Origin of the sequence: Micromonospora sp. NPDC049151, from assembly GCF_040648395.1 — a bacterium.
Classification (GTDB): domain Bacteria; phylum Actinomycetota; class Actinomycetes; order Mycobacteriales; family Micromonosporaceae; genus Micromonospora.
Window position 1 is genome coordinate 170,783 of the sequence record NZ_JBEZDP010000004.1, and the last position, 55,940, is coordinate 226,722.

Sequence of the window (55,940 nt, forward strand, 5' to 3'; positions counted from 1 at the left end):
CGGGCCGCCGCCGGTCCGAGGGCCCCGACGGGCGGGACGTGCCGGGGGTGCGGGTCGTCACCGCCGAACGCCTCGACGAGGCGGCGTTCCGCCGCGCCGGGCTGGCCGGCGCGGCCGGGCTGGCCCTGCTGCACCAGGACGACGTGGGCAACATGCACGCCGCGCTCTGCGCCCAGGAGGTCGAGTCGCGGCTGCGCCTGGTGGTGCGGATGTTCAACACCAACCTGGCGGACGGCCTGCGGCAGCTCTTCCCGGACTCGGCGGTGCTCTCCGACGCCTCGATGGCCGCGCCCGCCTTCGTGGCCGCCGCGCTCGGCGAGGTGGCGCCGACCCACTTCCGGCACGCCGGGCGCACGCTCTACGTGGCCCGCCGCGACGACGTACGCCCGCAGGACGTGGTCTGCGGCCTGGCCGTCACCACGGATCCGGACCTGGTGCGTGTGCTGCCCGCCGACGAGGCGACGGCCGACGTGGTGCTGGCCGAGGCGACCGGGCGGCCGGCGGGCACCGAGGTGGCCGCGCGGCGGCTGGTACGGGCGCGACGGCGACGGCAGCCGGCAGCCGTGCTGCTGCGCGCGGTCCGCCACTTCGCCACCCGCAAGATCGGCATCGCGGTGCTGGTGCTGCTCGCGGTGATCGCGGTGCTGGGCTGGCTCAACGCGCGGGCCGCCGACGTGAGCTGGAGCGAGGCGGTATACCTGACCCTGGTCACCACGCTCACCGGCCAGGATCCGGACGTCAACAAGCCGGTCGCGGCCCAGGTGATGCAGGTGGTGCTCAACCTGGCCGGGCTGGCGCTGATCCCGCTGATCACGGCCGCGGTGGTCGACGGCATCGTCAACGCCCGGCTCGCGCTGCACGCCGGCCGGGTCCAGCCGGACCGCTCCGGGCACGTGGTGATGGTCGGGCTGGGCAACATCGGCACCCGGGTGATGGCGCAGCTGCACGACTTCGGCGTCGAGGTGGTGGCGATCGACAAGAACCCGGACGCGCGTGGCGCCGCGCTGGCGCACCGGCTGGGGGTGCCGCTGATCGTGGGCGACGCGGGCCGGGAGGAGACGCTACGGTCCGCCTCGGTGGACACCTGCCAGGCGCTCGTGGTGGTCTCCACCGACGACGGGACGAACCTGCGGGCCGCGCTGATCGCCCGGTCCCTCGACCCGGACCTGCGCGTGGTGCTGCGGCTGTTCGACGGCGACTTCGCCGAGCGCATCCAGCAGGCGTTCGGCATCGGCATCTCGCGCAGCGTGTCCTATCTGGCCGCACCGGCGTTCGCGGCGGCTCTGCTCGATCGCGCGGTCATCGCCACCATCCCGGTGGACCGGCACGCGCTGCTGGTCACCGAGGTGCCGGTGGTGGCCGGTTCGCCGCTGGACGGGAGTCCGCTGGGCGCGGTGGCCCGGCCCGGCGAGGTGCGTCTGCTCGCGCACACCCGGCCCAATCAGAAGGCCGACTGGGCGGCCGACCCGCGCATGGTGGTCCAGGCCGGTGACCGGCTGACTGTGGTGGCCCGGCGGGCCGGGCTGACCGCGCTGCTGCGGGAGACCACGCCCGCGCCTCCTCCGGCGCCCACCGGCCCGCCCGCCGCCCGCCGCCCGCAGGAGTGACCGGATGCGTCAGGCCGGTCGGCGGCGGCGGACCGCGTACCCGAGCGCGCCGAGGGTGAGCACGCCGAACCCGGCGAGCACGCTCGGCAGCGGCAGGTTGACCGCCAGCACCAGGCAGCCGACCAGCCCCAGCGCGGCGAGCAGCCGGACCGGGACGCGCCCGTCCCGGTCGGGGCCGAGCGTCAGCGCCGACGCGTTCGTGATCGCGTAGTAGACCAGCACCGTGCAACTGGAGAAACCGATCGCGCCCCTGATGTCGCCCACGGCCACCACGGCGATCACCACTGCGGCCACCACCAACTCGGCGCGGTGCGGCACCCGGTGGCGCGGATGGACCGCCGCCAGCGCGCCCGGCAGATCCCGGTGGCGGGCCATCGCCAGCGTGGTGCGGCCGACGCCGGCCAGCAGGGACAGCAGCACGCCGGTCACCGCGACGGCGGCACCGGCCCGGACCAGCCAGGCGAGCCCGGGATGCCCGGCGGCGGTCACCACCTCGACCAGCGGCGCGTCGGTGGCGGCCAGCCGGTCGGCGCCGAGCACGCCGAGCGCGACCACTGCCAGCGTCAGGTAGATCGCCAGCACCGCGCCGAGCGCCAGCGGCACGGCGCGGGGGATGGTGCGTTCCGGGTCGCGTACCTCCTCGCCCAGCGTGGCGATCCGCGCGTAGCCGGCGAAGGCGAAGAACAACAGGCCGGCGGCGGTCAGCACGCCGCCCGCCCCGATCTCGGCGGGGGCGGTGAGCCGGTCGGCGGCGACCTGCGGAGCGCCGGTCACCGCCACCATGGCGAGCACCGTGAGCACGACAGCGACGAGCACCCGGGTGGCGGCGGCGGTCTTGCCGATGCCGCGCAGGTTCACCACCGTCACCGCCACCACCGCGAGGACCGCGACGAGCCGCGCCCGCCCGGGCCACAGGTACGCCCCGACGGTCAGCGCCATGGCCGCGCAGCTCGCCGTCTTGCCGACCACGAACCCCCAGCCGGCGAGGAAACCGGCGAACGGGTGCAGCCGTTCCCGGCCGTAGACGTAGGTGCCGCCGGACTCGGGGTAGCGGGCGGCGAGCCGGGCCGAGCTGGTGGCGTTGCAGTAGGCGATGAAGCCGGCGAGCGCCAGCGCGACGAGCAGGCCGGGGCCGCCGGCCGCCGCGGCGGCCGGGGCGAAGACCACGAAGATGCCCGCGCCGAGCATCGAGCCGAGACCGATGACCACCGCATCGGGTACGCCGAGTCGCCGTGCCAGCCGTTCCACACCGCGCAGCCTAGAGCGCTCAGGTGAACGGCGGGTGCCCGGTTCGGAGAATTGGCGAAAATCATTTGCATAATTAATCCGCCTTCGCCGGGTGGCCGCTGTCCGGCGACCTCGGTAGAGTCGTTTACGCAGGTCAGTGCGGATAGCGAGGCAATCCGCACGCACGTCTCTCGAATTCCTCTCACCGATTATCCATTGACGATGACCAGATTTTTCATGCGTCGATCGGGCAATGCTGCCCTCGAATCGGCTCCGGCAGTTTCGGGAACGTCAGATCCGCGAGCGCGGGAGGTACCGCACATGACGCTGTTCGGCTGGGACGCGAGCGACTACGACGTCGACCGGGGGTTGACGACCGACCGGATCCGGGAGGCCCGCGCCGCGGGCATCGACTTCATGACCTACAAGGGCACGGAACAGTCGCGCGACGGCACGTTCCACAGCCAGTACTACGGGGTGATGCTCACCGCCGCGAAGGACGCGGGAATCCCGTTCCTGGGCATGTACGTGGTGGTGCACTCCGACGTCTCCATCGACGACCAGGTCACCACGGCGATCGACTACGCCGACAAGCACACCCCCTGGTGGCGCGACTACGACAGGTTCTTCTGGCAGATCGACCTGGAGCGCTGGCCGACCGACGACGTGCCCCCGCACATCGGCGTCGACGTGGGCCACGAGTTGGAGGAGCGCACCGGCAAGGTGGCGGTGATGTACGCCTCGCGCGGCGAGTACGGCGACGACGACCTGGGCGACTTCCCGCGCTGGAACGCCGACTACCCGTACCGGGTGGCCGAGGACTTCAAGGCCGCGTACGCGCGGGCCGGCGGGGACTCCGGCCCGGGCTGGGCCCGGTACGGCAAGCCGGAGCAGACGCCGCGCATCTGGCAGTACACCGACTCGGCGATCATCGGCCGCCAGCACACCTGCGACGCGGACGCGTTCCGCGGCACCGCCGACGACTTCGCGAAGATGATCGGGGAGAAGACGTCCACGCCGGCGAAGCGGGACGTGATCGCCACCTTCACCAGCACCGCGCACGCGGGCGACACGCTCGACACCACCGACCGGTTCCACGCCATCCGCTGGGCGACCGGGCTTTACCACTGGACCGTGCCGGAGCCCGGGCTGGTGAGCATCCAGGCGACAGTCGACCTGCGCGGGTTGCAGCGCGACGACCTGGTCCGGATCCGCGCCGAGTACACCAGGCCCGGGGACGGGGAGACCGACACCCCGCTGCTGCGGCAGGAACGGGTGTCTGTCGACCCGGACACGACGGGCGGGGTGTTCGTGGTGAGCACGCCCGACGAACGTGTCGAGCTGCCGAAGGGCACCCAGATCCGGATCCAGGTGGCGGTGCGGCCCGCCGACGACGACCACCGCCGCCGGCTCACCTACAGCACCAGGACCCGGATCAGCATCGTGGAGATCCGGACGGTGGGCTGAGCGCCGCGCCCGCCCGTCACCGCGTCGCCGCGATGGCGGGCGGCGGCGCGGACCAGCCGACCGGGCGCCGCCAGTCGCCGAGCCGCCGGGGCAGCGGCAGGTCGTCCCAGGGCACCCGGTGCAGCAGGCGGTCCAGCAGCAGGCCGAGCAGCAGCCCGGCGATCGAGTCGGTCAGCCAGTGCCAGCCCAGGTAGACGGTGGTGCAGAAGACCACTGCCGGGGGCACCACCCGGACCACTGTGACCAGCCGGGGCGGCACGGTACGGCCGAGCGTGCGTACGAGCGGGGCCAGCAGCAGGGCCAGGACGCCGTACCAGACGATCGAGTTGGCGACGTGCCCGGACGGGTACGACTGCGCGAAACGCACCGGCAGGTCGTGCTGGAACAGCGGCAGCGTCTGCTCCGGCGACAGGAACGGCTCCTTGATCGAGGCGCTGGGCGCGGGCCGGGCCGTCCACACCTTCAGCGGGCCGATCGTGAAGAACGTGAGCACGAACCCGACCACCGGCGGCAGCAGCGGCCGTACCGAGCGCAGCCGCCACGCCAGCAGAACGCCCAGCCCGGCCGCGAGCAGCGTCAGCGGCGTGCCCTGGCCGAGCAGGTTCAGCGTCATCGCCACCCAGCGGGCGGCGGCCGGGCGGTTCTCGTCGGACCAGTCTGCGACCGCCCGGTCGAGGCCGAACAGGTGACCGGAGGCGAGCGCGACGGTCAGCGCCACCACTGCCGCGAGCAGCAGTCCGTCGAACCACCACCCGGCCGGCCGGACCGGCCGCAGCCGCAGTTCACCGCGTACCCCCGAGGTCTGACGCACGCGACCACGCTACCGGCCGCCGACGGCGTCGCGGCGGCGCGGGCATCGGCGGCTGTGTGCCCAGCCACGAAGGGAGGCGCGGCGCGGGGGTCAGCGGTCACACTGGTTGCCGTGCGGATCACCTCGGCCCTCGTCGACCCGGCGCTGCTCGACCTTCCCTGGTCGACCCCGCTGGAGCAGTGGCCTGCCGAGCACCTGGTGGCGCTGCCCCAGGGCATCTCCCGGCACATCGTGCGGTTCGTCCGGCTCGGCGGGTACGTCTACGCGGTGAAGGAGACCGGCGAGCGGGTCGCCGAGCGCGAGTACGACCTGCTGCGGGCGCTGGAGCGGATCGACTTCCCGTCGGTCGAGGCCATCGCGATCGTGGCCGACCGGCAGACCGACGACGGCGAGCCGCTGGACCCGGTGCTGATCACCCGGCACCTCCAGTTCTCGCTGCCCTACCGGGCGCTGTTCTCCAACACGCTGCGCCCGGAGACGATGAACCGGCTGCTGGACGCGCTGGCCGCGCTGATCGTGCGGATGCACCTGACCGGCTTCTTCTGGGGCGACTGCTCGCTGTCGAACACGCTGTTCCGGCGCGACGCGGGCGCGTTCGCCGCGTACCTGGTCGACGCCGAGACCGGGGCGCTGCACCCGTCGCTGTCGAACGGCCAGCGCGGCGAGGACCTGGAGATCGCCCGGGTCAACATCTTCGGCGAGGCGCTCGACCTCCAGGCCGCCGGCCTGCTGCACGAGTCGATCGACCCGGAGGTGGTCTGCGAGGAGGTCGTGCGGCGCTACGAGCGGCTCTGGCACGAGATCACCTACGAGCAGCAGGTCGAGCGCGCCGCCCGGCACGACATCGAGCGCCGCATCCGCCGCCTCAACGAGCTGGGCTTCGACGTGGCCGAGGTGGCGATGTCCACTGTCGACAACGGGCGCTACCTGGTGCGGCCGAAGGTGGTGGACGCCGGCTACCACACCCGGCGGCTGCTGCGCCTGACCGGCCTGGACGCGGAGGAGAACCAGGCCCGCAGGCTCCTCAACGACCTGGACGCCTACCGGCTGGAGAGCGACCTGACCGACGAGCAGCAGGCGGCGCACCGCTGGCTGACCGAGGTCTTCGAGCCGGTGGTCCGGGCCGTCCCCGCGCACCTGCGCAACAAGCTGGAGCCGCAGGAGCTGTTCGCCCAGATCATCGAGCACAAGTGGCTGCTCTCCGAGCAGGCCGGACGGGACGTCGGGATGCGCCGGGCGGTGCAGTCGTACCTGGCCGACGTGCTGGTGCACCGCCCGGACGAGCAGGCCGTGCTCGGCGTCGAGGTGCCCACCACCTGACGGCCGGGCAGCTCACTCCACCCAGTCGCCGCCGCGCATCACCCGTACCACGTTCAGGTCGTCGTCCAGCTCCACCAGGTCGGCGCGCAGCCCCGCGCGCAACGCGCCCACCCGGTCGCCCAGGCCGATCGCGCGGGCCGGGGTGGTGGCGACCATCCGGCAGGCGTCCGGCAGGCTCACGCCCGCGCCGACCGCGTGCCGCAGCGCCGCGTCCATGGTGAGCGTGCTGCCGGCGATCGCACCGCCACGGCTGAGCCGGGCCACGCCGTCGGCCACCGTCACCGCCTGACCGCCCAGCTCGTACTCGCCGTCCGGCATCCCGGCGGCGGCCATCGCGTCGGTGATCAGCGCGGCCCGCTCCGGACCGGCCACCGAGGCGGCGAAGCCGAGCATCCCGTCGTGCAGGTGAACCCCGTCGGCGACCAGCTCGCACACCACGCTCGGGGCCTCCAGCAGCGCCACCACCGGACCGGGCTCGCGGTGGTGCACCGGGCGCATCCCGTTGAACAGGTGGGTGCCGACAGTCGCGCCGGCCGCCACCGCCGCCCGGGTCTGCTCCCAGGTGGCGTCGGTGTGCCCGACCGCCGCCACCACGCCGTGCGCCACCAGCAGCTCGATCGCCTTGGTGGCGCCGTCGCGCTCGGGGGCGATCGTGACCATGCGTACCGCGCCGCCACCCAGCTCGATCAGCTCGGTCAGCTCGGCGACCGACGGGTCACGCAGGAACTCCGGGTTCTGCGCGCCGCAGCGGTCGGCGGACAGGTACGGGCCCTCGAAGTGGACGCCGGCCAGCACGCCGGACTCCACCAGCGGGCGGTACGCGGCGGTGGCGTCGCGCATCAGCGCGAACGGGGAACTGACCAGGCTCGCCAGCAGCGTGGTGGTGCCGTGCCCGAGGTGGAACGCGGCGGCCTGCCGGGCCGACTCCGCGTCACCGGTGGTGAACGTGTGCCCGCCGCCGCCGTGGGTGTGCATGTCCACGAAGCCCGGCACGATCCAGTGGCCGTCGCGCGCCGACGGGTACTCGGCGACAGCTGTGATCCGCCCGTCCGCGATCTCCACGCAGCCCTGCCGGACGACGCCGGTCGGGGTCACCACCTTGCCGGTCACGCGCCGGGTCATCGACTCTCCTTCGCCAGGGTGTCCAGGGCCAGCAGGGCGGCGCCCAGGCAACCCGCCTCGTCCCCGAGACCGGCCGCGACCAGGCGCGGCTCGCGGTGGAACGTCAGCCGCTCGCGCAACGCCCGCCGCAGCGGGTCGAACAGCAGGGGACCGGCCTGGGCCAGACCGCCGCCGAGCACCACCGTCGACACATCGTAGAGCGCCTGCCCGGTGGCGAGTCCATCGGCGAGCGCCTCGACCGCCTCCTGCCACACCTCCACGGCGAGCGGTTCCCCGGCCGCGGACCGGTCTGCCACCTGAGCGGCGGTGGTGGGTGCGCCGGACAGCTCGGCGTACCGGCGCCCGATCGCCGAGGCCGACGACACCGCCTCCAGGCAGCCGGTCCGCCCGCAGCCGCAGCGCGGGCCGCCGGGGCGTACCAGGATGTGGCCGATCTCCCCGGCGGCGCCGTGCGCGCCGGTGGCGGCCGACCCGTCGACCACGTGGGCGGCGGCGATGCCGGTGCCGATCGCGACGAACAGCACGTGGCCGGCGTCCCGCCCGGCGCCGAGCCGCGCCTCCGCCAGGCCGCCCGCCCGCACGTCGTGGCCGAGCGCCGCCGGCAGTCCCAGCCGCGTGCGGGCCAGCTCCCGCAGGGGTACGTCCCGGAAGCCCACGTTCGCCGACCAGACCGCCACCCCGCGCGCCTCGTCGACCACTCCGGGTACGGCGATGCCGCAGGCCACCGGCGTGCGGCCGTCGGCGCGGGCCTTGCCGACGAGCCCTTCGGCCACGTCGAGGATCGTGCCGGTCACCGCCTCCGGGCCGCGCTGCGCGCCGGTGGCGTGCCGTTCGGTGTGCACTGTCGTGCCGTCCGGCCGGACCAGGGCGCACTTCATCCCGGTGCCGCCCACGTCCAGCGCGACGACGACCTCGTCGCGGGCACTCACGCCAGGACCACGGACCGGGTCAGGTGACGCGGCGCGTCCGGGTCGAGGCCGCGGCTGGTGGCCAGCGCGACCGCGAACCGCTGGGCCAGGATCAGGTCGGCCATCGGATCGACCGGGTTGCGCCCCGCCGACCAGCTCGTCAGCACCGTGCGCCAGCCGTGCGTGCGGCTGTGCACGAACGCGGCGCCGGTGGCGGCCACGTCCTCGGGCAGCCCGTCCGGGATCTCGCCCAACGCCCAGACCAGCCGGCCGGGCGCGGCCACCGAGATCGGGCCGTGCCGGTAGTCCATGGCCGGGTACGCCTCGGCCCAGAACGTGGCCGCCTCGCGGCACTTCAGCGCGGCCTCCTGGGCCAGCCCGACGGTCCAGCCGCGACCGAGGAAGGTGACCTGCTCGATACCGGCCGGGTCGATCGGCAGCGGGGCGCGTACGGCGACCTCGGCGTCGGCGGCCAGGCGGCCCAGGTCCTCGCCGAGGTGGGCGCGCAGCAGCGCGAGCGCTGTGGTGGCGAAGCGGGTCTGCACCACCGCCCGCTCGTCGGCGAAGGGCAGCGCGACAGTGGCGTCGGCGAGCGCGACGGCGGCCGAGTCCGGGTCGCCGACCAGGACCGTGGTGGGGATCCGCCCGCGCAGCGCGGTGAGCAGGTCGAGGACCTCGGTGGTGGTGCCGGAGCGGGTGATCGCGATCAGCCGGTCGTAGTGGCGGCCGGCCGGGAACTCACTGGCCTGGAAGGCGTCGGTCTCGCCCTGGCCGGCGGCCTCGCGCAGCCCGGCGTACGCCATCGCCATGAACCACGACGTGCCGCAACCGACCACGGCGACCCGCTCGCCGGGGCGCGGCAGGTGCTCCGCGACGGTCGGGGCGAGTCGCGCCGCCTCCCGCCAGCAGTCGGGCTGGCTCGCGATCTCCGCGTGCACGTACGCCATGACAACTCCTCCCCAGGGGAGACCTTGCGCAATACGGCGCGATACGGCCGCCTTTCGCGCGTCATTCTGCGTGAAACCCTGTGGTCGTGGCAACCGTCTCCCAGTTCGCGCAGCGCAGGGTTTTGCGCGGACCCAGTTTCGCGCACTAGTGTGCACGCAACCGATCACCGTTCACGCACAGTCTGGGGAGGGCCCCGCGGTGGACCGCTACGCGCGCTGGAACGCGCTGCTGGAGATGCTGACCGACAGCGGCCGGGTCAGCGTCGAGGAGGCGGCCGGGCGGCTGGACGTCTCCCAGGCCACCATCCGGCGTGACTTCGACCAGCTCGCCCAGCAGCAGATGATCACACGGACCCGGGGTGGCGCGGTCGCCAACGGCGTCTCCTACGACCTGCCGCTGCGCTACAAGACCGCGAAGCACTCGGCCGAGAAGCAGCGGATCGGCGCGGCCGCCGCCGCGCTGGTGTCGCCGGGCACAGTGGTCGGCCTCAACGGCGGCACCACGAGCACCGAGGTGGCCCGGGCGCTGGCGGTCCGTCCGGATCTCAACACCAGCGCCGAGGGCGCCCAGCTCACAGTGGTGACGAACGCGCTGAACATCGCCAACGAGCTGCTGGTGCGTTCGCGGATGAAGGTGGTGGTGGCCGGCGGCGTGGTCCGGCCCAAGTCGTTCGAGCTGGTCGGCCCGCTCGGCGGGGCGCTGCTGCGCGAGGTCACGCTCGACGTCGCGCTGCTCGGCGTGGACGCGATCGACCCGCAGCTCGGCGCCGCCGCGCACCACGAGGGCGAGGCGGCCATGAACAGCCTCATGGTGGCCCGGGCCAAGCGGGTCGTGGTGATAGCCGACTCCTCGAAGCTGGGCGGGCACGCGTTCGCGCGGATCTGCTCGGTGGACCGGGTGGAGACGCTGGTGACCGACTCGGGCGCGTCCCCGGAGGTGGTGGCGGCGTTCCGCGACGCGGGCGTGCACGTCGTCTGCGCCTGACCTCCCCCGACACGCCGACACTGCATACCGGGTATTGCCATCGCGTGCATACCGCGTATGGTGTCGCTGACGCCTACTTATCGGGGGAGGTCAGCTGTGTCGGCTGTCCTGGAGATCGAAGGTCTCCGTAAGACGTACCGGAGCCGGAAGCGCGGGGTACGCCACGCGCTCGACGGCTTCGACATGCGAGTGGAAGCCGGCCAGGTGCACGGCTTCCTCGGTCCGAACGGTTCGGGCAAGACCACCACGCTGCGTACGCTGCTCGGCCTGATCAAGCCGAACGGCGGCCGGATGGCCATTCTCGGCCAGGAGCTGCCGCACGCGCTGCCTGCGGTCGCCGGCCAGGTCGGCGCCATCGTGGAGAGCCCGCAGTTCTTCCCGCACTTCACCGCGCGGGACACCCTGGGCCTGCTCGCCCAGGCCGGCGAGCTGCCCAAGCAGCGCGTCGACGAGGTGCTGGAACTGGTCGGGCTGCGCGACCGGGCCGGCGAGCGGGTCAAGACCTACTCGCTCGGCATGAAGCAGCGCCTGGCGGTCGCCTCCGCGCTGCTCAAGAACCCCAAGCTGCTGATCCTCGACGAGCCGGCCAACGGCCTCGACCCGGGCGGCATCCGGGAGATGCGCGGGCTGATGCGGGAGCTGTCCGAGGCCGGGATGACAGTGGTGCTCTCCAGCCACATCCTCGGCGAGATCCAGCTCATCTGCGACTCGGTCACCATCATCTCGCTCGGCCGCCGGGTCGCGTTCGGGCCGGTCGAGGAGGTGCTCGCGGCCCATTCCCAGGGCTCCGTGCGGGTCCGCCTGGAGGCGGTCGGCGACCTGCCGCAGGCCGCCGACGCGCTCAGCCGTGCCGGGGTCCGCGTGGCCGCCGAGCCGGACCACCTGATGCTGTCCGGCGTGGACAAGCCGGCCACCGTCAGCCGGCTCCTCGCCGAGCAGGGCCTCTACGTCAGCGAGCTCACCCCGGTCGCTGTCGACCTGGAGAGCGTCTTCCTCGAACTGACCGCCACCGCGCCGGTTCCCGGCCAGCACCGTCAGGTCGATCAGTCCGCCAAGGTCGACCAGACCGGCACCGCAGGAGGTTGGGGCGCATGAGCCTGTTCGTCACCGAGCTGCGCCGGCTCGGCAAGCGCCGGGTCACCCGGCTGATGCTCGTGCTGCTGGTGCTCGGGCTGGCCACCGTCGCGACCGCGTTCAGCTTCTCCAGCGAGAAGCTCTCGCCCGTCGTGGTGGCCGAGGCCGAGGCCAAGGCGACCAACGACTACCAGTCCGCGCTGACGGAATGGAAGCGCACCATCGCGGAGTGCGAGGCGGCCCAGGCGCGCGGCGAGAAGACCGAGGAACGGTACGGCCCGAACTGCGGCAAGGACTACCAGCCGCAGCCCGACATGTTCGAGGCGAAGTGGTACCTGCCGTACCAGTTCGACTTCCGGGCCGAGTTCCCCCTGTTCATCGCCGTGTTCGCCGCCTCCGTGGCGCTGTTCGGCTTCATCGTCGGCGCCTCCTTCGTGGGCGCCGAGTGGAACACCGGCGGGATGATGAACCTGCTGCTCTGGCGGCCGAAACGGCTCACCGTGCTGGGCACCAAGCTGGCGGCCCTGCTCACCACAGTGTTCGGCCTGACGGTGGTGCTCGGCGCCCTGTGGACGGCGGCGTTCTGGCTGATCGCCAGCCAGCGCGGCAGCACCGCGAAGATGACCTCCGGAGTGTGGCAGTCGATCGGGCTGGACGGGCTGCGGGCGCTGGGGATGACGCTGCTCGTGGCGGCGGTCGGGTTCGCGCTGGCCTCGCTCGGCCGGCACACGGCGATGGCGCTGGGCGCGGCGGTGGGCATCTTCGCGGTGAGCGAGATCGGCATCCGGATCGCGGTGGCGGTGCTCGGGGTCCAGTTCGGGGACCGGTACGTGCTGTCCACGTACGCCCAGTCGTGGTTCCTGAAGCAGGCGGAGCTGTTCGACTACGACACCTGCCAGTTCTCCCAGGGCTCCTGCGAGCCGGCGACGTACCTGGTCACCTGGCAGCAGTCGGCGGTGGTGTTCGGCGTGGCGCTGGTGGGCGCGCTCGTGGCCGCGTTCTGGACGATGCGGCGGCGGGACATCGCCTGACCTGGTCCGCGCCGCCGGCTCCGGCCGGCGGCGCGGGCCCCGCGTCCGATGCGGCCGGGGGCGGCCCTGGTTACGCTGGGGCTCCCCCGGCCGGCGCGTTCCGCGTGCCGGTCACCCGCCGTCGGAGAGGAGCGCCATGTCCGCCGACGCACCGCAGCGGGCCGCCGTCGACCGGTCCGGCCCGGCAGCGGGTACGCGCCACGCGGGCGGGACCGTTCCGCCGCCGCGCACCGCTCCTCCCGTCGAGTCCACGGCACCGCCGGAGCCGGACGCGCCGTCGGAGTCCGCGCGACCGGCCGAGCCCGGGTCGTCGCCCGTCGAGTCCGCCGCGCCGGTCGAGCCGGATGCGGCAGACGCGACCGACGCGGTCGCCACGCCGACCGGCCTCACCGAGCGGGAGCAGCGGATCCTCGCCTTCGAGGCGCAGTGGTGGAAGCACGCCGGCGCCAAGGAACAGGCCATCCGGGACACGTTCGGGCTCTCCGCGACCCGCTACTACCAGCTGCTGAACGCCCTGCTCGACCAGCCGGCCGCGCTCGCCGCCGAGCCGGTGCTGGTCGGCCGGCTGCGCCGGCTGCGGTCGTCGCGCGCCCGTAACCGGCGACGCTGACCGGGCTCACTTCTCGTATGTGCGCAGCCCGTTGCCGATGGCGAAGAACGTCGGCGCCCACTCGCCGATGAAGATGCCCCAGCGGTCCGCCCGCGCCACCCCGGCGCGCTCCATGTGCTTGGAAAGGAACCAGCTCGTGACCGAGAGGCCGATGCTGACGAATCCGGCGAGGTAGGCGTGCTCCGCCCGGATGCCACCCTCGTGCAGCCGCTCCAACATCTCGTACCCCCTGTCAACGCCACCGACCCGTCGCGTTCGACGCTACCGAAGGTCTGGCGTCGATGACGCACAGTTACCTCGATCGGGGCGGCGGCGGATGACCGGGCGCGGTCCGGGTAGGCGGCCGGCGACGACGGACGGAGGGCGACGATGGGGGCACCAGACCGGCGGTACGCGATCGGCTGCGGACCGGCCCGCCCGACCGGGGAGGCACCGGTGATGCGTGTGCGTTCCGCCTCCGACCCGGCGCCGGGCCGCGCGGAGAACGAGGACGTGGTCTTCCGGTTCGGCCCGCTCGTCGGCGTCCTCGACGGGGCCACGGTGCCCGAGGGCTTCGACACCGGCTGCGTACACGGTCCCGCCTGGTTCGTCCGGCACCTGGCCGCCCGGGTCGGCCTGGCGATCGCGGCCCGCCCCGCCGCCACGCTGGTGAGCAGCCTCGCGGCGGCGATCCTCGCGGTCCGGGCCGACCACGGCGGCGCGTGCGACCTCGACCATCCCGGCACCCCGTCGTCCACCGTCTGCCTGCTGAGGGAAAGCGGCGACCGGGTCGACTACCTGGTGCTCTGCGACAGCCCGTTGGTGCTCGACACCGACCGCGGGATCGAGGTGGTCACCGACGACCGGCTGGCGGCCGCGGTGACGGACCTGCGCCGTACCGCCGCCGCGCTGCCCGACGGCGAGACCGATCCGGCGACCCGGTTCCGGCGCGCGACGACAGTGCAGCGGACCCGGATGAACCGCACCCACGGCTACTGGGCGGCGGCGACCGACCCGGACGCGGCGTACCACGCGCTGACCGGGACGCTTCCGCTGCGCGGGCCGGGGGCGCTGCGCCGGGCCGCGCTGCTCAGCGACGGCGTGTCCTGCGTGGTCGACCAGTTCGGCCTCCTCGACTGGGCCGGGCTGCTGGAGGTGCTCACCCGGGAGGGCCCGGAAGGGCTGATCGACCGGGTCCGCGCGGCCGAGCGGGAGCACCCGGACCGGTTGCGACGGCACAAGCGCACCGACGACGCCTCGGCCGTGCTCTGCGAGTTCGATCCCCGCCCGTGACCACGCTCACCCCGGAACGACCGGTCGGATGACAACGCAGCGTGAGGTGGGAACACCCCGGGGGTACGACCGGACGAGGCGTTCGGCCATAGCGGCAATCCCTCTCCAAAGCGGTGGACGACTCGGACAGCGGGCGGCAGACTTCGCGACGTGACGGGTGCGGTACGGCTGGAGCCGGTGGACGAACGGAACCTGGAACCGTTGCTCTCCGTAGCGGCGGCTGAGGCGGAACCGGAGGACGTCATGCCTCCGGTGGACGCCCCGGCGGGCTGGTCGCTGGCCCGCCGCGACGCGTTCCGCGAGTTCCACCGCGCCAGCCTCGGCGGACTGAACGGCCCCACCGGCACGGTCATGTACGCGATCGTCTCCGGCGGCGAGGTGGTCGGCATGGTGCGGATGACGCGCCGGGACGAGCCGGGAACCGTGGAGACCGGCATGTGGCTCGGCCGGTCGGCGCGCGGCCGGGGCCTGGGCGTCGCCGCGCTGCGCCAGTTGCTGCACGCCGCCGCCGCGGCCGGGATGCACACAGTGGTAGCGGACACCACCCCGGACAACGCGGGTGCGATCTCGGTGCTGCGTAAGTGCGGCGCGGAACTGCGCGAGGAAGACGGGAAACTCCGCGCTCGGATGTCCCTGGACTCCGCCCTGCCGATCCGCTGAATCCCCGCATCCGGTCCTCCCGCCCGGCACCGCCTCGGTGGGCGGCCCGCGCTCGTGCGGAGACGTTTCTCCGACGGGCTGACGGGTAGCCCGCGTCTCCGGGCCCGCGACTTCCCGGGGAGCGCGAAGGAGAGCGGATGAGAAGCGGAGCACGGGTGGCGTTCGCCGTCGGGTTCGGCTACCTGCTGGGTCGCCGGAAGAAGATGCGTACCGCGTTGACGCTCGCCGCGGCGGTCGCCGCCGGGCGGGCCAGCCGGCACCCCGGGGGCCTGAAGCAGCTCGGCGCGGACCTGATGGCCGCGAGCCCGCAGTTGCGCAGCCTCGGTGGGCTGGGCCCGCCGCTGGTGGCCGCCGGGCGGGCGGCCGCGACCGCCGCCGCCGGCAACGGCATCGACGCCATCGGCGGACGGCTGCGCGGGGGCGCCGACGCGTTGCGCCGCAGGACCGGCACCGCCCGCCCGGCCGCCGAGCGCTCCGCGCCGGGGAAGGAGCGTTCCGCGCCCGATGAGGAGCCGGAGCTGGACGACCAGCCGGCCCCTGCCGAACGGGGGCGGTGAGCCGTGGCGACGAGCAGCCTGGCCGACCGGGCCCGCGACCAGATCGGCGGCGAGCTGCGCAACCTCGCCGCCGCACTCGGTGAGCGGGCCGTGCAGGTGATCACCGACCGGGTCACCGACGCCACCGGGCGGCTGAGCGAGTACGCGAAGCGCGACGGCGATCCGGGCCTGGTGGCCGCCGCCACCGGCGCGCACCGGCTCGCCAAGGGCGCCTCCCCGGTCAAGGCGATGGTCCAGGCCGGCCTGGCCGGCGGTAGGGAGAAGCTGATGGCGGCGCTCGGCGTGCGCAGGGGAGGCCGGGAGGACGGCCGTACGCCAAGGGTCACGAACATCGTCGAGGCGATCGAGGTCGGCGTGCCGGTCCGGGTCGCGTACGACCAGTGGACGACGTTCGGCGACTTCCCGAGCTTCATGCGGAAGGTCGAGCGGGCCGACTGCGACGCCGACGAGAAGATGACCTGGACGGCGCGGATGCTCTGGTCGCGCCGGAGCTGGCAGTCCACGATCGTCCGGCAGGTCCCGGACCGGCTCGTCCACTGGCGGTCCACAGGCGAGAAGGGCTCCGTCGACGGCACCGTCAGCTTCCACGAGGTCGCCCCGGAACTGACCCGGATCCTGGTCGTGCTGGAGTACCACCCGCGCGGCCTCGTCGAGCACACCGCCAACCTGTGGCGGGCCCAGGGCCGCCGGGTCCGGCTGGAGCTGAGGCACTTCGTCCGGCACGTGATGACCCGGACCGTGCTCGACCCGGACGCGGTCGAGGGCTGGCGCGGCGAGATCGAGGACTCCCGGGTGGTCAGGGACCACGCGACCGCGCTCCGGGAGGAGCGGGGTGACGCCGGGCCTGCGGACGACGAGTACGCCGCCTACGACGAGGGCAACGACTTCGGCGACGACGAGTACGCCGGCCAGCCGGTCCGGTCGGCGGCGGAGCGTTCCCGCGACCGGCAGGCGCGCGGGCGCGGGGAACCCGGGCGCCGCCGCCGTGTCCCGGAGCCGCCCCGCCGCCCGGCCGCGCGCCGCCGTGGCGAGAGCTGACCGGCCGCGCGCCCTCGCGCTGGGAGCTGACCGGCCGCCCGGGGAGCCGGCCGGTCGCTACCGGCCGGTGGCGTACGACTCCAGGTGTGCGAGCTGCACCGGGTCCAGGGAGGGCCGGACGCGGGCCCGGGCCGCCTCGACGTGCGCGGCGGTCACGGTGCTCGCGTTCAACGACTCCCGCATGGCGGCGAGCGCCGCCTCCCGGATCAGCGCGGCGCAGTCGGCGGCGGAGAAGCCGTCCAGCTCGGCGCCGAGCGCGTCGAGGTCCACGTCCGGCGCGAGCGGGACGTCCCGGGCGGACGCGCGGAGGATCTCCGTACGGGCCGGACCGTCCGGCGGGGGCACGTAGACCAGCCGTTCCAGCCGGCCCGGACGCAGCAACGCCGGGTCGACCAGCTCAGGGCGGTTGGTCGCACCGACCACCACCACGTTGCGCAGCGCCTCCACCCCGTCCAGTTCGGTCAGCAGCGCCGCCACCACCCGGTCGGTCGTACCGCCGTCGGTGGCCTGCCCGCGTACCGGGGCCAGCGCGTCCACCTCGTCCAGGAACACCAGCGTGGGCGCGGCCTGGCGAGCGCGGCGGAACAGCTCCCGGACCGCCCGCTCGCTCTCACCCACCCACTTCGAGAGCAGCTCCGCGCCCTTGACCGACAGCACGTTCGCCCGTCCGGAGCCGGCCAGCGCGGTCACCAGGTAGGTCTTGCCGCAGCCGGGCGGACCGTAGAGCAGCACCCCGCGTGGCGGCGTCACGCCCAGCCGGGCGAACGTGTCCGGATAGGTGAGCGGCCACAGCACCGACTCGGTGAGCGTCTGCTTGACCTCGTGTAGCCCGCCCACGTCGTCGAGCGTCACCGACGCCAGCTCCAGCGTGGACGCGGACATCGTGGTCGGCCGGACCACCTCCAGCGCGGCGGTGAAGTCGGCCATCGCCACGCTCGGGGTCTCCGCCGTCTTCTGGCGCAGCGCCGCGCGTACCCCGGCCTCGCGCACCAGCGCCGCCAGGTCCGCCGCGACGAACCCGGGGGTACGGCCGGCCACCTCGTCCAGCCGGACGTCACCGGCGAGCGGCACCTCGCGGGTCAGCACCGTCAACTGCTCGCGGCGCAGCGCCGCGTCGGGCAGCGGCACGGTGATCCGCAGCGCGAGCAGGTCCGGGCCGCGCAGCGCCGGGTCCACCGCCTCGGGGCGTCCGGTCGTGCACACCACAGCCACGCCGGCCCGCAGCGTCTCGGCCACCACCTGCCGGAACACGGTGGCCAGCGGACCCGGCTCGTCGGCCGGGGCGATCGCCTCCACATCGGTGACAAGCAGCACGGCGGTGCCACCGGCGCGTACCGCCGAGGCCGCCTCGCGCAGCCGGCCGGCCGCCGCGTCGTCGGTGAGCGCGGCCAGCTCCGGCGCCCAGAGCGGCCGGACGCCCGCGCCGACCCTGGCGGCGACGGCGCGCACCAGCGCGGACTTGCCCGACCCGGCCGGGCCCTCCACCAGCACACCGAGCGAGACGGTGGTGCCGAGCCGGCCCAGCACCTCGCGGTGGTGGAAGCCCAGGTCCAGCAGTTCGGTCAGCTCCTCGGCCTGGGCGCGCAGGCCGGGCAGCTCGTCCACGTCGGGCGCGTCCTCCGGGCCGAGCAGGTCCCTGTCGGGTTCCGTCCCGGGCGGCGTGGCGGGGGCGGAGACGCGTGCGGTGGAGGCCGAGGACGCCGGGCCGGAGCCGCGGGTGGCGGGGCCGTGTTCCCAGCCCACTACCGTGTCCATGGTGACGAGCGCGCCGACCGCCGGTTCGGCCGACACGACGGTGAGCAGCGTGCTGGTCCAGGCGTACCCGACGGAACTGGCGAGACTGCGCCGCGCGGCCTCGATCAGGCCGCGCACGGCGGCGTCCGGGAGCACGTCCTGCGGCAGCAGCGAGACGTCGTCCCCGGCGGTGACCACCTTGCCCAGCAGCGCGAGCCGCAGCATCTCCGGCGGGACCGCGGCGACCACGGCGGGCGGGCCGGACAGGGTGAGCCGGCGTGCCGGGGTCGCCGGTAGCGGGCTCACCGTGACCTGACCGCCGGCTCGCAGGCCGAGGTTGCCCAGCAGCAGGTCGTCGGCGTGCAACAGGGCGCCGCTGGTGCTCGCCTCGGCGGCGGCCGCGATCCCGGCGGTGACCCGGCGGCCGGTCAGGCGTACCGGGTCGCCGGGCCGCAGCGCCAGCGCGGTGAGCACCTCGGGGTGCAGGCGCACCACACCGCGGCGGGCGTCCAGCGCGGCCGGCCGCAGCGTCGCGGTCAGGGTCAGGTCGGGTTCGGCCACCCGCCGACAGTAGCCGCCCGGATCATCAGGTGCCCGGTCAGCGCGGGCCCGGGTCGTCCAGCAGCGAGGGGTCGCGCCGGATCATCTCGGCCAGCCGGGCCGCCGGGTCGGACTCCAGCGGGTCGTGGCCGGGTGCCGGCACCGTCTTCACCGACATGGGCCATGCCGGCGGCGGCGCGGGCGGCGCCGCCGGGCCCACCGTCACCGCGGTGCCGGACCAGGAGACCCGCAGCGGGTACGCCTGCTCGCCCAGCTCCACGCGGAGCGTCACGGCCAGTCCGGGGTGCTCGGCCACCACCCGGCGGACCGCCTCGGCGACCTCCTCGACCGGGTCACGCCGCACCGGAGCGTCGCCGCCGCGCAGCCGGTACGCGCCGTGCCCCGCCCGCCCGTCGCCCGGCTCGTCCGCCGGCTCCGCCATCTCCGCCGTCTCCGCCGGCACGTCCCGCTCGGGCGTACCGGCGGGCTGCCCGGCCATCGGCCCCCGGCGGCGCAGCGCCTCCTCGCGCCGGGCCATCCGGGCCAGTGTCTCGTCCAGATCACCTCTCATGGCGTCCACCCCTTCGCCAGACAACGGATCGAAACGACTGCCGGTTCTCAGCCTGCCCGGGATCGGGTCGCCCGGTCCAGCGCGCGGTCCAGGACGACGAGCAGGGCGTCCCGTACCGAGAGGCGGTCCCGGGCGTCGAACTGCACGAGCGGCACGTGCTCACCGATCGCCAGCGCCCAGCGGATCGACGGCAGGTCCAGGGCCAGCCGGCCGTCGAAGGCGTTGACGCCCACCGCGAACGGCAGCCCGGACCGCTCGAAGAAGTCGATCGCGGGGTAGCAGTCGTCGAGCCGGGCGCTGTCCACCACCACGAGCGCGCCGAGCGCGCCCCGGGCCAGGTCGTCCCACATGAAGCCGAAGCGCGCCTGGCCGGGCGTACCGAAGAGGTAGAGCTTCAGGCTGCGGTCGATCGTCACGCAGCCGAAGTCCATGGCCACGGTGGTGGTGGTCTTCCCGGCGACCCCGCCCGGGTCGTCGATGCCGATGCCGGCGGTGGTCATCTCCGCCTCGGTGGTCAGCGGCGCGATCTCGGAGATCGCGCCGACTGTGGTGGTCTTGCCGACCCCGAAGCCGCCGGCGATGAGGATCTTCACCGGGATCGGCGGCCGGGGCGCCGGCACCCGGCTGACGATCGGGGCCGGTTCGGCCGGCGGCACACCCGGCGGCAGGTACGGCAGCGGCGGGGTGGGCGGGGGTGGTGTGGCCCGGCCGATCAGCGGCGCCGGGCCGCCGTAGCGGCTCGGCGCGCTGTTGGCGGCCGGCCCGCCCGTGGCGGCTGCCGGCCATTCAGGAGATCGCACGAAGTCCATCAATCACTCGCAGGATGATGTCGGGATCGAGGGCGTCGTCGACGTCCGCGACGTGCACGTCGAGATGGCCGGCGGCGCGCAGGTCGCCGACCAGCACCCGGGTCACCCCGAAGTGCATCCGGGTCCGGGCGGAGATCTCGGCCACCGAGACGGGCTCGGCGCAGATCGCGACGATCGCCGCGAGTTCCGGGGCCAACCGGGCGGTCACCGCCCACGAGGTGCTGCCCGGGTGAGCGGTGACCTGGGTCTCCAGGCCGATCGCCGGGTCGCCGTCCACCCGTCCGGAGGTCAGCACGAAGGGGCGTGGGCCGGTCGGCTCCCCGTCGACCGCGTCCGGCTCCGGTGCCGGAGCGGACGCGTTCAGGAAAGGGCGGATCCGGATGCCGGGTTCCGGCTCCGGGTCCGCGCCGGCGGCCCCCGGGATCATTGCTGTACGGCGTTCTTCAGCTCGGCGATCAGGCGGGGACTCAGCGCGCCGCCGGCCCGGCCGGCGAACAGCGTCATCTCGTACGCCACGGTGCCCAGGTTGGCCGTGCGGTCGGCGACGACGCCGAGGACCGAGCCGCTGCTGATCGCGCTGATGAGCAGGTACCCCTCGGCCATGTCGACGATCACCCGGTTGAGCGCGCCGAGCGCGTACCAGCTGGCGGCACCCCCGGCGAGGCTGGTCATGCCGGAGACGACGGCGGCGAGCCGTTCCGCGTTGGACCGGTCCTTGATCGCGGACATGGCCATCAGCAGCCCGTCCGAGGAGACCGCGATCGCCTCCATCACCCCGGCGGTGCTGGAGGTGAACGAGTCGAGCAGCCAGTTGAAGGTGCGTGCCTCGGGACTGAGGTCGCCGGTGGCGGTGCTCTGTTCGACGTTCTCGTGGAGGAAGGGGCTGGTCACCGTGATGGGTCCTCTTCGTAGCGGCGGTCGGTACTGACTTCGCGCAGAGCACGGGCGACGCCCGCCTCGAACTCGCTGATCCGGTTGCGGACCTCGACGGGATCGCCGGGGTCGGAGCTGGTGGGGGGCACGGACTGCGTCGGAGCGACGGACAGGTTCGCGCCGGGCACCCGCCGGCTGAGCCGGGGACGTTCCGCCACCGGAGGTGTGCCGCCGACGTCGCCCTGGGCCCGCCGTACCCCGTCCTCGAACTCCTCGACCAGGGCCCGGACGCTCGACGGATCCGCCGGCACGCCGATCAGCGGACCGCCGGTGGCCGGACCGGCCGGCGCGGCCGGCGGGGCGGCCGGCAGGTTCGCGCCGGGTACCCGCTGCCGGATCGGCGACCGGGTGCCGGGCCGGCCGGCGGGCGGGCCGACCGGGTTCGGCCCGGTCGGCGCCGGCATGGCCGGCGGTGACCCGGCCGGTGCCGGCGGGCGGGCACCACCCGGCGGCGGCGCGGGTGCCGGCCGGTGCTGCGGTGCGAGCCCGGGACGGTGCTGCGGTGCGAGCGCCGGGGCCGCGGCCGGGCCCGCCGCCGGCGTTTGCGCCGGACGGTGCGGCGGCACAAGCGCCGGGCCGGTGGGCGGCGGCACCAGGGCCGGGCCGGTGGGCGGCGGTGCGAGCGTCGGCCCGGCGGACGGCGCCAGGGCCGGGCGGGCGGGCTGCGGGGTCCGGGTCGGGCCGGTCGCCGGCCCGGCGGCCGGGGGAGCGGCCGGGGCCGGGCCGACGACCGGGGTCGGCGGGGCGACGTGCCCGGCACGCGCGGCCGGGCCGGCAAGCGGTACGGCCGACGGCGGCCAGACCGGCGGCGGGCCGCCGGCGGGCTGTCCCGGCTCCTCGGCCGGTTCTGCCTCGCCGGCCTGGCTGCCGAAGGCGTTCCACGGGTCACCGCTGGACATGCTGCGGGTGGCCCGGCTCAGCAACTCGACGTCGAAGCCGGCCGGCGCCTCCACTGCCGGCGGCTCCGGCTCGCGGGTGCCGGGCACAGCGGCCCGGCCGGCGCTGACGCCGACCGGCTCGGGGCGGCGGATCACGAGCGAGGCGGCCGGGATCTCCAGGGCGGCGGTGACGCCACCACCGGGGGTGTGGCTCAGCCGGGCGCTCCAGCCGTGCCGGCGGGCCAGCCGGCCGACCACGAACAGGCCGAGCACCTCGGTCGGGGCGAGGTCGAGGCGTTCCCGCCGGGTGAACCGGGCGTTCTCCTCGACCATCCGGTCCTCGGTCAGGCCGATGCCGTGGTCGACCACGACCAGCCGGGCCCCGCCGTCGGTCAGCTCACCGGTCACCACCACGCGGGTGTGCGGCGGCGAGAACGAGGTGGCGTTCTCCATCAGCTCGGCGAGCGTCAGCACCAGGTCGCCGACGATGGCGGGTGCCGCCGCCACGCCGGGCGCGACCTCCACGTCGACGCGGGTGTAGTCCTCGATCTCACCGAGCGCGAGCCGGACCACGTCGGCCAGCGGGACCGGCGCCACGTGGCCGTCCGAGCCGGTGGCGCCGGAGAGCACCACCAGGCTGCCCGCGTTGCGGCGCAACCGGCTGGAGATGTGGTCCAGCCGGTAGAGGTGCTCCAGGCGGCCCGGGTCGGTCTCCTGCCGTTCCAGCCGGTCGATGAGCGCGATCTGACGGCCGACGAGGTTCTGCGTACGCCGGCCGACATGGCCGAACATCTGCGCCACGTTGCGCCGGCCGGCGACCTGCCGCTCGACCAGCCGGGCGGCGGTGTGCTGCACCCTGTCGAACGCGCGGGCCAGGTCGCCGATCTCGTCCCGGGCGCTGACCTCCACCGGGTCGAGGCGTACCGGGGGGACGCTCTCGGACTCGTCGTCGGCGACCCGCGTCAGCTCGGCCTCGGTGACCCGGGCGACCCGCTCGGCGGAGCGGGTGAGCCGGCTCAGCGGCCGGGCCACCGTACGCGCCACCGTCATGCTCAGCAGCACCACGACGAGCAGGATCGCCGCCGCCGCGAGACTGACCAGCCAGGCCGCGGTCAGCGCCTCCCGTTCCCGGGCGCGCGTCTCGGCGATGACGTCCGCGACGACCTTCTTCTCCACGAACTGGCCCAGCGTGATCATCGACCGGGCCGAGGGGAACAGCACGTCCAGCGGCACCGGCGCGATCGCCCCGTCCGGGTCGCGGAGGCTGTCCACCAGGAACGTCGGGCTGGTCCGGGCGGCCACCGCCGCGTCGTCCAGCTCGGCCACCTTGAGCTGCTCGGGCGTGATCAGCTTGCGGAACCGCCGGTTGTCGACGTTGAGCGCCGCCATGCAGGCCACGAACGCCCGGGACACCAGCGGGTCGCCGGTCGCCTTGACCAGCACGATCTGGGTGGTGCACGAGCTGAGGGCCTCGTCGACGCGCAGCAGCGCGTCCAGGGCGAGCACCTGCCGTCCGGCGGCGGTGTCGGTGTCCACCTGGAAGGGCAGCCGCAGCGCGTCGATCAGGGCGGTGTCGACCTCGCCGAACACGGTCAGGATCTGTTGCGGCGTGGCGCGGCCGGCGAGCGTGGCGTTCCGGACGTCCTCCAGCCGGCGTACCTGGTCGAGGCTCGCCCGGACCGGCGCCGGCAGCGGCTCGGCGCGCAGGTCGGCGACCCGGTCGTCGACGGTCGCCGACTTCTGGATCAGCTCGGTGCGGCTCACCCGCCGCAGCAGCAGCCCGACCGAGAGCAGGCGTTCCTGCTGGAGATCCTGGACCAGGCTGCCGACCCGGCTGGCGATGCGGACGGTCTCGGCGGTGTCGGCGGCCTGCCGGGCGGCGGACACCCGGTCGATGACCACGGGTACGGCCAGCCCGACCATGCTGAGCAGCGGGATGATCACCAGCAGGGCGAGCTTGCCCCGGATCCGCAGGCTACCGAGCAGCATCGAACGGCCTCCACCCGTCGGAGTCGATGCCGCGCCCCACCGCGACCGGCCGGCGGTCGGTCTCGGGCGCGGCGAGCGGCGGCGCCGGCGGGGCCTCGGCCGGCTCCCGGCGTGCCGCGGCCGTGCGGAACTGGTCCCGGCGCAGCGCGGCCACCTGCAGAGCGACGATCCCGGCGATCAGCACCAGCGCCGCCCCGGCCGCGATCCGGCCCAGCAGCCGGTCCCGATCCAGGTCGTCGAGCCGTTCCCGCAGCAGCGCGTCGAGCTGGTCGAGGATGACCGTCCGGAGCTGCTTGGCGGCGTTCTGCGCGCTGAGCCCGGCGCGGGTGAGCTGGTCGGTGCCCGGGGCGGACCGGCCGCCGCCGGGCGCCGAGTAGACCGCGAACGTCTCCAGCGAACGCTGGTAGGTGTCCAGCGGGGTGAGTACGTTGGCGCCCAGGTCGGTGCTCTCCGAGTTGTCCACCGCCGAGCGCAGGTCGGTGACCAGGTCGGTGGCGGGACCGAGCGCGGCGACCCGCAGCTCGGCCAGCTCCGCGCCCGTCCTCGCGCGTTGGTCGGCGGGGCGCTTGGCGGCCAGCCGGGCCAGGTCGACGAGCCGTCCGGCCAGCACCGTCGCGGTGGGCAGGTCGCCGCCGATGCCGTCCTGGAGGAAGAACGAGTCGGCGCGGGGGTCGCGGATCAGGCCGGAGCTCTCCCGTACCTTGCGGTAGAGGGCCAGCAGCAGGTCGGACGCCTCGCCGTAGGCCCGGTACGCCGCCTCGGGGTCGCCGATCCCGCGGTCGGGCAGCGACTCCAACTTGGCCCGCAGCCCGGCCCAGCGTTCGTGGGTGCGCAACTCGTCGCCGACGGCGTTGTCCACCTCCGCGACGCCCTCGATGGCGGCAGCGAGCGAGGCGCGGGACACGGCGCCTTCGGCGACGGCGATGGCCTGGGCCTCCACCAGGGTGTCGGTGACCGGCCCGAGGGCGCGCAGGTAGCGGACGCCGAGCCGTTCCCGGCTGGCCAGGTCGTGGTCGTCGGCGTAGTCGCGCTCGGCCTGGATGAAGATCAGCCCGAGCGGGGCCAGCAGTGCCAGTGCCAGCACCAGGGCGAGCGTACGGCCCGGTACGGCGGGCCGCCGACGGACCCGCGACGCGGGGACTGTCATGGTGTGTCTCCTCCGGCGACGGCGGGGCGGTCGGTGCGCCGGGAGGTCGCCGTACGCAGTCCCGTGCACCGGACCGGAAAATTAGTCGAACCGGATGCGGGTGTGACCTCGGCCGATGAGTCGGCTTCACGTCAGTCCACTTCGGGTCACCCTGTGTCGGGGCGAAAGGCACGTAGCGTGTGATCGTGTTGCCGAGAAATGACATCGACGCTGGTTTGCGCCGGTAGATGTGAATTCACATGATCCGAATACGTCTCGCTGGGATGCTCTGGACCTTTGGCGGATGAGGGACGCCACGCGACGAACGGTGCAACCGGACAGACGTACGGCGGATCTCAGCGAATGCTCAGCCGCCGGCCCGTACCGTGTGCCGCATGAGATCAACCGCCGCGCGGCTCCGGCGCGCCCTGGCCGGCCGTCCGCGCCGCACCGTCGCCGCAGTGGTGGTGATCGTTCTCGTCGCCGCCGCGCTGGTCTGGACGGCCCGGCCGCGCGGCGCGGACTTCCGGACCGAGTCGACGACTGTGACAGTGCGTTCCGGGCCCTCCGGCGACGAGCCGGTCGATCTGGACACGACGCTATACCTGCCGGCGGACGCGTCGGCGTCGAAGCGGGTGCCGGCGGTGCTGCTGGCGCACGGCTTCGGTGGCACCAAGGACTCGGTCCGCCCGGACGCCGAGGACCTGGTCGCCCGTGGGTACGCGGTGCTCACCTGGACCGCCCGCGGTTTCGGGCGCAGCGGCGGTCAGATCCACCTGGACAACCCCGACTACGAGGTGCGGGACGCGCAGCGCCTGCTCGACCGGCTCGCCGCGCGCCCGGACATCCGCCTCGACTCGCCGGGCGACCCCCGGGTCGGCGTGGTCGGCGGCTCGTACGGCGGCGGCCTGGCGCTGCTGCTCGCCGCGCAGGACCAGCGGATCGACGCGATCGTCCCGATGATCACCTGGAACGACCTGTCCCGCGCCTTCCTGCCGGAGAGCAGCGGCCGGCAGCCTGCCGACGGCGTGTTCAAGAAGGGCTGGGCCGGCATCTTCTTCGGCGGCGGCGGAAACGCCGGCTCCGGCCCGGCCGGGCTCTCCGGGGCCACCGCCGCCGCGCCGGAGGGCGCTCCCGAGTCGGCCGGCCCGCCGAGCCCGCAGCCGGGCGCCGGGCCGGGCACCGGTTCCGGTCGCGCGCCAGCCGGCGCCGCCGACCCGGCGTGCGGGCGCTTCGCGGCCGACGTCTGCGCCGCGTACCTGCGCATCGCCACCACCGGCCGAGCCGACGCGGCGGCGGTCGAGCTGCTGCGCCGGTCGTCACCGGCCGGCGTGCTGGACCGGATCAAGTCGCCGACGCTGCTGGTGCAGGGCGAGGCGGACACGCTGTTCCCGCTGGCCGAGGCGGACGCCAACGCCCGGGGCATCGCCGCCGCCGGCACGCCGGTGCGGGTCGCCTGGTTCACCGGCGGCCACGACGGCGGCTCCGGACCCACCTCCGACTCCGACCGGGTGAAGTTCCTGACCGCGCAGTGGCTCGACCACTACGTCAAGGGGGACGGGGCGGCGCCCGGCGACACGTTCACGTTCTCCCGGATCGCCGGGTTCGACGCGCTGGACCGGGGCCTGGTGGCGACCGGCTTCCGTACCGCCGACTATCCGGGCCTGACCGGTGAGGGCCGCCGCGAGGTGACGCTCGCCGGTCCGCCCCAGCCGGTCGCCGTACCGCCCAACGGCAACCCGGCGGCGATCTCCTCGGTGCCGTTCGCTGGCGCGCTCGGTTCGCTGCTGGACGGCGTGGCCGGTGACATCCCCGGCCAGCACGCCCGCTTCGAGTCCGCGCCGCTGGACGAGCCGGTGGACGTGGTGGGCGCGCCCACCGTGCGGATCAGGGCCGCCTCCGCGACCGGCGAGGCGGTGCTGTTCGTGAAGCTCTACGACGTCGACCCGCAGGGCGCCGCGACGCTGCCGTCCGGCCTGGTCGCGCCGGTGCGCCTGACCGGCCTGCCGCCCACCGTCGAGGCGGCCACGCCGGTCACCGTCACGCTGCCGGGGATCGTCCGGCGGGTCGAGGCCGGGCACCGGCTGCGGCTCGTGGTGGCGACGTCGGACCAGGCGTACGCCTCGCCGGCCGAACCGGCCGTGCACACGGTGGCGCTGGCCGACGGGCCGCTGACGCTGCCCACCGTCGACGCCGCGCCGATCCCCACCACGGCGGCGATCTGGCGCTGGGCGCTGGCCGGCCTGCTGGCCGCGATCGCGGCCGGGCTCGTCGTGGTCGTGCTGCTCACCCGCCGCCGGCACCGCCGCCAGGACGACTCCGTGCACCCGGAGTACGCGGGCGTCCCGCTCGCCGTGCGCAACCTGCGCAAGGAGTACGCGGACGGCTTCGTCGCGGTCTCCGACGTCGACTTCGAGGTGCACCCCGGCCAGGTGGTCGGCCTGCTCGGGCCCAACGGCGCGGGCAAGACCACGACGCTGCGGGTGCTGATGGGGCTGACCCAGCCCACCGCCGGGGAGATCTACGTCTTCGGTCACCGGCTGGTGCCCGGCTCGCCGGTGCTCTCCCGGATCGGCGCGCTGGTCGAGGGGCCGGGCTTCCTGCCCCACCTGTCCGGGCTGGACAACCTCAAGGCGTACTGGCGGGCGACCGGCCGGCCGTGGGAGGACGCGCACTTCGACCAGGCGCTGGAGATCGCCGGCCTGGGCGACTCGGTGCACCGGCGGACGAAGAAGTACAGCCACGGCATGCGGCAGCGGCTGGCCATCGCCCAGGCCATGCTCGGCCTGCCCGAGCTGCTGGTGCTGGACGAGCCGACGGACGGGCTGGACCCGCCGCAGATCGCCGAGATGCGCCGGGTGCTCCAGCGCTACGCCACGGACGGCCGGGCGGTGCTGGTCTCCAGCCACCTGCTGGCCGAGGTGGAGCAGACCTGCACGCACGCGGTGGTGGTGAACAAGGGGCGGATCGTGGCGTCCGGCCCGGTGGAGGAGATCGTCGGCGAGTCGCCGAGCGTGCTGTTCGAGGTGAGCGACCCTGATGCGGCGCGGACGGTGCTCGACCGGCTCGACGGCGTACGGGTGCTGCCCGACGGCGACGGCGGGCTGGTGGTCGACACCAACGGCACCGCCCGCAGCGAGGTGGTGGCCGAACTGGTCCGCGCCGGTATCGGGGTGGACCGGGTGGTGCCCCGGCGCCGCCTGGAGGACGCGTTCCTCGCTTTGGTGGGCGAGAACTCTCGGGGAAGCGGGGACCGGTGATGGCGGGTTCGTCTGTGGCATCGTCGCCTGGTGGCGGCACGTCCGGGCCCGGCGCGGGCGGCGCGGCGGCCGGTTACCGGCCCTCGGCCACGCTCCCGTTCGCCGCGGAGTTCCGGCGGCAGGCGTCGCGCCGGCGTACCCAGCTCGCGCTGGGGTTCATGGTGCTGCTGCCGCTGATCATCCTGGTGGCGTTCCAGTTCGACGCCGGGGACGACGACGGCGGCGGGCGGGGCGAGTTCTCCAGCCTGGCCGACCTGGCGACCTCGGGCGGGCTCAACTTCACCCTGTTCTCGATCCTGGTGTCCGCGTCGTTCCTGCTGGTCGTGGTGGTCGCGCTGTTCTGCGGTGACACGGTGGCGAGCGAGGCGAGCTGGGGCAGCCTGCGCTACCTGCTGGCCGTGCCGGTGCCCCGGGCCCGGTTGCTCGCGGTGAAGCTGGTCGTCGCGCTCGCGTACTCCGGGCTGGCCCTGCTGTTGCTCGCCGGCACCGCGCTGCTGGCCGGCACCCTGCGGTACGGCTGGAAGCCGCTGAGCAGCCAGGTCTCGGCCGAGCTGGCACCGGCGGACGGGTTGTTGCGGCTGCTCGGCGTGCTCGGCTATCTGGCGGTGGTGCTGCTGGTGGTGGCCGGGCTGGCGTTCCTGCTGTCGGTGACCACCGACGCCGCGCTCGGCGCGGTCGGTGGCGCGGTGCTGCTGTGGATCCTGTCCAGCATCCTGGACCAGATCACCGCGCTGGGCGGGCTGCGGAACCTGTTGCCCACCCACTACAGCAGCGCCTGGCTGGGGTTGCTGTCCACGCCGATGCAGACCGACGACGTCGTCAAGGGCGCGTTCTCGGCAATCGTCTACGCCACGTTGTTCTGGAGCCTGGCCTTCTGGCGCTTCACCCGCAAGGACGTCACCAGCTGAGGTGACCGCCGGGGTACCCGCATTGGCGCGTCCGCCCATATCATGGGAGCGTTCCCATGCAATTGTCCCGCCTGCAAAGAAATTGATTAACATCGATACATGTGATCGCCATCCTGGAGCCGTCAAACACCCGCCCCAGGAGGTCACACATGATTCCGACCCAGCTCAGCGGCCCTGTCCTGTCCCTGTTCCGCGTTGTTGTGGGGTTGCTGTTCCTATGCCACGGCGCGGCGTCGATATTCGGCGTCCTCGGCGGCAACCGAGGCTCCGGCGAGGCCGTCCCGTTCGCCACCTGGCCCGGTTGGTGGGCGGCGCTGATCCAGCTCGTCTGCGGCGTGCTGGTCCTCGTCGGCCTGCTCACCCGTCCGGCCGCGCTGCTCGCCTCCGGCTCGATGGCGTACGCGTACTTCGTGGTGCACCAGCCCCACGGCCTGCTGCCGATCCGCAACGGCGGCGAGCTGGCCGCGCTCTTCTGCTGGTCGTTCCTGCTCGTGGCAGTGCTCGGCCCGGGAAACTGGGCGCTCGACGCGCTGCTCGCCCGGCGTCGTGCCACCACCGCCGAGCCCGCGGCGGTCCCGACGGCCTCGGTCCCGGCCTGAGTCCGCACCGGCGAACCGGAGTCCGGTACGGCAGCGCCCGTACCGGCCTCCGGTTCTACAGCGGGTTGACCGGCGGGGTCGTGGGCGGCGGTGGTACGGCCGGCGTGGGCGTGCCGGTGGCCGCACCGGGCTTCTGGCGCTTCCACGCGCTGACGCCCAGCCGGCCGGTGTTGCCGAGGTCGATCGGCCCGTCCAGGGCCACCGGGTACGCGGGCCGGCCGGCCACCGGGGCGACGTCGAGTTCGGTGCCGTCGGTGGCCACCACTGTCGCGTCGGTGACCAGGTTCCGCCAGATCAGCGCCGCGCCGGCCCGCTCGCCGGGAGCCAGCACGATCCGGGTGGGCGGCTGGTCGAAGCCGGAGGTGATCGGGGCGGCACCCGGAATGACCCGCACCCTGATCGGGTCGCCGTCGGCGTCCCGGAGCGTCACCGCCGGATAGCCGCGCAGCTCGTACGGCCGGTCGCCGCAGTTGACCAGCTCCAGCCCCATCGCCCGCAACCCCATCGCGGCGCTCACCCCGAGCTCGGTGATGGCGATGCCCTCCGGGGAGCAGGTGGCGGCGGGCCTCGGGTCGGCCGTGGGAGCGCCGGGCCGCGGTGGCACCGTGGTCAGCGGGTCGACGCCTGCCGCGGACGGCGGCGGGTCGGGCAGCCGCCGGTCGGCGGGTCCCCGCGCCGGGGCGCAGGCGGCCAGCAGCGTCACGCCGGTGAGGGCCCCGGCCAGGCGTGCCGATCCGCGCATCCGGTGATCATGCCACCCGGCGGGCCCGGACGGTGCCCACAGCGTGGGATCCCCGGGTGGCACGGCCGTGAGCAGCGCATAGACTCGGCGGCACAACTGAATACCTCATCCAGAGGGGCTGAGGGATACGGCCCGAAGACGCCCCGGCAACCACCCGCACGCTCGACGACGAGCGACAGCGGGCAGGTGCCAATTCCGTCCCCGCCGCACCCGGCGATGCGGGGAAAGATGAGAGGAACCTCCTCGACATGACGTCGACGCTTCCCGTCGCCACCGGTATCGACACCACCCTCAGCCCGGCCCGCGCCCTGGTCTGCCGCGCCTGTTCGGCGCGGTACCCGCTGGCCGCACAGCACGCCTGTTACGAGTGTTTCGGGCCGCTGGAGGTCGACTACGACACCGCCGCCCTGGCCACCGTCACCCGCGAGCAGATCGAGTCCGGCCCGGAGAACATCTGGCGGTACGCGCCGCTGCTGCCGGCCGGTCAGGACCCGGCCACCCGGGTCACGCTCGACCCGGGGCTGACCCCGCTGGTGGCCGCCCCGCACCTGGCGGCCGAGCTGGGGCTCACCGCGCCGCTCTGGGTCAAGGACGACAGCGCGAACCCCACCCACTCGTTCAAGGACCGGGTGGTCTCGGTGGCGCTCACCGCGGCCCGGTCGCTCGGCTTCACCCGCTACGCCTGCGCCTCCACCGGCAACCTCGCCAACTCCGTCGCCGCGCACGCGGCCCGGGCGGGCGTGCCGTCGATCGTCTTCATCCCCGGTGACCTGGAGCAGGGCAAGGTCGTCACCACCGCCGTCTACGGCGGCGACCTGGTCGCCATCGACGGCTCGTACGACGACGTGAACCGGCTCTGCGGCGAGCTGGTGGAGACCGACGAGTTCGAGGACACCGCGTTCGTCAACGTGAACGTGCGGCCCTACTACGCCGAGGGCTCCAAGACGCTCGGCTACGAGGTGGCCGAGCAGCTCGGCTGGCGTATCCCGGCCCAGGTGGTCATCCCGATGGCCAGCGGCGAGCTGCTCACCAAGATCGACAAGGCGTTCGCCGAGCTGGTCGAGATCGGGCTGGTCGAGGCACCGGCCGGTGGCTGGAAGGTGTTCGGCGCGCAGTCGGCCGGGTGCAACCCGATCGCCACCGCGCTGCACGGTGACACCGACACGATCACGCCGGTCAAGCCGACCGGCATCGCCAAGTCACTGAACATCGGCGACCCGGCGGCCGGGCTGTACGCGCTGGAGGCGGTACGCCGTACCGGCGGCTGGATGGACTACGCCGACGACGACGAGATCCGCGCCGGCATCCGGCTGCTCGCCCGTACCACGGGGGTGTTCGCCGAGACGGCGGGCGGCGTGACTGTCGCGGTGCTGCGCAAGCTGGTGGAGTCGGGGCGGCTCGACCCGGCCGCCGAGACCGTCGTCTTCAACACCGGCGAGGGCCTGAAGACGCTCGACGCGGTGGCCGGCGAGGTCGGCCCCACCCACCGCATCAAGCCCAGCCTGCGCGCCGCCCGCGACGCCGGCCTCCTCGCCTGACGGTCCCTTCTCCCGCCACCCCGGCCGGGCCGGGGTGGCCGGGTGGGGGAGGACGGCTCGCCCGGGTGGGGGATCGGGTGAGACCGGTGGGTAACCGGTGATGTGCGCTGAGTGCCAGAAAGCCGCCCTCAAGGACTTGACGGCAGGAACCGGACGGCGCAAGATGCTTCGTGCGGGAGGGCATCCGCCGGAGACTTTTCAAGTTCTTGCGACCCAACGCCGGAGGCGTTGTGCGGACGTCCCTCCCGACCAACGTCCGAAGGGGCCAGCGGAAAACGGCTGGCCCCTTCGCTGTGTCCGGCGCACCCTGGGTGACATGACGCTGACCGTGACGCCGCTTGATCCCGACGACCGGCAGACGCTCGACGCGGCGTACCGGATCGCCTGTGCCGCCCAGGCCGTCGACGAGCCGGACCTCCCGCCGATCTGCCGCCGCCGCTTCGAGGCGCTGCTGTCGCACCCGATGCCCGGCATCGAGGGACGCTGGCTCGTTGCCCGCCTGAACGGCCTGCCGGTGGGCTGGCTCCGGCTGCACCTGCACACGATCGAGAACACCGAGAACGCGACCGTCGAACTGACCGTCGACCCGGCGTACCGGCGGCGCGGCATCGGCCGCGTGCTGCACGAGCACGGCGTGCGGCTGCTCCGCGAGCACGGCGGCAAACGCCTTGTCGGCTCGACCACCGCCGCGCTGCCCGGCGAGGAGGGCCGGGTCTTCCCCGGTGCCGCGTTCGCCGCCGCCATGGGCGCCAAGCCGGCGCTGGCCGACGTCCGCCGCCGCCTCGACGTGGCCGGGCTCGACCGCGACCGGCTGGCCGCGCTGCTGGCCGGAGCCCGCGCCGCGGCGACCGGTTACCGGCCGGTGCGGTGGCGCGACCACACCCCCGAGGAGTACGTCGCGGACGTCGCCTACCTGGACGGCCGGCTGCTGCTCGACGCCCCGATGGGCGAGCTGGACTGGGAGCCGGAGCAGGTGGACGCGGCGCGGGTACGCGACGCGGAGCGGGCGCTGGACGCCCGGGGCGTACGCCGCTACAACACCGGCGTGGTGCACGAGGCGACCGGCCGCCTGGTCGGGTGGACGCAGCTCAGCATTGACGCGAGCAGCACCGACCATGCCTGGCAGCAGATCACCCTGGTCGACCCCGACCACCGCGGCCACCGGCTCGGCCTGCTCTGCAAGGCCGGGAACCTGGCGTACGCGCTGGCGCACGAACCGGCGTTGCGGGCCGTCGACACCTGGAACGCGGCGGCGAACCGGCACATGGTCGCGATCAACGACCAGCTCGGGTACCGCCCGGCCGCCGGTTCCGTCGACTGGCAGCTGACGATCTAAAGTTGTGACACGCCCCTACTGATCTGGTGCCTTTCTGTTGCATGATGGCGGGCATGACGGAGACCCCGCACCCCCTGTACGACAGGCACCGCGAGACCCTCGACCGGGCGCTGACCGCCATCGCGGAGCGCGGGTACTGGTCGGCCTACCCCGAGTCGCCCAGCCCCCGGGTGTACGGCGAGACCGCCGCCGCCGACGGCAAGGCCGCCTTCGAGGCGTACCTGGGTGGCGACTTCCCGCTCGACCAGGCCGGTGACGGCACCACAGTGGCCACCGAGGTCAGCCCGTTCGGGCTGGCGCTGGACGTGCGCTACCCGCACGCGGGCGCCGACCAGCTGGTGTCCGCCGCGAGCGCCGCGCTGCCCGCCTGGCGTGACGCCGGCCCACAGGCCCGGGTCGGTGTCTGCCTGGAGATCCTGGACCGGCTGCACAGGAACATCTTCGAGCTGGCGAACGCGGTGCAGTTCACCAGCGGCCAGGCGTTCGTGATGGCGTTCCAGGCCGGTGGCGCGCACGCGCTGGACCGGGCCCTGGAGGCGGTCGCGTACGCGTACGCGGAGATGACCCGCCACCCGGGGACCGCCGGGTGGGAGAAGGCCGCCGGCAAGGGCGACCCGCTGCGGATGACGAAGACGTTCCACGTGGTGCCGCGCGGGGTCGCGCTGGTCATCGGCTGCAACACGTTCCCGACCTGGAACTCGTACCCCGGTCTGTTCGCCTCGCTCGCCACCGGCAACCCGGTGGTGGTCAAGCCGCACCCGCGGGCGGTGCTGCCGCTGGCGATCACCGTCAGGTACGCCCGCCAGGTGCTCGCCGAGGCCGGGTTCGACCCGAACCTGGTGCAGCTCGCCACCGAGACGGACGGCGAGAAGCTCGCCACCACGCTCGCCCTGCACCCGGCCGTGAGGATCGTCGACTTCACCGGTTCCACCGAGTACGGCGACTGGCTGGAGGCGAACGCCCGGCAGGCCGCCGTCTACACCGAGAAGGCCGGCCTGAACACGGTGGTGATCGACTCCACCGACGACTTCGCCGGGCTGTGCCGCAACCTGGGCTTCACGCTCACCCTCTACAGCGGCCAGATGTGCACCACCTCGCAGAACCTGCTGATCCCGCGCGACGGAATCGAGACCGACCAGGGGCACAAGAGCTTCGACGAGGTGGCCGCCGGGATCGCGGGCGCGGTCGCCAAGCTGACCGCCGACCCGGCCCGGGGCGTCGAGCTGACCGGCGCGATCGTCAACGACGGCGTGCTGGAGCGGCTGGAGGAGGTCACCAAGGTCGGCGAGCCGGTGCTGGAGTCGCGCACCGTCGAGCACCCGTCCTTCCCCGGCGCCGTGGTGCGTACGCCGACGGTGGTGAAGCTGGACGCGTCCGACACCGCGATCTACTCGCGGGAGTGGTTCGGCCCGATCTCGTTCGCCATCGCCACCGACTCGACCGAGCACAGCCTGCGCATCATGCGCGAGACGGTGGGGGAGAAGGGCGCGCTGACCGCCGGCGTCTACTCGACCGACGAGGCGGTGCTGGACGCGGCCGAGGCGGCGGCGATCGACGCCGGGGTGCACCTGTCCTGCAACCTGACCGGCGGGGTGTTCGTCAACCAGTCGGCGGCGTTCTCCGACTTCCACGGCTCGGGTGCGAACGCGGCGGCCAACTCGGCGCTCACCGACGGCGCGTACGTCGCGAACCGGTTCCGCATCGTCCAGAGCCGCCGCCACTCCTGAAAGGAGGGGCCCCTTCTTAACGCCTCCGGTAGAGGAGGGGCCCCCTTTTAACAACTGCGCCCGGTCGGCCTCACGCGGGGCGGCGCATCTGGAGTTCGTACAGACCGGTGATGCGGGGGTGCGGCACCCGTACCCCGGTGTCCACGAAGCCCAGCTTCTGATAGGCCCGGTAGGCGCGGTCGTTGCCGACCACCACCTCCATCATCAGCTCGGGCCGCCCGCAGGCGCGCGACCAGGCGGCCACCTCGTCGACGAGCGCGGCGAGCAGGCCGCTGCCCCGCCGGGCCGGTGTCACGTAGACCGCGTAGACGAGCGTCAGGCCCGGCTCGTCCGGCGCGGCGGTGCCGCCGGCGTGGCCGACCAGGCGGCCGCCCGGGTCGGCCACGAACTGCGCGGTGTGGTCGCCACGGGAGACGGCCGCGATCCGGGCCGCGAACTCGGTGTGCGGCCGGGCCGCGGCCTCGGCCACTGTCTCCAGGAACGCCAGCGGGGCGTCGGCCAGCATCTCCAGCCGGAGCGCCCGCATCCGTGCGGCGTCCTCCGGCCGGACCCGGCGGACGGTGGTCATGGTGGTCGCGCTGGTCATGCCGCATGCATACCGGACGGCCCGGCGCGCGTGTGCGACCGGGCCATCCAACCCCCGGAATATGCCCGATTTGTGGTCGTGCGCCGTCGTCACGCCTCGTGTAGCGTGCGATTTCGGTCACTGAATTCAGCATCGCCGATTGCTGAGCCTGTGCACCGCCGGTGCCGGTCCGCCGGTTTCCGGGTCTTGGAACGCCGCGCAGAGTGAGGAAGTGCACCGTGGCACAGGGCACCGTGAAGTGGTTCAACGCCGAAAAGGGCTACGGCTTCATTGCCGTCGACGGCGGGCAGGACGTCTTCGTCCACTTCTCCGCGATCGAGATGGACGGCTACAAGGCGCTCGACGACGGCCAGCGGGTCGAGTTCGAGATCGCGCAGGGGCAGAAGGGTCCGCAGGCCGAGCGCGTCCGCGTCATCGCCTGACCTCCGCCCGCCGGGCGGTTCCGCAGCCGGGTCCGCCGATCGGGGGGCTGCGGTGCGAGCGCGCACAGTGGAAGATCGAGAGCCGTTCCAGCCGTAGCCGCTGAGGAGGGCTCGTGTCCGATCTGCCTCCGCCGGGTCCCGCCGAACCGGTGCCGCCGACGCCGTCCGGTCCACCGGCCGACCCGACCGCGCCCCCGGCCACCGATCCGACGTCGTCGAGGGCCACCGGGCCGTCCGTGCCCGCTCCCGACCCGGCACCCGCCGATCCGTGGGCCGACCAGACCGGCTACGGCCCGAGCATTCCGCAGCAACCCGGGTCCGGAGCGCAGCCCCCCCACCCGAACCCGCCCGGCCCGGCCGCGCCCGCCGACCCGGCCACCCCGCCCGGTGGAGGCGGTCCGCCCGCCACGTACCCGCCGGGCCAGAGCGGATCACACGGCACCCCGACCCCGGGCTGGGGCGCCCAGTCCGGCTGGACCGCGCCGGGTGCCGTCCCGCCCTCCGGCTACCCCCCGATGCCCGGCTACCCCACGCCGGGCCACCCGAGCGGTGCTCCGCAGGCGGGCTGGCCCGGCCCCGGGTACCCGCCGCATCCGATGCCCGGCGCCGCCTACCCGATGCCCGGCGGCTGGCCTTCCGGCATCAACCCGCAGGACCCGCTCGTCAACCCGCCGCACGCGGGCATCGGCCCCTGGTTCGCCCGTTGCTGGGGAGCGCTGCGGCGCGGCTGGCGGCAGCTCGTGCCGATCGTGCTGCTCACCCAGGTCCTCCCGGCGGCGGTGATCGGCGTCCTCACGCTCCTCGTCGCCCCCGACGGGCAGATGGCGACCGCGCCGGACGGCTCACCGAGGCTGCCGGAGGGCTTCTGGCAGCAGACGCTCGGCTTCTACGGCACGATCCTGTTCGCCGGGCTGATCTTCGGCGCGCTCCAGGCGATGGGCTGGGCGGCGGGAACCTGGGTGATGACCCGGCAGGCGGCCGGTGAGCCGGCCGGGCTCGGTGCCGCCCTCCGGTACGGGCTGAGCCGTGCCCTCGGGCTCTGGGGCTGGACCATCGTGGTGTCGCTGCTGGTCACGCTCGGCGCCTGCTTCTGCCTGCTGCCCGGCGTCTACGTCGCCGTCGCGCTCGTCCTGTTCGGTCCGGTCTACCTGTTCGAGCGGAGTGACCCGGTCGGGCGGTCGTGGCGGTTGTTCCACAGCCGGTTCCTCATGGTGCTGGGCCGGGTCATGCTCGTGGTGGCGGCGCTGGTCGCGGCGGCGCTGCTGGACGTCGTGCTGAGCGGGATCAACACGGCGGTGTTCGGGGTCGAGCCGTTGGGTGCGGTGGGCACCGCGATCGGCGCGGTGACGATGACCGTTCTCAGCGCCGTGGTGGCTGTCCCGGCCTACCTTGCGCAGCAGGTGGGGCTGGTCGTCACGTACGCCGAGCAACGGGCCCAGGAAGGCCCGGTGAGCGCGGCCCAGCTGGCGGCGGAACTCGGCTGAGCGGGGCTGTCGTGCTTGCACTCGGCTAGGGAGAGTGCTAAACAAGTCATTGGCACTCGCGTACGGTGAGTGCCAGAAGGTCGGGGCGGTAGGGCCACGGCCGCACCGGTGTCCCAGGTGGCACCGGAGCGGTACGAGGCCGGTCGTCGCGGGCTGTCCGGCCCGACCGAGGAGACGTCGTCGTCGCCAGGTGGCGACGTCCCCAAGGTGCGTACACCAGACGGCCCATCCGGGCATCCCGGGTGGCCCGTGAGTGTCCAGGAGGACAACGCCGTATGGCCAAGATGATCGCGTTCGACGAAGAGGCGCGCCGCGGCCTCGAGCGGGGCATGAACCAGCTCGCCGACGCCGTGAAGGTGACGCTCGGCCCCAAGGGCCGCAACGTCGTGCTCGAGAAGAAGTGGGGTGCCCCCACCATCACCAACGATGGTGTGAGCATCGCCAAGGAGATCGAGCTCGAGGACCCGTACGAGAAGATCGGCGCCGAGCTGGTCAAGGAGGTCGCGAAGAAGACCGACGACGTCGCCGGTGACGGCACGACGACGGCGACCGTCCTGGCCCAGGCCCTGGTCCGTGAGGGTCTGCGCAACGTGGCCGCCGGCGCCAACCCGATGGCCCTGAAGCGGGGCATCGAGGCGGCCGTGGCCAGCGTCTCGGAGGAGCTGCTCAAGCTCGCCAAGGACGTGGAGACCAAGGAGCAGATCGCCTCCACCGCCTCCATCTCCGCCGCCGACCCCAGCGTCGGCGAGATCATCGCCGAGGCGATGGACAAGGTGGGCAAGGAAGGTGTCATCACCGTCGAGGAGAGCAACACCTTCGGCCTGGAGCTCGAGCTCACCGAGGGCATGCGCTTCGACAAGGGCTACATCTCCGCCTACTTCATGACCGACCCGGAGCGTATGGAGGCCGTCTTCGACGACCCGTACATCCTGATCGTCAACAGCAAGATCTCGTCGGTGAAGGACCTGCTCCCGATCCTGGAGAAGGTCATGCAGTCGGGCAAGCCGCTGCTGATCATCGCCGAGGACCTGGAGGGCGAGGCCCTGGCCACCCTGGTGGTCAACAAGGTCCGTGGCACCTTCAAGTCGGTCGCCGTCAAGGCGCCGGGCTTCGGTGACCGCCGCAAGGCCATGCTGACCGACATCGCCATCCTCACCGGTGGCCAGGTCATCAGCGAGGAGGTCGGCCTCAAGCTGGACGCGACCGGCCTCGAGATGCTGGGCCGCGCCCGCAAGGTCGTGGTGACCAAGGACGAGACCACCATCGTCGACGGTGCCGGCGACGCCGACCAGATCCAGGGCCGGGTGAACCAGATCCGGGCCGAGATCGACAAGAGCGACTCCGACTACGACCGGGAGAAGCTGCAGGAGCGTCTGGCCAAGCTGGCCGGCGGTGTTGCGGTGATCAAGGTCGGCGCGGCCACCGAGGTCGAGCTGAAGGAGCGCAAGCACCGCATCGAGGACGCCGTCCGCAACGCGAAGGCCGCCGTCGAGGAGGGCATCGTCCCGGGTGGTGGCGTCGCGCTGGTGCAGGCCGGCAAGACCGCCTTCGACAAGCTGGACCTGGCCGGCGACGAGGCCACCGGCGCGCAGATCGTCAAGGTCGCGCTGGACGCCCCGCTGCGGCAGATCGCCGTCAACGCCGGCATGGAGGGTGGCGTCGTCGTCGAGCGGGTCCGCAACCTCGACCCGGGTCACGGCCTCAACGCCGCGACCGGCGAGTACGTCGACCTGCTGGCCGCGGGCATCATCGACCCGGCCAAGGTGACCCGTTCCGCCCTGCAGAACGCCGCCTCGATCGCCGCGCTGTTCCTCACCACCGAGGCCGTCGTGGCGGACAAGCCGGAGAAGACCCCGGCCGCCCCGGCTGGCCCGGGTGGCGGGGAGATGGACTTCTGAGTCCAGCTCCATCCAGTACGCCGAAGGGGGCGGGCCGCGTCAGCGGTCCGCCCCCTTCCGCGTACCCGTCAGGTGGGCAGCCGGCGCTGGTTGCGCCGCTTGTGCGCCCTGTCGTACGGCGGTGGCAGCCGCCTCGGCTCGTCCACCGGCTGCCGTGGCTCCTCCACCGGCTGCCGGTCCGCGCCGCTGCGTTCGGCGAGCTGCTCGGCGTCGCCGATGTCGAGCCGGTCGAACGGGAGCTGGGCGGGACGCTCGTCGGCCGGATCCTCGGCCCGTTCGTCATTCGTGGTCATGCACCGCCTCCTCTGCCCCGACGTAGAGCCCGACCGTAGAGCCCGGTCGATGACGAAGGAGGCCGAATGGCGCTATTGGCGTCTATGCGCCGCTTATGGCTTTCCGGTAGAGGAAGAACACCCGCTCGATCCGGGCCCCGGCCGCGTTCGAGTAGAACGGCACCGGCCCCACCCAGCCGATCTGCGCCGCGCCGATCCCGGCCGCCGCCTGGTCGCGCAGGCAGCGGCGCAACAGCACGCCGCCGATACCGGAGCCCTCCGCCTCCGGCGCGGTGCCCATCGGCCCGAACCAGCTCGGCCGGGCCGACCCGTACGCGGCGAACCCGAGGATCGCGCCGTCGCGCTCGGCGAGGTGCGCGCCCGCGTCCGGCCGCCCGACCGAACCGGCCAGCTCGCCGTCCCAGGTGCCGCCGAACGTGGACCTGGCGAACGCGGTGAGCGCCGGCAGGTCGTCCGGGGTCGCGCGGCGTACCGTCACGCCCCGCCCGGCCAGTCGCTGCTCGGCGGCCTCGGTGGAGCGCAGCGCCGCCGACCCCTCGGCCAGGTCGGCGGTCATGTTCCAGGCGGTACGGTCCTGCCGGTAGCCGAGCCGCAGCGCGGCGCAGACCGCCGGCGTGTAGCGCACGTCGATGCCCGGCCAGGCGTAGTGCGGCGGGTTCCCGGCGAGCAGCACCTCGGCCGCCCCGAGCGCGCCCAGCCGCCGTTCCGCCTCGCCCAGCAGCGCCTGGCCCACGCCCTGACGGCGTTCCGTCGGCGCGACCGCGATCAGGTCGACGTGGCCGAGGCGCGGATCCGCCGCCGACAGCGACCCGACGAGTACGCCGGCCAGCGCGCCGTCGCGTACCGCGCCGAGGCGCAGCACCGGGCGGTCGGCGTCGGCCCGCTCCGCCACGGTGGCCACCACCGCTGACGCCTCGGCCGCGTCCTCCGGCAGGTCGAGCGACAGCCGGCACAGCTCGACCATCTCGGGCAGCCGGTCCCGGCCCAGCTCGATGATCCCCACGTCCATGGACGCCGACCCTAGGGCATACGGCAGGTCAATGGACAGGGTTGTTAACCGGTCGTGGCCGCGCGCACCGCCGCGTACGCGTCGACCAGCCCGGCGCCGGAGACGTCACCCGGTCCGCCGCACGCGTCGGTGGGCGACGCGACCGGCCGGGCGGTGTCGCGCAGAATCGCCCGGGTCCGCTCCAGGTCCCCGATCAGTGCCGGGTTCGCCGACCACATCAGCGCCACCACGCCCGCCACCTGCGGCGTGGCCATCGAGGTGCCGTCCAGGGCCGCGTACCCGCCACCCGGCATCGCCGAGACCACATCGGCGCCGGGGGCGACCAGGTCCGGCTTGTCCTTGCCGTCCGGTGCCGGGCCCCGGCTGGAGAAGGCGGTGACGCGGCGCTGCCGGTCCACCGCCCCGACGGTCAGCACGTCCGGGTACGGCGCGGGCGGGTCGGCGATGGAGCCGCACGACGGGCCGGTGTTCCCGGCGGCGGCGACCACCAGGATGCCGGCGGCGGTCAGCGCGGCGGTCGCCGGTCGCAGCGCGCCCGGGTCGCAGCCCTCCACCGGCGGGCAGCCCCACGAGTTGGTCAGCACGTCCGGGGCGCGGGAGGGCCGGCCGTCGGTGAGCGGGTTCCCGCCCGGCGGGAACGGGGCCAGCATGAACTGGAGACAGTCGAGGTAGCGGGCCGGGCTGCCCATGTTGCGGTCCAGGTTGACGCAGCCGACCCAGCTCGCGCCGGGCGCGACCCCGATCCCGTCCCGGCCGACCGCGCTGCCGAGCGTGTGGGTGCCGTGGCCACCCCTGTCGGCCGGGGCGCGGCGGCCCTCCCACGGGTCGTACCAGGAGTCGTCGCCGCCCCGGAAGCCGCCCGCGAGCGCCGGGTGCCGGCCGTCCACCCCGGAGTCGGAGCTGCCCACCACCACACCGGACCCGGTGACCCCGAGATCCGACCAGACGCGGTCCGCGCCGATCAGTGAGATGTTCCAGGCCGGCCCGGCCGGGGCCGGCAGGTCGCCGCGCGCCTGCGGGGCGGGCGCGGGCAGCGGGCGCACCCGCTGGCTGACCAGCACCCGGGCCACCTCGGGGCGGCTGGACAGCCAGGCGCGCACCGCCGGCCCGCCGTCCGTCTCGATCGCGTTGACCAGGTAGTACGGCGTCGGGTTCAGCCGCATCCGGGTCAGCGTGCCGCGCAGGTCGTCCTGCGTGCGGTCGGCTGTCGCCACCAGCCGCCGGTAGACCTCCGTCGCCCGGGCGTCCCGCCCGGCCCGGCCCGGCGTGCCGGCCGGCAGGCCGGTCAGCTCGGCCTGCTCGCGCAGCACCACCAGTAGCCGCTCGCCGTACAGTCCGGGCTGGCCGGGGACGACGTACACCACGGCGACGGCGGCGAGCAGCGCGGCGGCGGCCAGCGCGGCCGGGCCGCGCCGGGGCGCGCGGGCGCGGGACCGGGCGAGCAGGACGCCGTACCCGACGGCGAGGACGACCGCGACGGCGAACGTCACGCCGGTGCCCACCGCGACCCAGAACGGCGTGTCGCGGGTGGTGGCCAGCAGGATGCTGATCTCCTCCGGGTCGGTGAAGGCGAGCGGTCCCACCAGGGCGAGCCCTACCAGCCAGCGTGCCGGCGCGGGCCCGGCCGGCCGGCCCGCGTGGCGGGCCGCCGCCTCCAGTGCGGCCAGCACGAAACCGAGCGGCGGCAGCAGGAGCAGCGCCGGCAACTGCACGCCCGACTGCCCGGCGCCGGCCGCGAGCGGCGTCAGCGCGACGCCCGCGACCAGGCCGCCGACCAGCACCAGCCGGGCCGGGCCGGGCCCGAACGAGGCCCAGAAACCGGTGCCGAGCAGCACCCCGGCGAGCGCGCCCAGCGCGGCGGCGGCCAGTCCGGCGAGAAGCGTCTCCAGCGCACCGCCCAGCGCGCCGACCCAGGGCCACGGCAGCAGCACGGCCAGCCCGGCCGCGACCGCGAGCAGCGACACCGGCCCGAACCGGCCCTCCGGGACCGTGTCCACGACGACCGGTGGCCGGACGCGGCCGAGGCGGGCGGCGACGAGCGCGAGCACCGCGCCGGTGATCGCCAGCGCGGCCAGGTACGCCTCGTGGTGCACCGGCGGCACCGCCCGCAGCAGCGTGGTCGCGCCGAGCGCCACCACGGCGGAGGTCCAGGCCCGGCCGGTCGCCCGCAGCGCCGGGGAACGCGGCGCGAGCGCCAGCGCCAGCGCCGGTGCGCCGGCCAGCAGCACCGTCGCCACCGCGACCACCGGCCACGCCACCACCGGCCGGTCCGTGCCGGTCACCAGCGCCACCTGGTCGGCCAGCCAGCCGATGATCTGGCCCGGCACGGTGAGCAGCACGATCCACACCCCGGTCGCCACCGCCGCGACGACCGGCCACGGCCCGCTCGGACGCGGTGGCGACGGCGGTACGGGGACGAGCGGCGGACCGGTCAGCATGGTCATCACGGTACGGCCGGGCCGTGTCGCCGCGCGCCCTGGACGGTTACCGTTGACTGGTGCGTGACCCGAGTGTGTCCCGATCCACGGCCGGCCGGCTCTCCGCCGAGCGCCGCGCCGACGACCTGCGCCGGCTCCGGGCCGAGCGGTTCGACGTGCTGGTCATCGGCGGTGGCGTGACCGGAGCGGGCGCCGCGCTCGACGCCGCGTCCCGAGGGCTGAAGGTCGCACTCGTGGAGGCGCGTGACTACGCCGCCGGCACGTCCAGCCGATCCAGCAAGCTGATCCACGGCGGCCTGCGCTACCTGGAGCAGTTGGAGTTCCACCTGGTCCACGAGGCGCTGACCGAGCGCGGGCTGCTCGCCACCCGGCTCGCACCGCACCTGGTCCGGCCGGTGCCGATCCTGGTGCCGCTGCCCGCCGAGGGCGGTGCGCGGGACCTGCCCCGGCGGTTCTTCCGCCGCTCCTACTACGGCCTCGGCGTGGCCGCGTACGACGCGTTCGCCGGGGTGTTCGGCGGCGGGCGGGGCATGCCGCTGCACCGGCACCTCACCCGCGAGGGCGCCCGGCGGATCTTCCCCAGCCTGCGGCCGGACAAGCTGGCCGGCGCGATCCGCTACTACGACGGCCAGGTCGACGACGCCCGCCTGGTGGTGACGCTGGCGCGCACCGCGGCCAGCCTCGGCGCGACTGTGGTGACGAGCGCCCGCGCGGTCGGCCTGATCCGCCAGGCCCGGGAGGTCACCGGCGTGCGCGTCCGCGACCTGGAGGCGCCCGCCGGCTCGCCGGACGCCGAGTTCGAGGTACGCGCCCGCACCGTGATCGCCGCCACCGGTGTGTGGAGCGACGACATGTCGCGGATGCTCAACGACGTCGGGCTGCGCCCGAAGCTGCGGGTCCGCGCCTCCAAGGGGGTGCACCTGGTGGTGCCCCGCTCGGCGATCGTCGGCGAGACCGGCCTGATCCTGCGTACCGCGACGAGCGTGCTGTTCGTGATCCCGTGGGGCGGGCACTGGATCATCGGCACCACGGACACGGACTGGCAACTCGACAGGTCCCACCCGGCCGCCACCGCGAGCGACATCGACTACCTGCTGTCGCAGGTCAACATGGTGCTGGACCGGCCGCTGACCACCGCCGACATCGAGGGCGTCTACGCCGGGCTGCGCCCGCTGCTGGCCGGCGAGGCGGACTCCACCTCCAAGCTGTCCCGCGAGCACGCCGTGGTGGAGCCGATGCTCGGCCTGCTGCTGGTGGCGGGCGGGAAATACACCACCTACCGGGTGATGGCCTCCGACGTGGTGGACCGCGCGATGCACCGGCTCGGCCGGGCCCGCTCCTCGCGTACCGCCGACCTGCCGCTGCTCGGCGCCGACGGGTACGCGGCCATGTGGCGGGACCGGGCCGACCTGGCCCGCCGGCACGGGGTGGCGGTCGGGGTGGTCGAGCACCTGCTGGAGCGCTACGGCACGCTCACCCTCGACCTGCTCGCCCTGGTCGACGCCGATCCGTTGCTCGGTTCGCCGCTGGCCGGCGCACCCGAATACCTGGCCGCCGAGGTGACGTACGCCGCCCGCGCCGAGGGCGCGCTGCACCTGGAGGACGTGCTGACCCGGCGTACCCGGATCTCGATCGAGACCAGCCACCGCGGCCTGGAGTCGGCGGAGCACGCCGCGGAGCTGATGGGCGCGGTGCTCGGCTGGGACGCGGCGACCCGGGACCGGGAGGTCGCCCACTACCGGGCGCGGGTGCTGGCCGAGCGGGAGTCGCAGCTCATGCCGGACGACATCGCTGCCGACGCGGCCCGCCTCGGCGCGCCCGACGTACGCGGGTTCGCGGCCGACCGGGGAACCGACGGCCCGGGCGTTGAACTTCCGGCCTCCCCCAGGTAGGGGATCCCCGACCCGGGCCGCTCGGCCGGTAGTGCGCGCTACCTACGGAAGTGTAGGTTTCCCGGCGTGGTCCGCCCGTCCTGGTTGCGCCTCCCCGCCCTGTCCGCCGTGGTCCTGCTGGCTCTGACCGGTTGCTCCTTCGGCCGGGCCGAGGGTGCCACGACACCCGGGGCGGCGGGCGCTGCCGCTCCGACCCCGGACGGCAGGCGCGTCTCCCTGGTGCAGCGGCTCGGCGACGGCCCGGTCCGCCACCTCGACGTGGACCCGTCCGGCCGCTGGCAGTGCCGCGACTGCGCCGGTGACGGCGTGGACGCCACCGGCACGCTGAACCCGGAGCAGACGAAGCGGCTCCAGCGGATGCTCGCGGACCCGGCGATCGCGAAGGAGACCGACCAGGCCCGCGGCTACAAGCAGGGCTGCATCGGTGTGCTGACGTCGACGCTGCTCGTGCCGCCGGACCTGACGGTCACCATCCAGGACTGCCCGGGCGAGCCCAAGCCGAAGGTCGCCTACGACGTGCTGCTGCTCGTCACCCAGGCCACGCCGGCCGAGGACAAGGGCTAGAAGACCTTCCCGGGGTTGAACAGCCCCGCCGGGTCCAGCGCCGCCTTGATCGCCTGGTGCACGCGTACGCCCACCGGGCCGATCTCGTGGGCCAGCCAGTCCCGCTTGAGCAGCCCGACGCCGTGTTCCCCGGTGCAGGTGCCGCCCAGTTCCAGCCCCAGCCGCATGATCTCGTCGAAGGCCCGCCGGCCCCGGGCCAGGCTCGCCGGATCCGCCCGGTCGACCACGATGTTCGGGTGCATGTTGCCGTCGCCGGCGTGCCCGACCACCCCGATCGGCACCTGGCACGCCTCGGCGATCCCGGCCACCCCGTCGAGCAGCTCCGCGAGCCGGCCGCGCGGCACCGCCACGTCGTCGATGACCAGGCCGCCGTTGCCGCCCGGGAACGTCTGCGCCGCGAACCGCTCCATCGCCGGGTGGGCCAGCCGACGCGCCTGGAGCAGGGCGGCGGCCTCGGTCGCGTCGGTGGCCGCGTAGACCTCGTCGGCACCCGCCGCGGTGCACACCTCGGCCAGCCGGGCCAGGTCGTCGGCGGCCCGGGAGCCGGTGTCCACCGCCGCGAGCAGCAGCGCCTCGGCGTCGGTGCGCAGACCCATCGGCCGGTACGCCTCGATAGCCAGCAGATGGGTGCGGTCCAGCAGTTCCAGCAGGCTCGGCGTGAGCCCGCGCTCGGCGATCCCGGCGACCGCGCCACCTGCCGCCGCCACCGTGGGGAAGACCGCGACCAGGGTCAGCGACTCCTCCGGGGCCGGACGCAACGCCACAGTCACCTCGGTGATCACGCCGAGCGTGCCCTCCGAGCCCACGAAGAGGCGGGTCAGGTCGTACCCGGCGACCCCCTTGGCGGTGCGCCGCCCGGTGCGCAGCACCTCGCCGGAGGCGAGCACCACCTCCAGGCCCAGCACGTACTCGCTGGTCACGCCGTACTTCACGCAGCACATGCCACCGGCGTTGGTGGCCACGTTGCCGCCGATCGTGGACGACTCCCACGAGCCGGGATCCGGCGGATACCAGAGGCCGTGCTCCCGTACCGCGCGGGCCAGCGCCGCGTTCACCACGCCCGGCTGCACCACGGCGATCCGGCCCACCGGGTCGATCTCCCGGACCTGGTCCATCGCCACGGTGCTCACCACCACCGCGCCGTCGACCGCGTTCGCCGCGCCGGCCAGCCCGGTCCGCGCGCCCTGCGGCACCACCGGTACGCCGTGCCGGCCGGCCGCACGGACCACCGCCACCACCTCATCGGTGCCGCGGGGACGCACCACCACCAGCGGGGTACCCGAGTCGCACAGGTCGGCCTCGTCGCGCTCGTGCCCGGCCAGCAGGTCCGGATCGGTCAGCACGGCGGCGTCGCCGAGCGCGGCCCGCAGGTCGTCGAGCAGGGGATGGGCGGCCATGCCGGGAAGGCTACCGGCGTACCGTCTGTTGCCGTGCTCTACCTGGACCCGCCCACCGTGCCCTGGCGTGGCCGGCTCTGGTCGCACCTGATCAGCGACGTGTCGTACGCCGAGCTGCACGCGTTCGCCGAGCTGCTCGGCGCGCCCCGGCGTGGCTTCGACCGCGATCACTACGACCTGCCCGCCGAGCGGTTCCGGGCGGCGGTCTGGCTGGGCGCCACTGTCGTGCCGTCGCGGGAGATCGTCCGGCTGCTGCGGGACGCCGGCCTGCGCCGGCCGAAGCACCGCGTCTCAGCTGAGCGTGGTCAGCTCCCGGGACAGGTTGGCCCGGGCCCGGGCCTCCCAGCGGGCGTGCGGCTCGGGTAGCCGGTAGAGCGCCGGCAGGGCGAGCAGGTGCCGCAGCACGGCGGCCCGGCCGGTGCGGAAGTCCGGCTCGGGCACGTGCGCGTACTCGGCGCGGATCGCGGCGGCGTACCTGTCGTAGCGCTCCGCCGGGGCCGCGAGCACCGCCAGGTCCGCGTCGCACAGCAGTGCGCCGTCCGGGTCGTCCGGCCCGACCGCGTGACCGGCGGTGAGCAGCACCAGGCGGCGTACCCCGGTCACCGTCGCGGCCGGGAGCCCGGCGGCGGCCAGCAGTTCGCCGGCCAGGTCGGCGCTGGCCCGCTCGTTGGCGTCGCCCGCCGCGCGCGGGTCGTAGACCGCGTCGTGGCACCACGCCGCCAGCCGGACCAGGTCCGCGTCGCGGGCCAGACCGGCGTACGCGTCGACCACGTCGAGCACCGCGCGCAGGTGCGCCTCGTCGTGGTAGCGCCGGTGCGGCTCCCGCCAGGCCGCCAGCAGCCGGACGCCGGCCCGGTCGGCCGCCGCCGGATCCGTCGCGCCCGCCGCCCGTGCCGTGTCCCGCCACCGCGCCCTCAGGTCGTCCACCGGGTGCAGTCTGCCCCACCGGGCAGTGGACCGGGGATTCAGCGGGTTCGTCGCGGGTAGTACCCGCCATGGCCCGGGACCGACGTCTGCCGTTCCTTCGTCGCGGCAACCCGCGTGACGGGTCGGCCGACCGCGACGGGCAGCGGATCGCCTCCGCGATGGAGGGGCTGCGGCACCGGGGCAAGGCCACCCTGCACGACCGGCTGCACCGGGTCCGTACCGCGTTCGGCCTGGCGGTGCAGGCCGGGCTCGCCGCCGGCCTGGCGTACCTGGTCTCCCACCGGCTGCTGAAGAACCCCCAGCCGGTCTTCGCCCCGATCTCCGCGGTGGGCACGCTCGCCGCCTCGGTGGGGCAGCGGTTCCGGCGCACGGTCGAGCTGATCGCCGGGGTGGCGGTGGGCGTGCTCGTCGGCGACGTGCTGATCTACTTCGTCGGCACCGGCGCGTGGCAGCTCGCGCTCGTGGTGACCTCGGCGATCCTGCTGAGCATCTTCGCCGGGGCGAGCGTGGCCGTCGTCATCCAGGCGGCGGCCACGGCGGTGCTGATCGTGACGCTCAGCCCGTCCACGGAGAACCTGGAGTTCCCCCGCTTCGTCGACGCGCTCCTCGGCGGCGGCATCGCGCTGCTGGTCACCGCCGTCCTGCTGCCGCTCAACCCGCTACGGGTGATCAACCGGGCCGCCCGGCCCGCCCTCGACCTGCTCGCCGACCAGCTCGACGCGGGCGCCGAGGCGCTGCGCAACCGGGACCGGGGCGCGGCCCAGCGGGCCCTGTTCCGGCTGCGCGAGAACAAGGAGGAACTGGCCGCGCTCTCCGAGGCGATCGAAGGTGCCAAGGAGACGAGCACGCTCTCCCCGGCCCGCTGGCACCGGCGTGGCGAGCTGACCCACTACGCCGAGGCCGCCGAACCGATCGACCGGGCCATGCGCAACAGCGGCACGCTGATTCGCCGCGCCGTCACCATGATCGAGGACGACGAGCCGGTCCCCGAGCCGATGCCGGACGCGGTCGGTCACCTGGCCGAGTCGGTACGCCTGCTCCGGCAGGAGTTCGCCGCCGGGCAGGAGCCGGAACAGGCCCGGGAACGGTCGCTGCGCGCGGTGAGCGAGGCCGGCCGGGCGTACGCCGACGGGGTGGGCTTCTCCGGCAGCGTGGTGATCGCCCAGGTGCGCACCACGGCGAGCGACCTGCTGGTGGCGTCCGGGATCGAGCAGGAGGAGGCGAACCGGCTGGTCCGGCAGGCGTTCGGCGAGAAGGAACACCGGACCGGCGGCCCCACCGACCGCAACCCGGCCGCCCATCCCCCCACAGCCCCACCCGTCGGCTGACCCCCGCCTCCTCGCCCCCGCCCCCGCCCTCCCGCACCCAATCGCGTTGATCAAGGAGTTAACGGCCCCTCCAGAGATCGACTGGTACGCAAACTCCTTGATCACCGCCGCGATTCCGGGGAGGGGAGGGGGAGGGCCGGGGGCGCGGGCGTCGTGATGCGACCGGAACGGTGGGGCGCGGGTGACTACGCTGACCGCATGGCCGACACCCCGTCCGGCGGAGCCCTGCCGCCACCGTACGCGCCCGCCGCACCGCCGCCGGGGGCGCCGACGCCCGGGATGCCGCCGCGCCGGATCGGCTGGCGGCGGGTGTTCGTGCTGGCCGGGGTGGTGCTGCTGATCGCGGCAGGCGCGCTCTACATGGTCTACGAGCTGAGTGAGAGTCTGGGCGCGGAGGCGCTGCTGGTGGGCGCGGCCGCGTCGGTCCTGCCGGTGCCGGTGCTGGTCGCCTGCCTCCTGTGGCTCGACCGATACGAACCCGAGCCGCTGCCCTACCTGGTCTTCTGCTTCGCCTGGGGCGCCTTCGTCTCCACCGCCCTCTCGCTCATCGTCAACCGGACCGGCGCGCGGCTCTTCGAGGACTGGGGGCTGCCCGCCGCGCTCACCGCGGTGCTTGTCGCCCCGTTCATCGAGGAGCTGACCAAGGCGGCCGGTCCGCTCCTGCTGCTGATCTTCCGGCGCCGGGAGTTCTCCGGGATCACCGACGGCCTGGTCTACTGCGGGCTGTCCGCGGTCGGCTTCGCAATGGTGGAGAACATCCTCTACCTGGGCGGGTACGGCTACCGCACCGGCGTGGAGCAGTACGGCCCGGCCACCGGCACGCAGCTGGTGATCGCGCTGTTCATCGGCCGGATCCTGCTGTTCGGCTTCGCCCACCCGCTGTTCACCTCGATGACCGGTGTCGGGCTCGGTATCGCCGCGCGTACCGCCGACCGGCGGGTACGGGTGCTCGCGCCGCTCGCCGGGCTGCTCCTGGCGATGATCCTGCACGGCACCTGGAACCTGCTGCCGACGCTGGCCCAGGCCATCGGGCAGCCGGTGATCGCGCTCTACGGCTTCATCGGCCTGATGATGCCGATCTTCTTCGCGATGGTCGGGCTGGCGGTCTGGCTGCGCGCCTGGGAGGGCCGGCTCACCGAGCGCACACTGCCCGACTACGTACGCGCGGGCTGGCTCACACCGCCCGAGGTGGCGGCGCTGGGCAGCCTGGGCCGGCGGCACGCGGCGCGTACCTGGGCGCGGCGGGTGGCCGGTGACGGCGGGCTACGCGCGATGCGCGGCTACCAGTTCGCCGCGACCCGGCTGGCGCTGCTGCGCGACGGGATGCGCCGGGGACTCGATCACAAGCCCGCCGAGCGGGAGCGGACGGCACGGGAGGAACGGGAGCTGCTGGACGCGATCGCCGCGTACCGGGAGTTCTTCGTCGGTCGTGACCCGCAGGCGCCGGTCGGGGTGTGGGACGGTCAGCGCTATCACCTGCGGTTCCCGGACGGTTCGCAGCGCCCGGTCGAGGCGCCGGACGACCCGGTGGTGCCGATCCCGGTGGTGCTGGCCCCGCCGCCCGCCTTCCCGCCGGGCGGCTACGGCCCGAGCGGTCCCGGCCCGGCCGGCTGGCACGGACCGGGCGCCGGGCACGGTCCGGGCGGCTGGCACGACCCGGGCGCGCCCTGGCACCCCGGCCGCTGAACGTCAGCTCATCAGGCCGGTCAGGAAGTCACCGAGCCCCTGGGCGATGGCCATCAGCGCGGCCCCGATGCCCTTGAACACCTGCGCCGCCCCGTCCGGCCGGAACGCCATGAAGTAGATCAGGAACGCGAGGAATCCCCAGGCGAGGATCTTTTTGATCACTACCGGCATGGTGTCCCTCCCCAGGGGCGCGCTGAGGTGCCTGGGCTTCCCGCCGGGCAGCGCCGCAAACGGCGCCGCCGCGCAGCTACCGCCGCCAGAGGGGTGGGGCTACAGGTAGAGGCCGGTGGACCCGGCCGCGGTGCTCTCCACCCGCTCGGCCGCCACGGCGTGCACGTCCCGCTCACGCAGCAGCACGTACGCCCGCCCGTGCAGCTCGACCTCGGAGCGGTCGTCCGGGTCGAACAGCACCCGGTCGCCGGCCACTATCGCGCGGACGTTCGGCCCGACGCCGACCGCTGTGGCCCAGGCCAGCCGCTTGCCCACGGCGGCCGTCGCGGGGATCACGATGCCGGCGGTGGAACGGCGTTCGCCCTCACCACCCTCGGTACGCACCAGCACGCGGTCGTGCAGCAGGCGGATCGGCAGCCCGGCGTCGAGACTCTGGTCGGCGGTCACGCGAAGACGCTACCGCGTGGCCGTCAGCCGATTCCGGCGTGGTTGGTGAGAGTGCCGGGCGGGCAATGTGTGGCCGAGTCGCCCTAGGGTGGGGCGTACGGACGTATCCTGTGCCCCCTGCGACCCGGTGGGGCTGATTTTGCCGGAGGTGCGCTTGAGCCGCATGGAGCGGATGCGCGGACGGCTCCGCCGTGCGTACGAGTCGGGCCGCGAAGCCGCCCGGACCCGGCGAGCAGCCGCCGCGGAGGCGGCGGACGGGGGCGTGGCCTCGCCCGCCTCACCGGGCCCGGCCGCCTCGCCGGAGGCGGCCGTGGTGGGCGTCGAGCCGCCGGCGGCGTTGCACTCGTCGACTGTGAGCCGGGACGACACCGAGGTGCCGCACGCGCTGCGCATCGCCGCCGCGTGGTGCTGGCGGCTGATCGTGATCGGCATCGTCACCTGGGCCCTGCTCAAGATCGTCGGCACGATCAGCATCGTGATCATCCCGTTGGCCGTCGCGCTGCTCCTCTCCGCGCTGCTCGCCCCGGCGGTCGGCTGGCTGCTCCGGGCCCGGCTGCCCCGCTCGCTGGCGACCGCCGTGGTGCTGGTCACCGGCCTGGCCGCTGTCGTCGGCACGCTCACGTTCGTGGTCAACGAGTTCATCAAGGGCGTACCGGAGCTGAGCCAGAAGTCCTCCGAGGGCGTACGGCAGATCCAGGACTGGTTCAAGACCGGGCCGCTGCACCTGTCCGACAGCCAGCTCAACCGCTACATCGACGAGGCGCAGAACTGGATCAACGGCAACACCGAGCGGTTCACCAGCGGTGCGCTCAGCACCGCCGCCACGCTCGCCGAGGTGCTCACCGGCACCGTCCTGGTCCTGTTCGCCACGTTCTTCTTCCTGCGCGACGGCAACAACATCTGGCGGTTCCTGGTCCGGCTGCTGCCGGTGGCCGCCCGCTGGAAGGTCGACGACGCCGGCCGCGCGTCCTGGGCGACGCTCGGTGCCTACGTGCGGGCCACGGTGCTCGTGGCCTTCATCGACGCGGTCGGCATCGGCATCTTCCTGGTGCTGTTCGACATCCCGTTCGCGTTCCCGCTGGCCGCGCTGGTCTTCCTGGGCGCGTTCATCCCGATCGTCGGCGCGTTCCTGTCCGGCGTGGTGGCGGTGCTGGTGGCGCTGGTCGACAGCGGCCCGGGCATCGCGCTGGTCATCCTCGCCGCGGTGGTCGGGGTGCAGCAGATCGAGGGCCACGTGCTCCAGCCGCTGATCATGGGCCGCGCGGTGGCCATCCACCCGCTCGCCGTGATCATCGGCATCGCCGCCGGAGTGGTGCTCGCCGGGATCGCCGGCGCGCTGGTCGCGGTGCCGCTGATCGCCGTACTCAACACGGCGGTGCGCCGGCTCTCCGCGCGTACCGTGCCGGACACCCCACCGGACGCGGTGGTGGTCGCCTCCCAGGCGCCCTGATCAGGCAAGACCCGCCGACGCCCGCGTCACCCCCGCCCGGGGAGGCGCGGGCGTCAGCTCTTGGCGAGCCGTTCCAGCGCGCCCCGGGCCACCTCCGGCCGGGTGGTGTACCAGAACGGCGGCAGCGAGCGGCGCAGGAACGGGCCGTACCCGCGGGCCGTCTCCAGCCGTGAGTCGAGCACCGCCACCACGCCCCGGTCGCCGGTGGCCCGGATCAGCCGGCCGACGCCCTGGGCCAGCCGGACCGCCGCGATCGGCACGCTCACCGCCGCGAACCCGGACCCGCCGCCGGCGTCCACCGCCGCCGCCCGTGCCGCCGCGAGCGGTTCGTCCGGGCGGGGGAACGGCAGCCTGTCGATCACCACGAGCTGGCAGGCGTCGCCCGGCACGTCCACCCCCTGCCAGAGCGACATCACCCCGAACAGGCAGCTCTCCCGCACCTCGCGGAACCGGCGCACCAGCAGCGGCAGCGCCTCCTCGCCCTGGAGCAGCACGGGCAGGTCGGTCCGCGCGCGGACCAGCTCCGCCGCCTGCTGCGCGGCCCGTCGCGACGAGAAGAGCCCGAGGGTACGACCACCGAGCGCCTCGACCAGCGCCAGCAGCTCCTCACCCGCCGGTCCGGGCAGCCCGGAGACGCTGGGGCGGGGCAGGTGCGCTGCCACGTACAGGATGCCCTGCCGGGCGTAGTCGAACGGCGAGCCGACGTCGAGCGAGCTCCAGCCCGGCCCCTCGGTGGCCGGTACGGTGCCGATCGACGCCCGGCTGCCCTCGGTGGCTGCCACCGGCGGCGTGGCCGAGGGCCGGCCGGCGGCGGCAGCGGTGGCGAGCGCGGCGGCGGCCGGTGAGGGTGGTGCGGGCGGCGGCGCGTCCAGCCCCAGTGCCCGGGCCACCGTGTCGAAGCGCCCGCCCAGCGCCAGCGTCGCCGAGGTGGCGACCACCGTGCGCTCGTCGTACAGGTGGGTGGCGAGCGTGCCCGCTACCGACAGCGGAGCCACGACGAGCGCCCGGCGGCTGCCGTTGTCCGGCTTCTCGACCCAGGCGACGTCGTGGTCGGCCTCCTCCAGCAGCCGCTGGGCGGTGGTGGACAGCTCGTCCAGCACCGCCTTGGCCTGCTGCTTGCGTACCGGATCGGGGTCGTCGGCCTTCACGTCGCCGATCGCCTCCAGCGCGGCCCGGGTCGCCGAGTCCAGCAGCGTGCACGCCTCGCGCAGCGCGGGCGGCAGACCGGCGGTGAGCCGCCCGGCCGGCGCCTCGGCCAGCCCCACGGCGAGCGCGTCACCGGCCTCGGTGAGCCGCTCGGCCACGTCGGGGCGCAGCAGCGGCCGGGCCCGCCGGGTGGACCTGTCGATCAGCTCCGGCACCAGCTCGGCCTGGGCGGCCGACGACACCCGGTCGGCCAGCTCGTGCGCCTCGTCCACCACGAGCAGCCGGTGCGGCGGCACGATGTGCCGCCCGGCGAGCATGTCGACCGCGAGCAGGCTGTGGTTGGTGACCACGATGTCGGCCTCACGGGCCCGGGCGCGGGACGCCTCGGCGAAGCACTCCTGCCCGAACGGGCAGCGGCTCGCGCCGACGCACTCCCGGGCCGGCATGGACACGCTGCGCCACACCTGCTCGTCCACGCCCGGGTCCAGCTCGTCCCGGTCGCCGGTGGCGGTCTCCTCGGCCCAGTCGCGCAGCCGCTGCACCTGCTTGCCCAGCCGGCCCGCCTCGCCGAGCCACTTGGTGCCGCCGTTGCCGGGGCGCGGCGCGTCGAACAGCGCGTCGTCCGGCTCGTCCTCGACCGAGCTGTCCAGCCGGGCCAGGCAGAGATAGTGGTGGCGGCCCTTCAGCACGGCGAAGGTGGGGCGGCGGCCCAGCACCGGCTCGACCGCGTCGGCCAGCCGGGGCAGGTCGTGCTCGACGAGCTGGGACTGCAACGCCAGCGTGGCGGTGGAGACCACCACCGGCCCGTCCACGGTCAGCGCCGGAGCGAGGTAGGCCAGGGACTTGCCGGTGCCGGTGCCGGCCTGCACCAGCAGGTGCTCACCGGAGGTGATGCTGCGCTCGATCGCCTCGGCCATCTGCTGCTGACCCGGCCGGGCCGCGCCGCCCGGAACCGCGCCCACCGCGGCGGTCAGCAGCTCCCCGGCACCGGGTCGGTTGCTCCGGCGCTTCCTGGGGACGGCCGGGCCGGTGGCGGTGCGGGACGGGGTCACCGTGCGACCGTACCCGCCGGCACCGACGGCGGTCCGGCCCCTCCGGCGGTGTGGCGGACGGCGGGTCGCGTCCGGTTACTTCCCGATCGCGTGGCGTGGCCGGAATCGGTTAGGGTGCCAGGCATGCCGAGCGACGTGGTCCGCGTGATCTACCGCAAGTACGACGGCAGCGCCCACCGCGACTACCCCGCCCGCCGGCTGGCCGAGGACGACCTCGGCGTCTGGCTCGGCGTGCCCGCCGGCACCGAGTCCGTCTACCACGGCCGCCCCTCGGTCGAGCAGATCCCGTTCGTCCTGCTGGTGCCGCACCACGGCTGGTGGACCGGCATGTTCAACCCGCCGCCGCGCACCAGCGAGGTCTACTGCGACATCGCCACCCCGGCCCGCTGGGAGGGCGAGGACACGGTCCACCTGATCGACCTCG

50 protein-coding genes and 1 riboswitch (2 of these 51 running past the window's edge) are annotated in these 55,940 nt (G+C 74.3%); of the genes, 27 read left to right on the forward strand and 23 right to left on the reverse strand.

Annotation, left to right across the window (positions count from 1 at the left end):
- Positions 1 to 1,607, forward strand: the 3' portion of a protein-coding gene (locus AB0B20_RS07275) for an NAD-binding protein (RefSeq protein WP_357389937.1). It extends 124 nt beyond the left edge of the window; 1,607 of the gene's 1,731 nt are visible here — the last part of the coding sequence; its start codon lies beyond the left edge, outside the window; it ends in the stop codon at positions 1,605 to 1,607.
- A 9-nt stretch (positions 1,608 to 1,616) separates the two neighbouring features.
- Here the strand turns inward: AB0B20_RS07275 and AB0B20_RS07280 are convergent, their stop codons facing one another.
- Positions 1,617 to 2,855 (reverse strand): APC family permease, encoded by a 1,239-nt coding sequence (locus AB0B20_RS07280; RefSeq protein WP_357468936.1) that lies wholly within the window; start codon positions 2,853 to 2,855, stop codon positions 1,617 to 1,619.
- Between the two features lie 300 nt (positions 2,856 to 3,155).
- On the opposite strand from AB0B20_RS07280, the gene AB0B20_RS07285 reads away from it, so the two are divergent.
- Positions 3,156 to 4,301, forward strand: coding sequence for a hypothetical protein (locus tag AB0B20_RS07285; protein ID WP_357468939.1), 1,146 nt, complete (start codon positions 3,156 to 3,158; stop codon positions 4,299 to 4,301).
- A gap of 16 nt (positions 4,302 to 4,317) precedes the next feature.
- Here the strand turns inward: AB0B20_RS07285 and AB0B20_RS07290 are convergent, their stop codons facing one another.
- A complete protein-coding gene (locus AB0B20_RS07290; RefSeq protein WP_357468943.1) occupies positions 4,318 to 5,112 on the reverse strand; it encodes a phosphatase PAP2 family protein in 795 nt (264 codons plus the stop codon).
- A 111-nt stretch (positions 5,113 to 5,223) separates the two neighbouring features.
- On the opposite strand from AB0B20_RS07290, the gene AB0B20_RS07295 reads away from it, so the two are divergent.
- The gene (locus AB0B20_RS07295; protein ID WP_357389899.1) at positions 5,224 to 6,432 is read left to right on the forward strand and encodes a DUF4032 domain-containing protein; all 1,209 of its coding nucleotides are present in this window, start codon (positions 5,224 to 5,226) and stop codon (positions 6,430 to 6,432) included.
- Between the two features lie 12 nt (positions 6,433 to 6,444).
- Here the strand turns inward: AB0B20_RS07295 and nagA are convergent, their stop codons facing one another.
- From nagA to AB0B20_RS07310, 3 genes are read right to left on the reverse strand one after another with little or no spacing between them, the layout of a single operon-like run.
- Positions 6,445 to 7,554: an N-acetylglucosamine-6-phosphate deacetylase gene (nagA, locus tag AB0B20_RS07300; protein WP_357389897.1), complete on the reverse strand. Its 1,110-nt coding sequence runs from the start codon at positions 7,552 to 7,554 to the stop codon at positions 6,445 to 6,447.
- On the reverse strand, positions 7,551 to 8,483 hold the full coding sequence (locus AB0B20_RS07305; RefSeq protein ID WP_357468946.1) for an ROK family protein: 933 nt from the start codon (positions 8,481 to 8,483) through the stop codon (positions 7,551 to 7,553). Before AB0B20_RS07305 ends, nagA begins: the two co-directional genes overlap by 4 nt.
- Positions 8,480 to 9,409, reverse strand: a complete 930-nt coding sequence (locus AB0B20_RS07310) for a sugar isomerase (protein ID WP_357389894.1) — start codon at positions 9,407 to 9,409, stop codon at positions 8,480 to 8,482. The genes AB0B20_RS07305 and AB0B20_RS07310 overlap by 4 nt, the downstream gene beginning before the upstream one ends.
- Before the next feature lie 199 nt (positions 9,410 to 9,608).
- Here AB0B20_RS07310 and AB0B20_RS07315 point away from each other — a divergent pair, with 199 nt between their 5' ends.
- The 4 genes from AB0B20_RS07315 (at position 9,609) to AB0B20_RS07330 (ending at position 13,109) form a co-directional block, all read left to right on the forward strand.
- The gene (locus tag AB0B20_RS07315) at positions 9,609 to 10,394 is read left to right on the forward strand and encodes a DeoR/GlpR family DNA-binding transcription regulator (RefSeq protein WP_357389893.1); all 786 of its coding nucleotides are present in this window, start codon (positions 9,609 to 9,611) and stop codon (positions 10,392 to 10,394) included.
- A gap of 96 nt (positions 10,395 to 10,490) precedes the next feature.
- Entirely contained in the window at positions 10,491 to 11,489 is a 999-nt protein-coding gene (locus AB0B20_RS07320) for an ATP-binding cassette domain-containing protein (protein ID WP_357389891.1), read from the forward strand.
- Positions 11,486 to 12,499, forward strand: a complete 1,014-nt coding sequence (locus AB0B20_RS07325; RefSeq protein ID WP_357389889.1) for an ABC transporter permease subunit — start codon at positions 11,486 to 11,488, stop codon at positions 12,497 to 12,499. Before AB0B20_RS07320 ends, AB0B20_RS07325 begins: the two co-directional genes overlap by 4 nt.
- A 136-nt stretch (positions 12,500 to 12,635) precedes the next feature.
- Positions 12,636 to 13,109, forward strand: a complete 474-nt coding sequence (locus tag AB0B20_RS07330; RefSeq protein ID WP_357389887.1) for a DUF3263 domain-containing protein — start codon at positions 12,636 to 12,638, stop codon at positions 13,107 to 13,109.
- Between the two features lie 6 nt (positions 13,110 to 13,115).
- On the opposite strand, the gene AB0B20_RS07335 is transcribed toward AB0B20_RS07330, so the two are convergent.
- The gene (locus AB0B20_RS07335) at positions 13,116 to 13,328 is read right to left on the reverse strand and encodes a hypothetical protein (RefSeq protein ID WP_013288875.1); all 213 of its coding nucleotides are present in this window, start codon (positions 13,326 to 13,328) and stop codon (positions 13,116 to 13,118) included.
- Positions 13,329 to 13,547: 219 nt separating this feature from the next.
- Between AB0B20_RS07335 and AB0B20_RS07340 the strand changes: the two genes are divergently transcribed.
- The 4 genes from AB0B20_RS07340 to AB0B20_RS07355 all read left to right on the forward strand — a co-directional run bounded on the left by AB0B20_RS07340 (position 13,548) and on the right by AB0B20_RS07355 (position 16,636).
- Positions 13,548 to 14,381 carry a hypothetical protein gene (locus tag AB0B20_RS07340; protein WP_357468950.1) on the forward strand — a complete coding sequence of 278 codons (834 nt, stop codon included), beginning with the start codon at positions 13,548 to 13,550 and terminating at the stop codon, positions 14,379 to 14,381.
- Between the two features lie 150 nt (positions 14,382 to 14,531).
- On the forward strand, positions 14,532 to 15,041 hold the full coding sequence (locus AB0B20_RS07345; RefSeq protein ID WP_357389881.1) for a GNAT family N-acetyltransferase: 510 nt from the start codon (positions 14,532 to 14,534) through the stop codon (positions 15,039 to 15,041).
- Between the two features lie 137 nt (positions 15,042 to 15,178).
- Complete coding sequence (locus tag AB0B20_RS07350; protein WP_357468953.1) at positions 15,179 to 15,598, forward strand: hypothetical protein; 420 nt, start codon at positions 15,179 to 15,181, stop codon at positions 15,596 to 15,598.
- 3 nt (positions 15,599 to 15,601) lie between these two features.
- Complete coding sequence (locus tag AB0B20_RS07355; protein WP_357468956.1) at positions 15,602 to 16,636, forward strand: SRPBCC family protein; 1,035 nt, start codon at positions 15,602 to 15,604, stop codon at positions 16,634 to 16,636.
- Between the two features lie 57 nt (positions 16,637 to 16,693).
- Here the strand turns inward: AB0B20_RS07355 and AB0B20_RS07360 are convergent, their stop codons facing one another.
- Genes AB0B20_RS07360 through AB0B20_RS07390 form a run of 7 tightly spaced genes read right to left on the reverse strand, consistent with a single transcriptional unit; the run spans position 16,694 to position 25,237 of the window.
- Positions 16,694 to 18,931: an AAA family ATPase gene (locus tag AB0B20_RS07360; protein WP_357389875.1), complete on the reverse strand. Its 2,238-nt coding sequence runs from the start codon at positions 18,929 to 18,931 to the stop codon at positions 16,694 to 16,696.
- A 37-nt stretch (positions 18,932 to 18,968) separates the two neighbouring features.
- Positions 18,969 to 19,481: a hypothetical protein gene (locus AB0B20_RS07365; RefSeq protein ID WP_357468959.1), complete on the reverse strand. Its 513-nt coding sequence runs from the start codon at positions 19,479 to 19,481 to the stop codon at positions 18,969 to 18,971.
- A 47-nt stretch (positions 19,482 to 19,528) separates the two neighbouring features.
- Complete coding sequence (locus tag AB0B20_RS07370; RefSeq protein ID WP_013288868.1) at positions 19,529 to 20,290, reverse strand: ATP/GTP-binding protein; 762 nt, start codon at positions 20,288 to 20,290, stop codon at positions 19,529 to 19,531.
- Positions 20,268 to 20,717, reverse strand: coding sequence for a DUF742 domain-containing protein (locus tag AB0B20_RS07375; protein ID WP_357389871.1), 450 nt, complete (start codon positions 20,715 to 20,717; stop codon positions 20,268 to 20,270). The genes AB0B20_RS07370 and AB0B20_RS07375 overlap by 23 nt, the downstream gene beginning before the upstream one ends.
- Entirely contained in the window at positions 20,714 to 21,181 is a 468-nt protein-coding gene (locus AB0B20_RS07380) for a roadblock/LC7 domain-containing protein (RefSeq protein WP_357389869.1), read from the reverse strand. The genes AB0B20_RS07375 and AB0B20_RS07380 overlap by 4 nt, the downstream gene beginning before the upstream one ends.
- Complete coding sequence (locus AB0B20_RS07385) at positions 21,178 to 24,090, reverse strand: nitrate- and nitrite sensing domain-containing protein (protein WP_357468963.1); 2,913 nt, start codon at positions 24,088 to 24,090, stop codon at positions 21,178 to 21,180. Before AB0B20_RS07385 ends, AB0B20_RS07380 begins: the two co-directional genes overlap by 4 nt.
- Entirely contained in the window at positions 24,077 to 25,237 is a 1,161-nt protein-coding gene (locus tag AB0B20_RS07390) for a hypothetical protein (protein ID WP_357390167.1), read from the reverse strand. The genes AB0B20_RS07385 and AB0B20_RS07390 overlap by 14 nt, the downstream gene beginning before the upstream one ends.
- Positions 25,238 to 25,611: 374 nt before the next feature.
- Here AB0B20_RS07390 and AB0B20_RS07395 point away from each other — a divergent pair, with 374 nt between their 5' ends.
- From AB0B20_RS07395 to AB0B20_RS07405, 3 genes are all read left to right on the forward strand, one after another.
- Positions 25,612 to 28,476: an alpha/beta fold hydrolase gene (locus tag AB0B20_RS07395; protein WP_357390165.1), complete on the forward strand. Its 2,865-nt coding sequence runs from the start codon at positions 25,612 to 25,614 to the stop codon at positions 28,474 to 28,476.
- Positions 28,476 to 29,384 (forward strand): ABC transporter permease subunit, encoded by a 909-nt coding sequence (locus tag AB0B20_RS07400; protein WP_357468966.1) that lies wholly within the window; start codon positions 28,476 to 28,478, stop codon positions 29,382 to 29,384. The genes AB0B20_RS07395 and AB0B20_RS07400 overlap by 1 nt, the downstream gene beginning before the upstream one ends.
- A gap of 149 nt (positions 29,385 to 29,533) precedes the next feature.
- The gene (locus AB0B20_RS07405) at positions 29,534 to 29,983 is read left to right on the forward strand and encodes a DoxX family protein (protein ID WP_357390161.1); all 450 of its coding nucleotides are present in this window, start codon (positions 29,534 to 29,536) and stop codon (positions 29,981 to 29,983) included.
- Positions 29,984 to 30,038: 55 nt separating this feature from the next.
- Here AB0B20_RS07405 and AB0B20_RS07410 read toward each other — a convergent pair whose 3' ends face one another.
- On the reverse strand, positions 30,039 to 30,725 hold the full coding sequence (locus tag AB0B20_RS07410) for a DUF4232 domain-containing protein (protein ID WP_357390159.1): 687 nt from the start codon (positions 30,723 to 30,725) through the stop codon (positions 30,039 to 30,041).
- A gap of 102 nt (positions 30,726 to 30,827) precedes the next feature.
- Positions 30,828 to 30,960, forward strand: a riboswitch (SAM riboswitch).
- Between the two features lie 13 nt (positions 30,961 to 30,973).
- Between AB0B20_RS07410 and thrC the strand changes: the two genes are divergently transcribed.
- The 3 genes from thrC to paaN all read left to right on the forward strand — a co-directional run bounded on the left by thrC (position 30,974) and on the right by paaN (position 35,326).
- A complete protein-coding gene (gene thrC / locus AB0B20_RS07415) occupies positions 30,974 to 32,263 on the forward strand; it encodes a threonine synthase (protein ID WP_357468969.1) in 1,290 nt (429 codons plus the stop codon).
- A gap of 316 nt (positions 32,264 to 32,579) precedes the next feature.
- Positions 32,580 to 33,599: a GNAT family N-acetyltransferase gene (locus AB0B20_RS07420; protein ID WP_357468972.1), complete on the forward strand. Its 1,020-nt coding sequence runs from the start codon at positions 32,580 to 32,582 to the stop codon at positions 33,597 to 33,599.
- Between the two features lie 53 nt (positions 33,600 to 33,652).
- Positions 33,653 to 35,326 (forward strand): phenylacetic acid degradation protein PaaN, encoded by a 1,674-nt coding sequence (gene paaN / locus AB0B20_RS07425; RefSeq protein WP_357468974.1) that lies wholly within the window; start codon positions 33,653 to 33,655, stop codon positions 35,324 to 35,326.
- A 70-nt stretch (positions 35,327 to 35,396) separates the two neighbouring features.
- Here paaN and AB0B20_RS07430 read toward each other — a convergent pair whose 3' ends face one another.
- Positions 35,397 to 35,912 carry a GNAT family N-acetyltransferase gene (locus AB0B20_RS07430; RefSeq protein WP_357468977.1) on the reverse strand — a complete coding sequence of 172 codons (516 nt, stop codon included), beginning with the start codon at positions 35,910 to 35,912 and terminating at the stop codon, positions 35,397 to 35,399.
- Positions 35,913 to 36,130: 218 nt separating this feature from the next.
- Between AB0B20_RS07430 and AB0B20_RS07435 the strand changes: the two genes are divergently transcribed.
- The 3 genes from AB0B20_RS07435 (at position 36,131) to groL (ending at position 39,716) form a co-directional block, all read left to right on the forward strand.
- Entirely contained in the window at positions 36,131 to 36,334 is a 204-nt protein-coding gene (locus AB0B20_RS07435) for a cold-shock protein (RefSeq protein ID WP_013288855.1), read from the forward strand.
- Between the two features lie 113 nt (positions 36,335 to 36,447).
- Entirely contained in the window at positions 36,448 to 37,818 is a 1,371-nt protein-coding gene (locus AB0B20_RS07440; protein WP_357468980.1) for a hypothetical protein, read from the forward strand.
- Positions 37,819 to 38,093: 275 nt separating this feature from the next.
- A complete protein-coding gene (gene groL, locus AB0B20_RS07445) occupies positions 38,094 to 39,716 on the forward strand; it encodes a chaperonin GroEL (RefSeq protein WP_357390147.1) in 1,623 nt (540 codons plus the stop codon).
- 68 nt (positions 39,717 to 39,784) lie between these two features.
- Here groL and AB0B20_RS07450 read toward each other — a convergent pair whose 3' ends face one another.
- The 3 genes from AB0B20_RS07450 to AB0B20_RS07460 form a co-directional block, all read right to left on the reverse strand.
- Complete coding sequence (locus AB0B20_RS07450; RefSeq protein ID WP_357468983.1) at positions 39,785 to 40,009, reverse strand: hypothetical protein; 225 nt, start codon at positions 40,007 to 40,009, stop codon at positions 39,785 to 39,787.
- A gap of 82 nt (positions 40,010 to 40,091) precedes the next feature.
- A complete protein-coding gene (locus tag AB0B20_RS07455) occupies positions 40,092 to 41,018 on the reverse strand; it encodes a GNAT family N-acetyltransferase (protein ID WP_357468986.1) in 927 nt (308 codons plus the stop codon).
- Positions 41,019 to 41,062: 44 nt separating this feature from the next.
- Positions 41,063 to 43,462, reverse strand: a complete 2,400-nt coding sequence (locus AB0B20_RS07460) for a S8 family serine peptidase (RefSeq protein ID WP_357468989.1) — start codon at positions 43,460 to 43,462, stop codon at positions 41,063 to 41,065.
- Positions 43,463 to 43,530: 68 nt separating this feature from the next.
- Here AB0B20_RS07460 and AB0B20_RS07465 point away from each other — a divergent pair, with 68 nt between their 5' ends.
- Both AB0B20_RS07465 and AB0B20_RS07470 read left to right on the forward strand, forming a co-directional pair.
- Positions 43,531 to 45,348, forward strand: a complete 1,818-nt coding sequence (locus tag AB0B20_RS07465; RefSeq protein ID WP_357469073.1) for a glycerol-3-phosphate dehydrogenase/oxidase — start codon at positions 43,531 to 43,533, stop codon at positions 45,346 to 45,348.
- A 66-nt stretch (positions 45,349 to 45,414) separates the two neighbouring features.
- Complete coding sequence (locus AB0B20_RS07470; RefSeq protein WP_357390139.1) at positions 45,415 to 45,912, forward strand: hypothetical protein; 498 nt, start codon at positions 45,415 to 45,417, stop codon at positions 45,910 to 45,912.
- Here AB0B20_RS07470 and AB0B20_RS07475 read toward each other — a convergent pair.
- On the reverse strand, positions 45,909 to 47,309 hold the full coding sequence (locus tag AB0B20_RS07475; RefSeq protein ID WP_357468992.1) for an FAD-linked oxidase C-terminal domain-containing protein: 1,401 nt from the start codon (positions 47,307 to 47,309) through the stop codon (positions 45,909 to 45,911). The genes AB0B20_RS07470 and AB0B20_RS07475 overlap by 4 nt on opposite strands.
- A 33-nt stretch (positions 47,310 to 47,342) precedes the next feature.
- Between AB0B20_RS07475 and AB0B20_RS07480 the strand changes: the two genes are divergently transcribed.
- Positions 47,343 to 47,675, forward strand: a complete 333-nt coding sequence (locus AB0B20_RS07480; protein WP_357468995.1) for a DUF4031 domain-containing protein — start codon at positions 47,343 to 47,345, stop codon at positions 47,673 to 47,675.
- Here the strand turns inward: AB0B20_RS07480 and AB0B20_RS07485 are convergent.
- A complete protein-coding gene (locus tag AB0B20_RS07485) occupies positions 47,601 to 48,236 on the reverse strand; it encodes a metal-dependent phosphohydrolase (RefSeq protein WP_357468998.1) in 636 nt (211 codons plus the stop codon). The genes AB0B20_RS07480 and AB0B20_RS07485 overlap by 75 nt on opposite strands.
- A 68-nt stretch (positions 48,237 to 48,304) precedes the next feature.
- Here AB0B20_RS07485 and AB0B20_RS07490 point away from each other — a divergent pair, with 68 nt between their 5' ends.
- Complete coding sequence (locus AB0B20_RS07490; protein WP_357390133.1) at positions 48,305 to 49,564, forward strand: FUSC family protein; 1,260 nt, start codon at positions 48,305 to 48,307, stop codon at positions 49,562 to 49,564.
- A 156-nt stretch (positions 49,565 to 49,720) separates the two neighbouring features.
- On the forward strand, positions 49,721 to 51,250 hold the full coding sequence (locus AB0B20_RS07495; protein ID WP_357390131.1) for a PrsW family intramembrane metalloprotease: 1,530 nt from the start codon (positions 49,721 to 49,723) through the stop codon (positions 51,248 to 51,250).
- 3 nt (positions 51,251 to 51,253) lie between these two features.
- On the opposite strand, the gene AB0B20_RS07500 is transcribed toward AB0B20_RS07495, so the two are convergent.
- The gene (locus AB0B20_RS07500) at positions 51,254 to 51,412 is read right to left on the reverse strand and encodes a hypothetical protein (RefSeq protein ID WP_357469085.1); all 159 of its coding nucleotides are present in this window, start codon (positions 51,410 to 51,412) and stop codon (positions 51,254 to 51,256) included.
- A gap of 108 nt (positions 51,413 to 51,520) precedes the next feature.
- Positions 51,521 to 51,868 carry a co-chaperone GroES gene (locus AB0B20_RS07505; protein WP_357390128.1) on the reverse strand — a complete coding sequence of 116 codons (348 nt, stop codon included), beginning with the start codon at positions 51,866 to 51,868 and terminating at the stop codon, positions 51,521 to 51,523.
- Positions 51,869 to 52,031: 163 nt separating this feature from the next.
- On the opposite strand from AB0B20_RS07505, the gene AB0B20_RS07510 reads away from it, so the two are divergent.
- Positions 52,032 to 53,318 (forward strand): AI-2E family transporter, encoded by a 1,287-nt coding sequence (locus tag AB0B20_RS07510; RefSeq protein WP_357469076.1) that lies wholly within the window; start codon positions 52,032 to 52,034, stop codon positions 53,316 to 53,318.
- Between the two features lie 53 nt (positions 53,319 to 53,371).
- On the opposite strand, the gene AB0B20_RS07515 is transcribed toward AB0B20_RS07510, so the two are convergent.
- Positions 53,372 to 55,516 carry an ATP-dependent DNA helicase gene (locus AB0B20_RS07515; protein WP_357390126.1) on the reverse strand — a complete coding sequence of 715 codons (2,145 nt, stop codon included), beginning with the start codon at positions 55,514 to 55,516 and terminating at the stop codon, positions 53,372 to 53,374.
- 123 nt (positions 55,517 to 55,639) lie between these two features.
- Between AB0B20_RS07515 and AB0B20_RS07520 the strand changes: the two genes are divergently transcribed.
- Positions 55,640 to 55,940, forward strand: partial view of a DUF402 domain-containing protein gene (locus AB0B20_RS07520; protein WP_357390124.1) — the 5' portion only. Its footprint extends 206 nt past the window's final position; only the first 301 of its 507 coding nucleotides appear in the window; the start codon lies at positions 55,640 to 55,642; its stop codon lies beyond the right edge, outside the window.

What these genes read in the sequence shown, in the direction of transcription:
- AB0B20_RS07385 (WP_357468963.1), bottom strand. Translation starts at nt 24,090, where the DNA reads ATGCTGCTCGGTAGCCTGCGGATCCGGGGCAAGCTCGCCCTGCTGGTG.
- AB0B20_RS07325 (WP_357389889.1), top strand. Translation starts at nt 11,486, where the DNA reads ATGAGCCTGTTCGTCACCGAGCTGCGCCGGCTCGGCAAGCGCCGGGTC.
- AB0B20_RS07395 (WP_357390165.1), top strand. Translation starts at nt 25,612, where the DNA reads ATGAGATCAACCGCCGCGCGGCTCCGGCGCGCCCTGGCCGGCCGTCCG.
- AB0B20_RS07410 (WP_357390159.1), bottom strand. Translation starts at nt 30,725, where the DNA reads ATGCGCGGATCGGCACGCCTGGCCGGGGCCCTCACCGGCGTGACGCTG.
- AB0B20_RS07350 (WP_357468953.1), top strand. Translation starts at nt 15,179, where the DNA reads ATGAGAAGCGGAGCACGGGTGGCGTTCGCCGTCGGGTTCGGCTACCTG.
- AB0B20_RS07510 (WP_357469076.1), top strand. Translation starts at nt 52,032, where the DNA reads ATGGAGCGGATGCGCGGACGGCTCCGCCGTGCGTACGAGTCGGGCCGC.
- AB0B20_RS07400 (WP_357468966.1), top strand. Translation starts at nt 28,476, where the DNA reads ATGGCGGGTTCGTCTGTGGCATCGTCGCCTGGTGGCGGCACGTCCGGG.
- AB0B20_RS07390 (WP_357390167.1), bottom strand. Translation starts at nt 25,237, where the DNA reads ATGACAGTCCCCGCGTCGCGGGTCCGTCGGCGGCCCGCCGTACCGGGC.
- AB0B20_RS07335 (WP_013288875.1), bottom strand. Translation starts at nt 13,328, where the DNA reads ATGTTGGAGCGGCTGCACGAGGGTGGCATCCGGGCGGAGCACGCCTAC.
- AB0B20_RS07405 (WP_357390161.1), top strand. Translation starts at nt 29,534, where the DNA reads ATGATTCCGACCCAGCTCAGCGGCCCTGTCCTGTCCCTGTTCCGCGTT.
- AB0B20_RS07430 (WP_357468977.1), bottom strand. Translation starts at nt 35,912, where the DNA reads ATGACCAGCGCGACCACCATGACCACCGTCCGCCGGGTCCGGCCGGAG.
- AB0B20_RS07310 (WP_357389894.1), bottom strand. Translation starts at nt 9,409, where the DNA reads ATGGCGTACGTGCACGCGGAGATCGCGAGCCAGCCCGACTGCTGGCGG.
- AB0B20_RS07455 (WP_357468986.1), bottom strand. Translation starts at nt 41,018, where the DNA reads ATGGACGTGGGGATCATCGAGCTGGGCCGGGACCGGCTGCCCGAGATG.
- AB0B20_RS07365 (WP_357468959.1), bottom strand. Translation starts at nt 19,481, where the DNA reads ATGAGAGGTGATCTGGACGAGACACTGGCCCGGATGGCCCGGCGCGAG.
- AB0B20_RS07285 (WP_357468939.1), top strand. Translation starts at nt 3,156, where the DNA reads ATGACGCTGTTCGGCTGGGACGCGAGCGACTACGACGTCGACCGGGGG.
- AB0B20_RS07330 (WP_357389887.1), top strand. Translation starts at nt 12,636, where the DNA reads ATGTCCGCCGACGCACCGCAGCGGGCCGCCGTCGACCGGTCCGGCCCG.
- AB0B20_RS07475 (WP_357468992.1), bottom strand. Translation starts at nt 47,309, where the DNA reads ATGGCCGCCCATCCCCTGCTCGACGACCTGCGGGCCGCGCTCGGCGAC.
- groL (WP_357390147.1), top strand. Translation starts at nt 38,094, where the DNA reads ATGGCCAAGATGATCGCGTTCGACGAAGAGGCGCGCCGCGGCCTCGAG.
- AB0B20_RS07460 (WP_357468989.1), bottom strand. Translation starts at nt 43,462, where the DNA reads ATGACCATGCTGACCGGTCCGCCGCTCGTCCCCGTACCGCCGTCGCCA.
- thrC (WP_357468969.1), top strand. Translation starts at nt 30,974, where the DNA reads ATGACGTCGACGCTTCCCGTCGCCACCGGTATCGACACCACCCTCAGC.
- AB0B20_RS07370 (WP_013288868.1), bottom strand. Translation starts at nt 20,290, where the DNA reads ATGGACTTCGTGCGATCTCCTGAATGGCCGGCAGCCGCCACGGGCGGG.
- AB0B20_RS07490 (WP_357390133.1), top strand. Translation starts at nt 48,305, where the DNA reads ATGGCCCGGGACCGACGTCTGCCGTTCCTTCGTCGCGGCAACCCGCGT.
- AB0B20_RS07340 (WP_357468950.1), top strand. Translation starts at nt 13,548, where the DNA reads ATGCGTGTGCGTTCCGCCTCCGACCCGGCGCCGGGCCGCGCGGAGAAC.
- nagA (WP_357389897.1), bottom strand. Translation starts at nt 7,554, where the DNA reads ATGACCCGGCGCGTGACCGGCAAGGTGGTGACCCCGACCGGCGTCGTC.
- AB0B20_RS07495 (WP_357390131.1), top strand. Translation starts at nt 49,721, where the DNA reads ATGCGACCGGAACGGTGGGGCGCGGGTGACTACGCTGACCGCATGGCC.
- paaN (WP_357468974.1), top strand. Translation starts at nt 33,653, where the DNA reads ATGACGGAGACCCCGCACCCCCTGTACGACAGGCACCGCGAGACCCTC.
- AB0B20_RS07450 (WP_357468983.1), bottom strand. Translation starts at nt 40,009, where the DNA reads ATGACCACGAATGACGAACGGGCCGAGGATCCGGCCGACGAGCGTCCC.
- AB0B20_RS07375 (WP_357389871.1), bottom strand. Translation starts at nt 20,717, where the DNA reads ATGATCCCGGGGGCCGCCGGCGCGGACCCGGAGCCGGAACCCGGCATC.
- AB0B20_RS07420 (WP_357468972.1), top strand. Translation starts at nt 32,580, where the DNA reads ATGACGCTGACCGTGACGCCGCTTGATCCCGACGACCGGCAGACGCTC.